This is a genomic window from Streptomyces sp. DH24, from assembly GCF_029813775.1.
In the GTDB taxonomy this organism is placed as follows: domain Bacteria; phylum Actinomycetota; class Actinomycetes; order Streptomycetales; family Streptomycetaceae; genus Streptomyces.
Map to the genome: position 1 here is coordinate 57,672 of NZ_JARVKW010000005.1, position 57,671 is coordinate 115,342.

43 protein-coding genes and 1 pseudogene (2 of these 44 cut by a window edge) are annotated in these 57,671 nt (G+C 72.9%); 23 read left to right on the forward strand and 21 right to left on the reverse strand.

From position 1 onward, the window contains the following. The 8 genes from QC282_RS05450 to QC282_RS05485 all read right to left on the reverse strand — a co-directional run. Positions 1-323, reverse strand: partial view of an MBL fold metallo-hydrolase gene (locus QC282_RS05450; protein ID WP_279548041.1) — the 5' end (the start) only. It extends 1,273 nt beyond the left edge of the window; the window shows 323 of its 1,596 coding nt (coding positions 1-323); the start codon lies at positions 321-323; the stop codon falls past the left edge of the window. 1 nt (position 324) lies between these two features. Continuing rightward, positions 325-1,311 (reverse strand): class I SAM-dependent methyltransferase, encoded by a 987-nt coding sequence (locus QC282_RS05455; RefSeq protein WP_279548042.1) that lies wholly within the window; start codon positions 1,309-1,311, stop codon positions 325-327. Positions 1,312-1,314: 3 nt separating this feature from the next. Next, on the reverse strand, positions 1,315-4,116 hold the full coding sequence (locus tag QC282_RS05460) for an AMP-binding protein (RefSeq protein WP_279548043.1): 2,802 nt from the start codon (positions 4,114-4,116) through the stop codon (positions 1,315-1,317). A 93-nt stretch (positions 4,117-4,209) separates the two neighbouring features. Then, the gene (locus QC282_RS05465; RefSeq protein WP_279548044.1) at positions 4,210-5,373 is read right to left on the reverse strand and encodes a hypothetical protein; all 1,164 of its coding nucleotides are present in this window, start codon (positions 5,371-5,373) and stop codon (positions 4,210-4,212) included. Positions 5,374-5,566: 193 nt separating this feature from the next. Then, positions 5,567-6,910, reverse strand: coding sequence for a cation:proton antiporter (locus QC282_RS05470; RefSeq protein ID WP_279548045.1), 1,344 nt, complete (start codon positions 6,908-6,910; stop codon positions 5,567-5,569). Between the two features lie 35 nt (positions 6,911-6,945). Beyond that, positions 6,946-8,520, reverse strand: a complete 1,575-nt coding sequence (locus tag QC282_RS05475; protein WP_279548046.1) for an APC family permease — start codon at positions 8,518-8,520, stop codon at positions 6,946-6,948. A gap of 115 nt (positions 8,521-8,635) precedes the next feature. Next, the gene (locus tag QC282_RS05480; protein WP_279548047.1) at positions 8,636-9,982 is read right to left on the reverse strand and encodes a PLP-dependent aminotransferase family protein; all 1,347 of its coding nucleotides are present in this window, start codon (positions 9,980-9,982) and stop codon (positions 8,636-8,638) included. A 39-nt stretch (positions 9,983-10,021) separates the two neighbouring features. Next, positions 10,022-11,290 carry an ATP-grasp domain-containing protein gene (locus QC282_RS05485; RefSeq protein WP_279548048.1) on the reverse strand — a complete coding sequence of 423 codons (1,269 nt, stop codon included), beginning with the start codon at positions 11,288-11,290 and terminating at the stop codon, positions 10,022-10,024. 434 nt (positions 11,291-11,724) lie between these two features. Between QC282_RS05485 and QC282_RS05490 the strand changes: the two genes are divergently transcribed. The 8 genes from QC282_RS05490 (at position 11,725) to QC282_RS05525 (ending at position 30,187) form a co-directional block, all read left to right on the forward strand. Continuing rightward, positions 11,725-12,033: a hypothetical protein gene (locus tag QC282_RS05490; protein ID WP_279548049.1), complete on the forward strand. Its 309-nt coding sequence runs from the start codon at positions 11,725-11,727 to the stop codon at positions 12,031-12,033. Between the two features lie 13 nt (positions 12,034-12,046). Continuing rightward, entirely contained in the window at positions 12,047-12,736 is a 690-nt protein-coding gene (locus tag QC282_RS05495) for an SDR family NAD(P)-dependent oxidoreductase (protein ID WP_279548050.1), read from the forward strand. Then, positions 12,737-14,125 (forward strand): fatty acid--CoA ligase family protein, encoded by a 1,389-nt coding sequence (locus tag QC282_RS05500; protein ID WP_279548051.1) that lies wholly within the window; start codon positions 12,737-12,739, stop codon positions 14,123-14,125. An 80-nt stretch (positions 14,126-14,205) separates the two neighbouring features. Next, complete coding sequence (gene cmlS / locus QC282_RS05505; RefSeq protein WP_279548052.1) at positions 14,206-15,924, forward strand: chloramphenicol-biosynthetic FADH2-dependent halogenase CmlS; 1,719 nt, start codon at positions 14,206-14,208, stop codon at positions 15,922-15,924. A gap of 206 nt (positions 15,925-16,130) precedes the next feature. After that, positions 16,131-17,108 (forward strand): aldo/keto reductase, encoded by a 978-nt coding sequence (locus tag QC282_RS05510; protein WP_279548053.1) that lies wholly within the window; start codon positions 16,131-16,133, stop codon positions 17,106-17,108. Positions 17,109-17,190: 82 nt separating this feature from the next. After that, on the forward strand, positions 17,191-18,507 hold the full coding sequence (locus tag QC282_RS05515; RefSeq protein WP_279548054.1) for an MFS transporter: 1,317 nt from the start codon (positions 17,191-17,193) through the stop codon (positions 18,505-18,507). Continuing rightward, entirely contained in the window at positions 18,467-29,380 is a 10,914-nt protein-coding gene (locus tag QC282_RS05520) for a non-ribosomal peptide synthetase/type I polyketide synthase (protein ID WP_279548055.1), read from the forward strand. The genes QC282_RS05515 and QC282_RS05520 overlap by 41 nt, the downstream gene beginning before the upstream one ends. Positions 29,381-29,455: 75 nt before the next feature. Continuing rightward, entirely contained in the window at positions 29,456-30,187 is a 732-nt protein-coding gene (locus QC282_RS05525) for a hypothetical protein (RefSeq protein ID WP_279548056.1), read from the forward strand. 519 nt (positions 30,188-30,706) lie between these two features. Here QC282_RS05525 and QC282_RS05530 read toward each other — a convergent pair. After that, the gene (locus tag QC282_RS05530; RefSeq protein ID WP_279548057.1) at positions 30,707-31,108 is read right to left on the reverse strand and encodes a MazG-like family protein; all 402 of its coding nucleotides are present in this window, start codon (positions 31,106-31,108) and stop codon (positions 30,707-30,709) included. Positions 31,109-31,144: 36 nt separating this feature from the next. Then, a complete protein-coding gene (locus QC282_RS05535; protein ID WP_279548058.1) occupies positions 31,145-31,690 on the reverse strand; it encodes a DoxX family protein in 546 nt (181 codons plus the stop codon). Positions 31,691-31,887: 197 nt separating this feature from the next. Between QC282_RS05535 and QC282_RS05540 the strand changes: the two genes are divergently transcribed. Continuing rightward, positions 31,888-32,214, forward strand: coding sequence for a nuclear transport factor 2 family protein (locus QC282_RS05540; RefSeq protein ID WP_279548059.1), 327 nt, complete (start codon positions 31,888-31,890; stop codon positions 32,212-32,214). A 298-nt stretch (positions 32,215-32,512) separates the two neighbouring features. On the opposite strand, the gene QC282_RS05545 is transcribed toward QC282_RS05540, so the two are convergent. After that, a complete protein-coding gene (locus QC282_RS05545; protein WP_279548060.1) occupies positions 32,513-33,283 on the reverse strand; it encodes an SDR family NAD(P)-dependent oxidoreductase in 771 nt (256 codons plus the stop codon). A 133-nt stretch (positions 33,284-33,416) separates the two neighbouring features. Between QC282_RS05545 and QC282_RS05550 the strand changes: the two genes are divergently transcribed. After that, positions 33,417-35,060: an alkaline phosphatase gene (locus QC282_RS05550; protein ID WP_279548061.1), complete on the forward strand. Its 1,644-nt coding sequence runs from the start codon at positions 33,417-33,419 to the stop codon at positions 35,058-35,060. Here the strand turns inward: QC282_RS05550 and QC282_RS05555 are convergent. Beyond that, the gene (locus tag QC282_RS05555) at positions 35,047-36,081 is read right to left on the reverse strand and encodes a Gfo/Idh/MocA family oxidoreductase (RefSeq protein ID WP_279548062.1); all 1,035 of its coding nucleotides are present in this window, start codon (positions 36,079-36,081) and stop codon (positions 35,047-35,049) included. The two genes, QC282_RS05550 and QC282_RS05555, sit on opposite strands and share 14 nt — an antisense overlap. Before the next feature lie 101 nt (positions 36,082-36,182). Between QC282_RS05555 and QC282_RS05560 the strand changes: the two genes are divergently transcribed. From QC282_RS05560 to QC282_RS05580, 5 genes are all read left to right on the forward strand, one after another. Beyond that, positions 36,183-37,505, forward strand: coding sequence for a multidrug effflux MFS transporter (locus QC282_RS05560; protein ID WP_279548063.1), 1,323 nt, complete (start codon positions 36,183-36,185; stop codon positions 37,503-37,505). Further along, the gene (locus QC282_RS05565) at positions 37,433-38,638 is read left to right on the forward strand and encodes a serine hydrolase (RefSeq protein WP_279548064.1); all 1,206 of its coding nucleotides are present in this window, start codon (positions 37,433-37,435) and stop codon (positions 38,636-38,638) included. The genes QC282_RS05560 and QC282_RS05565 overlap by 73 nt, the downstream gene beginning before the upstream one ends. Before the next feature lie 247 nt (positions 38,639-38,885). After that, positions 38,886-39,884, forward strand: a complete 999-nt coding sequence (locus tag QC282_RS05570; protein ID WP_279548065.1) for a small ribosomal subunit Rsm22 family protein — start codon at positions 38,886-38,888, stop codon at positions 39,882-39,884. Between the two features lie 136 nt (positions 39,885-40,020). Further along, the gene (locus tag QC282_RS05575; protein WP_279548066.1) at positions 40,021-40,710 is read left to right on the forward strand and encodes a TetR/AcrR family transcriptional regulator; all 690 of its coding nucleotides are present in this window, start codon (positions 40,021-40,023) and stop codon (positions 40,708-40,710) included. 116 nt (positions 40,711-40,826) lie between these two features. Further along, a complete protein-coding gene (locus QC282_RS05580; protein ID WP_279548067.1) occupies positions 40,827-41,555 on the forward strand; it encodes a bifunctional DNA primase/polymerase in 729 nt (242 codons plus the stop codon). A gap of 27 nt (positions 41,556-41,582) precedes the next feature. Here QC282_RS05580 and QC282_RS05585 read toward each other — a convergent pair whose 3' ends face one another. Next, positions 41,583-42,575, reverse strand: coding sequence for a hypothetical protein (locus QC282_RS05585; RefSeq protein ID WP_279548068.1), 993 nt, complete (start codon positions 42,573-42,575; stop codon positions 41,583-41,585). Further along, positions 42,535-42,738 (reverse strand): annotated as a pseudogene (locus tag QC282_RS05590) (iron transporter); the annotation flags it as partial. The pseudogene QC282_RS05590 and the gene QC282_RS05585, both read right to left, overlap by 41 nt. A gap of 64 nt (positions 42,739-42,802) precedes the next feature. Here QC282_RS05590 and QC282_RS05595 point away from each other — a divergent pair. Beyond that, on the forward strand, positions 42,803-43,480 hold the full coding sequence (locus tag QC282_RS05595; protein WP_279548069.1) for a PhzF family phenazine biosynthesis protein: 678 nt from the start codon (positions 42,803-42,805) through the stop codon (positions 43,478-43,480). Between the two features lie 169 nt (positions 43,481-43,649). After that, entirely contained in the window at positions 43,650-43,850 is a 201-nt protein-coding gene (locus QC282_RS05600; protein ID WP_279548070.1) for a hypothetical protein, read from the forward strand. Between the two features lie 87 nt (positions 43,851-43,937). Here QC282_RS05600 and QC282_RS05605 read toward each other — a convergent pair whose 3' ends face one another. Both QC282_RS05605 and map read right to left on the reverse strand, forming a co-directional pair. Then, entirely contained in the window at positions 43,938-44,585 is a 648-nt protein-coding gene (locus QC282_RS05605; RefSeq protein WP_279548071.1) for a biliverdin-producing heme oxygenase, read from the reverse strand. A 187-nt stretch (positions 44,586-44,772) separates the two neighbouring features. Then, on the reverse strand, positions 44,773-45,630 hold the full coding sequence (gene map, locus QC282_RS05610) for a type I methionyl aminopeptidase (protein ID WP_279548072.1): 858 nt from the start codon (positions 45,628-45,630) through the stop codon (positions 44,773-44,775). A 57-nt stretch (positions 45,631-45,687) separates the two neighbouring features. Between map and QC282_RS05615 the strand changes: the two genes are divergently transcribed. After that, a complete protein-coding gene (locus QC282_RS05615; RefSeq protein ID WP_279548073.1) occupies positions 45,688-45,915 on the forward strand; it encodes a hypothetical protein in 228 nt (75 codons plus the stop codon). 222 nt (positions 45,916-46,137) lie between these two features. On the opposite strand, the gene QC282_RS05620 is transcribed toward QC282_RS05615, so the two are convergent. Further along, the gene (locus QC282_RS05620) at positions 46,138-46,746 is read right to left on the reverse strand and encodes a hypothetical protein (RefSeq protein WP_279548074.1); all 609 of its coding nucleotides are present in this window, start codon (positions 46,744-46,746) and stop codon (positions 46,138-46,140) included. A 140-nt stretch (positions 46,747-46,886) separates the two neighbouring features. Between QC282_RS05620 and npdG the strand changes: the two genes are divergently transcribed. Together npdG and QC282_RS05630 are read left to right on the forward strand one after the other, a co-directional pair. Continuing rightward, positions 46,887-47,612, forward strand: a complete 726-nt coding sequence (gene npdG / locus QC282_RS05625) for an NADPH-dependent F420 reductase (protein ID WP_279548075.1) — start codon at positions 46,887-46,889, stop codon at positions 47,610-47,612. Between the two features lie 65 nt (positions 47,613-47,677). Beyond that, a complete protein-coding gene (locus QC282_RS05630; protein ID WP_279548076.1) occupies positions 47,678-47,869 on the forward strand; it encodes a hypothetical protein in 192 nt (63 codons plus the stop codon). On the opposite strand, the gene QC282_RS05635 is transcribed toward QC282_RS05630, so the two are convergent. Beyond that, positions 47,859-48,659: a site-2 protease family protein gene (locus tag QC282_RS05635; protein WP_279548077.1), complete on the reverse strand. Its 801-nt coding sequence runs from the start codon at positions 48,657-48,659 to the stop codon at positions 47,859-47,861. The genes QC282_RS05630 and QC282_RS05635 overlap by 11 nt on opposite strands. A gap of 305 nt (positions 48,660-48,964) precedes the next feature. Between QC282_RS05635 and QC282_RS05640 the strand changes: the two genes are divergently transcribed. Beyond that, positions 48,965-52,459 carry a BTAD domain-containing putative transcriptional regulator gene (locus QC282_RS05640; RefSeq protein ID WP_279548078.1) on the forward strand — a complete coding sequence of 1,165 codons (3,495 nt, stop codon included), beginning with the start codon at positions 48,965-48,967 and terminating at the stop codon, positions 52,457-52,459. A 19-nt stretch (positions 52,460-52,478) separates the two neighbouring features. On the opposite strand, the gene QC282_RS05645 is transcribed toward QC282_RS05640, so the two are convergent. The 3 genes from QC282_RS05645 to panB form a co-directional block, all read right to left on the reverse strand. Continuing rightward, entirely contained in the window at positions 52,479-53,312 is an 834-nt protein-coding gene (locus QC282_RS05645) for an ABC transporter permease (protein ID WP_279548079.1), read from the reverse strand. Next, the gene (locus tag QC282_RS05650) at positions 53,309-54,328 is read right to left on the reverse strand and encodes an ATP-binding cassette domain-containing protein (RefSeq protein ID WP_279548080.1); all 1,020 of its coding nucleotides are present in this window, start codon (positions 54,326-54,328) and stop codon (positions 53,309-53,311) included. The genes QC282_RS05645 and QC282_RS05650 overlap by 4 nt, the downstream gene beginning before the upstream one ends. Positions 54,329-54,565: 237 nt before the next feature. Further along, positions 54,566-55,441, reverse strand: coding sequence for a 3-methyl-2-oxobutanoate hydroxymethyltransferase (gene panB, locus QC282_RS05655; protein ID WP_279548081.1), 876 nt, complete (start codon positions 55,439-55,441; stop codon positions 54,566-54,568). A 427-nt stretch (positions 55,442-55,868) separates the two neighbouring features. On the opposite strand from panB, the gene QC282_RS05660 reads away from it, so the two are divergent. Together QC282_RS05660 and QC282_RS05665 are read left to right on the forward strand one after the other, a co-directional pair. After that, complete coding sequence (locus QC282_RS05660; protein WP_279548082.1) at positions 55,869-56,921, forward strand: endonuclease/exonuclease/phosphatase family protein; 1,053 nt, start codon at positions 55,869-55,871, stop codon at positions 56,919-56,921. Between the two features lie 137 nt (positions 56,922-57,058). Next, on the forward strand, positions 57,059-57,671 hold the 5' end (the start) of the coding sequence (locus tag QC282_RS05665) for an MFS transporter (RefSeq protein ID WP_279548083.1). 617 nt of this gene lie beyond the right edge of the window; the window shows 613 of its 1,230 coding nt (coding positions 1-613); its start codon is at positions 57,059-57,061; the stop codon falls past the right edge of the window.

The window sequence follows — 57,671 nt, forward strand, 5'->3', positions numbered from 1 at the left end:
TCGGGCAGGATCTTCTGCTCCAACTCGTCGATGGCGTCGGCGAGTTCGAGCAGTGGGGCGACCCGCTCGCGCGAGGACCCGTACCAGTCCCTCACCTTGTCGTACGAGCCGTCCTGCTCGTGCACGAAGGGACCGCCCTGGAAGCGGGCCTGCTTCAGTGCCGTGCGGTGCGTCTCGGGTTTGTCCAGGTAGGACTCGACGATGGTGCGGTAGTGGTTCTTCAGGTACTTCGCCAGCGTGTGCGGGGGCAGCAGGTACGACCACGCGTACCACCCGGCGACGGCCGGCTCCGCGATGACGTTCTTCTTCAACGACAGGGGCACATCAGCCTCCGAATTCGCAGACGTAGTACTGGAAGACGCAGTCGTCCTGGCGCGCGGTGGTCCGCAGCACCCGCAGGCCCGCCGCCGCCAGGTCGAAGGCGTCGAGCAGGACGGGACTGTGCCCGAGCAGCACCATCGAGCCACCGGGACGCAGCGTGGCGACGAGCCGCGGCAGGATCTCCCGCGCCCGGTCCGTGGAGACCACCTCGGAGTTGAGGAACCGGCTGAAGACGATCTCGGCGCTGCCCGGCTCGATCGCGGGATCCGCCGCGTCGCCGTGGTGCACGCGCTCCAGGCGCCCCTTGGCGTACTCGGTCATCTCCCGGCTCAGATCCTGGCCGACCGTCCTGATCCGCGCCGGGTTCAGCGTCGCGAAGTCGGACAGGAACCGTCCGGTCGAGCAGGCCGGGTCGTAGGCGAGGACGTCCTCGGTGAGCGCCGCGAACCGCGGGCCGAACAGGTCCTTGGTGTAGCGGCGGATGTGTTCCTCGCCCATGCTCAGGAAGGCGTCGCGCTCGTCACTGACCAGCCACCCGTCCGGCGGGCTCGTCTTCTCCAGGCCCGGCTCCCGCTGCTTGGTGAAGGGATGGACGATCTCGGTGAGCGGTGTGATCGCGTCGAACACCGCCCGGCGCGCCGTCTCGTCCAGGGGCCGGAAGACGATGCGCGCGTCCGCGGCCGAGGTGCGCAGGGATTCCACCTCGCCGACCACGTTGTGCCAGTACACCCGGCTGCAGAAGACACCCGGCATGTCGCGGTCGAGGACGTACTCGGAGATCGTCTTGTAACCGGCGTACCAGCGCTCGCCGAGCCGGAACACGAACAGCCGCTCGGGCCTGCCGGTCAGCTCCTCCCGCAGACAGTGGCCGCCCGGCTGCTCCCAGCGGGAGAAGTCGCCCGCCTGGAGTTCCGTCCTGGCCTTGATCTCGGTCTCCAGGAATGCCGGGTCGAGGGGCTGCCCCCGGTGCCAACCCTTCTCGGTGTCCATTCGCTACGCTCCCAGGTAGGTCTGCCGGAGTTCCCGGATGATCGGCCGGTCTGTCGTGCGGGCCGGTCGGTCCCAGCCCGCCGCCGCGCCCAGTTGCTGCCGGATCGCCGCCAGGACGGGGGCGTCGGCGGTGCCGGCCTCGGTGACGGTGTCGAGCCATTCCTGCGGGCTCACCGACGGGGCGGTGCCCAGACCGAGTTCGTCGCGCAGACCGTCCTGGTCGTAGGTGCGGTCCACGAGGACGCTCCGGGCGCCGGCGCCGTCCGACGCGGCGGCCGTCAGCAGGACGTCCACCACGTCGGACACGTGGCAGACGGGGACGAGGCCGTCGAGCCTGGGCATCACGCCGTGCCGCAGTGACAGGCGCAGCAGCTGCGCGAACGCGTCCCGGTCGAGGAACTCGCCCTCACGGGCGGTGTGCCCGTATACCAGCCCGGCGCGCATCAGGTCGACGCGGCAGCGCTCGCCGTCCAGCGCCGCGACGTACCCCTCGGCGAGGAACTTCGACTGCGAGTACGGGTCGCCGACCGCGGCCAGCGCCTCGTGGGTGAGCGGCACGAAGTCCGGGCCGACCGAGGCCGCGGACAGGAACACGAAGCGCGGCGCGTCCAGCGCGGCCGCCGCGCGCACCAGCGTGCGGGTGGTCGCGACACTGCCGCTCACCTGGCGCTCCAGCGGCAGCAGGTGGTTGACCTCGTAGCCGCAGTGGACGACGGAACCCCACCGGCCGGTCCCTGCCGCCGCCGTGCCCTGGGCGAGCGCCTCGACGTCGTCGTAGCCGAGGAACTCGATGCCGGAGAGGTCGGCGGGGTCCCGTTCGAAGCGCTCGCAGTGCCGTGCGACCAGCCGCCGCGGGTCGCTCGTGGTGACCACGGTGATCCGCCGGCCGTCGCGCAGGAGCCGGTCGAGCACATGGCCGCCGATGAACCCGCCGGCGCCGGTGAGGGTGATCGTCCCGGGGCGCCCCGCCCCGCTCTCCCGCGCCGGGCGCAGTGCGGCGAGCGCCGCCGGGAGGTCCGCGAGCTCCGCCGACACCGTGTCGAGTACCTGCCGCACGGGGGAGGGCTGCGCCCCTGGCATGCCCCGCATGCCGGTCACGAAGCCCTCGATGGTGAAGTCGTAGCTGAGCAGGTCGAAAACGGACTGTACGGGCGCCTCACCGTAGATCTCGCTCAGCTCCACCTGGATGCGCACCAGCGCGAGGGAGTCCGCGCCCGCGTCGAAGATCGAGGTGGTGGGGTCGATTCCGGTGCCCACGACGCGTTCGACGACGGTGCGGACGACCTCCCAGTCGTCGCGCCCGCCGGGCGCCGGGGCGCCGGCCCCGCCGTCGGCGCCGTCCGCCTCCTCCGCCCGGGTGCGTCGCGCGAGGTCCCGCAGCACCGCCTTGTCCGCCTTGCCGCTGTCGGTGACCGGAATCTCGGGCAGCGCGAGCAGTACGTCCGGCATCTCCCACGGCGGGAGCAGGTCACGCAGCCACGGCCGCAGGTCCTCCGCCGGGCGGTCCGTCGCGGTGTGGGCCATGATCAGCGAGGTGTCGTCGGTGAGACACACGACCGGGGTGTCCATCAGCCGGGCGAGCCGCCGCCCCAGATCGGTCAGGCAGATCCGGTGACCGAGGCGCTTGATCTGCTCGTCGAGACGTCCCAGGTAGAACAACTCGCCGTCGCGCAGCTCGACTTCGTCGCCGGTGTGGTAGGCGGGGCCGCCGTCGACCGTGGTGAAGGGGCCCGACCCGTCCGAGGGCCGCCCCTCGTAGCCCAGCGCCACCCCGGCGCCCACCAGGACGAGTTCGCCCCGCCCCGAGTCGGCGTACACGTTCCGCCCGGGGTCGTGGACCCGCGCCGTGTAGCCGTCGATGGGCCGGCCGATGGAGGCCGTGAAGCGGGACGGCTCGGCGACGCTGAAGCAGACCGTTCCCTCGGAGGGGCCGTAGGCGTTCAGCACCCGGCTGTAGCGGGCGGCGGCGCGGAACTCCACCTCGGACAGGGCCTCGCCGGCGAAGACGACGGTACCGATCGCCTTGCGCGCCTCGTCGTTCAGCCGCCCGTACACCGAAGGGGGCACCGTGATGATGTCGCAGCCGTTGTCCCGCAGGTGCCTGCCGACCGCGCTGAGCCACGAGCCGCCGTCCCAGTCCGGCACCACCAGTCGCGCACCGGCGTGGATCGCCACCAGGATCTCGGCGACGGAGGCGTCGAACGACAGGGAGGAGAACTGCAGCATCCGGTGGCCGGGCTTCACACCGAAGAGGCGGGTCTGGGCACGGCAGAGGTTCTCGATCCCGGCGTGGCCGACGTTCACGAGCTTGGGCCGCCCGGTCGAGCCGGAGGTGAAAATGGAGTACGCGACCTGCTGCGCGGGCCACACCCCGGGCGCCGCCTGCGGTGCGTCCCCCGCGGGCTCCGCCGCCGCGGCCCGCGCGACGTCGTCGGCGCCGAGCACCTGGCCCGCCGCGCCGTCCCCGCGCAGGGCCGCGAGCGAGTCAGGCGTGCAGCACACCACCAGCCGGGGCGCCGCCACGCCCACCGCTTCCCGCATCCGTTCCGCGGGCAGGCCCGGGTTGAGCGGGGTGTAGACGAGTCCGGACCGCATCACGGACAGCGCCCAGACCAGCGCGTCGGCGGTGTGTTCGCCGACGACGACGGCCCGGCCGCCGTCCGGACAGAGCCGGCGCAACTGCGCCGCGCGGCCCCGGGTGACCTCGTCGAGGTCGGCGTACGACCAGGTCCGCGCACCCGACTCCAGGGCCACCAGGCCGTCGTGCCGCCCGAGGTGGTGTGCGACGAGCTCAGGCAGATCCACCGAGAACACCTCTTTCGCCTTGCTGAACCAGTTGAACCGGCCATCGGAGAGGAACGCTTGACGTGCGGGACGGCGCGCGGCGCGGACGTCCGCTCACTGAGCGGGACCTGCCGGACCGTCGTCGGCTCCGATCCGTTCCCGGAGTTCGCCGAGGATGCCCGTGACGGTCTCGGGCGGCAGGAACCTGCTCTTGTACTGCAGTCTCAGCAGCGGAGGGCCGGGCATCGACCGGTCGGCCAGGAACCTCAGGTCGTCGAAGACCCGGGCGCTGCGCACCGGGATCCAGCGCCAGAGCCCCGGCTCGGGACGCATGAGCGTCGTGTCGGACACCACGATGCGCGGCATGCGCGCACGGGCGAACTCCGCGCCGAACGAGGGGAGGTCGGCCAGGGTGAACCGGCCGAGCGAGTCGAAGTACTCACGGGTCTTTCGGAAGTACTCCGGGGTGTACCGCGACGCCGACTCGCCACGCACCACCATGGGTTTGATCTCGACGAAGTAGCCGCCTTTGCGCGCGAATTCCCAGCGGGACACCGGATATTGCAGCACCAGGCCGCCGCCGATGGCCCGCAGCACCGTGGCGGTGACGGCACTGAGGAGATCGTCGAAAGAGATGCCCCTGCGCAGCGGCAGCCACTGCTCGCCGGATTCGGAGATCATCGGTATTCCCCTGCGCCCCGGGACGGGCATCTCGCCGAGCGCTTTCTCCACCACGTCGGGATCGGCCGGCGTCATCTCCGCGTACTTGGCGACCAGCGCCGCGTGGTCGCGGTAACGGGCGCCGGCGCGGCGGGCCGGGGTGCCTCGCAGATGGCCCCGCACCGCCGTGAGCACCGCCACCGCGTCGCCCAGGTCGACGACCATGTGGTTCAGCTTGGCGAACACCACGTACTCACCGTCGGCGCGCGGCCAGCACGCGACGTGCGCGGCCTCCTCGAGCCGCAGCGGACGGGTGTTGTGGTACGCCGACATCGGGTCGGCGAGCTGGTCCGGGCCGCCGTCCATGGGCGTGTCGTGCACGACGCAGGTCGCGGCCACGTCGGCCTCGTCGATGCCGAGGAGATGCGCCAGCGCGCGGGTGATTCCCACCTCGCGGAGGAAGCCCTCGACGCCGGCCGGGTCACCGACGCGGGCGGGGTCGAGCGCGCCGATCCAGGCCGCGCAGGGGTTGATGTCGCAGTCCAGGTCCAGGTCCCGGAGGAAGCTGAAGAGGCCCCGCACACTGAGTGCGTCGGGACGCAGGGAAAGGCCGGGCATCAGCGCTCAGTTCTCTCGGAAGGGGTGCGTGCGGAAGGACACGGCGATCTCACGAACGCGGAACGGCAGACTGGAGTTTGTCGACAGCGGCCGTGTTTCTCAAGGGCGTTCAAATGCAGCCGGTCGCGCCCTGCGGGCAGGGGCGTGCAACTGCGGAAACGCCTCACTTGAACACTCATGTGACCGGCTCCCGTCATGCGTCCGCCCGTTTTTCCGGCGCGCCTTCTTCCGGCAGGAACGACATTTCGCGCCGGCGCAGTTGTTCCTCCGCGGTGTCCTCCACACGGCGCATCGCGAAGCGCAGGATCGGCGGCGCCATCACGGACGTGACGATGGCGACGAGCACGATCAGGGTGTACGTCGTGGCGTTCAGGACACCGATGCGCAGGCCCACCGTGGCGATGACGAGCTGGATGACGCCGCGGGCGTTCAGGGCGCCGCCGAGGGCGAGGGACTCCCAGGCCCCGACACCGGCCACCCGGGCACCGGCGTAGGCGCCCGCCACCTTGCCGACGACGGCGATCAGCAGGAGTGCCGCGGCCGCCAGGAGGATCTCGGGGCGGGTGAGCGCGGTCAGTTCCACGCGCAGGCCCGCGGTGGCGAAGAAGAGCGGTGCGAACACCGACAGGACGACGGTGCGCAGCGGGGACAGTTGGGCGCGCACGGCCCGGGGCCCCGCGCCGAGGAGCATGCCGGCGAGGAAGGCGCCGAACATGGCCTCGAGGCCGAGCGCGTGGGTCGCGGCCGCGCTGAGCAGGATGAACGCGGTGGCGCCCGGCACGGTGGTGCGGCTGTCGCCGGAGCGTGCCGCCGCCGTCATGGCGCGCCGGACCAGGGGCCGGGCGATCAGGGCGGTGACGGCCAGGGCGAGGGCCACGGCGGCCAGCGGCTCGGCGACACTGCCGGCCCCGGCGGCCCCGGCGGCCATCGCGGTGACCACGGACAGCAGGATCCATCCGATGATGTCGTCCACCATGCCGGCGGCGAGGGTGAGTTGGCCGACGTTGCGATGGATGAGGTTCATGTCGGTGAGGGTCTTCGCGATGACCGGCAGGGCGCTGACGCACAGGGCGACGGCGATGAACAACGCGAAGGTGGGGCGGTCGGTACTCGCGGGGATCAGGTCGTCCGGGGCCACCCAGCCGGCCGCGAATCCCAGGGCCAGCGGCAGCAGCAGTCCGCCCGCGCCGACACTCAGGGCGGTGGCGCCCCTGCGGCGCACGAGCCCGGCGTCCATCTCCATGCCGGTGATGCCCACGAGCAGGACGACGCCGAGCTGGCCGAGCGCGTCGAGGAGGTGGAACTGGTCGGCCGAGCGCGGCAGCAGCCACTCCGCGACCGCGGGCGCCGCGCTGCCCAGAACGGTGGGCCCCAGCAGGATGCCCACGCAGAGTTCCCCGGTCACGGCGGGCATCCCGAACCGCGCCGCGAGCCGTCCGCACACCAGGGCGAGCAGCACGAGGAACCCGGCCTGGAGGAGGAAGACGAACAACTGGTGGTGGGGGAGCGGCGGTACCGCCGCTGCGGCGTACGACATGGGCTACCGGCTCCTGGTCCACAGCGGCAGGGGGATCACAACGGGTGACGACGCAGGTACGCCGCGCCGGAACGCACGCCCCAGTGGTAGGTGAGCAGTCCGCACAGGGCCACCGCCACGGTGTCCCACGGCGCCGGAACCACCCCGCTGCCGCCGAACGTGCCGAGACCGGACAGCACGAACAGCCACCCCAGGAACGCGAGCAGCCAGGCGCCCGTGCGCAGTTCGGCGGCGAGATCGAGCTGGCGGCGGCGGAGCGCGACGAACAGGAACATGGCGGCCATCAGCACCGGCAACGCGGTGCGCAGGGTCTGCCAGGAGGCCCAGTAGACGAGTTCCGAACCGACGACGAACCCGGCGGGCGCGATCCAGCGAAGGCCCCGGACCCAGCCCGCGAGCCGTTCGGGGGCGGCGACGCGGAAGGAGCCGGCCGCCACGGTGCACAACGAGTAGGTGAGCAGGGCGAGCACGCCGACCACGCCGATGATCTCCTGCCACCGGGTGGCGGGCAGCAGGCAGACCATGCTGAGCGCGAAGTTCAGCGCCATCGCGTTCCTCGGCACGCCTGCGCGGTCGTGCACGGCGGCGAACCGGCGCGGAATCGCCCCGTTCTTGGCCACCCCGTACGTCTCCCGGCTGCCGGCCGCGACCATCACGTACGTCGAGCCCGACGGCGAGAACACGGCGTCGGCGTAGATGAGAGTGGCCAGCCAGCCCAGGTTGAGCAGCAGGGCGAGTTCACCGAACGGCGAGGAGAAGTTGAGGCCGGCCCATCCTCCCGAGCCGAGGCTGCCTTCCGGCACCGCGAGCACGAAGGCGATCTGCAGCACGACGTTCAGCGCGACCGACAGGACGATGGCGGTCAGCACCGCCCGGGGGATGTCCCGGCGCGGGTTGCGTGCCTCGCCGGACAGCTCGATCGGCGTGGCGAAGCCGTTGAGGGCGTAGATGATGCCCGCGCCGGCGATCGCGGTCAGGGAGGCCGACCAGCCGTACGGCGCGAGGCCGCCGCCGGCGGAGACGTTGCCGGGGTGGAAGCTCGCCACGAGCAGCGCCACCACGGTGACGACGGGTACGAGCACCTTGATGACGGTGACGGCGAAGTTCAGGCGCGCGAACAGCTTGACGCCGAACCAGTTCAGCACGACCAGGACGGCCAGCAGTCCGGCGCCCGCCGCCTTGCCCGACACCGACAGGGCGTTGTCGACGTACAGGCCGGACAGGTACCGGTCCGCGTACTGCACGACCGCGGAGGCCTGGGCCGCCATCGAGTTGGCCACGGCGAGGAGCACGGCCCAGCCGATGAGGGTGCCCGCCAGCGGCCCGTTGGCCAGCAGCGGCCAGCGCACCATGCCGCCCGACTCCGGGGTGCCCGCGCCCAGTTCGACGAGGACCAGCGCGATCAGGGTGAGGGCCGCGCCCGCGATGATCCAGGAGAGGACGGCCGCCGGGCCCGCCGCGGCAGCGCCGTAGAAGGCTCCGAACAGCCAGCCGGAGCCGATGATGCCGCCGAACGCGATGCCGGTCAGGCTCCAGAACCCGAGGTCGCGGCGGAGCTTGTGGTCCTGGCCCGGCTTCGTCGGCGTGGACGGTTCCGCCGCGAGCGTCACGCGATCACCCCGCGGCTCGTCGTCCGGGCGATGTCCCCGGATGGTCGTACGGTCGTCGGTTCCATCTCGTGTCCCCCTTGTGGTCGGGCGCGGTGAGGCCCGCGGTGCGGTGAGTTCAGGTGCGGTCGGCGACGAGCGCGGCGAGGCGGTCGATGCCGACGCGGATGCGGTCGGGCGTCAGCACGCTGAAGGAGAGCCGGATCTGATGGAATCCGCCCTGACCCGCGTAGAAGTGGTGCATGGGTGTCCACAGCACGCCGAAGCGGTCGGCGGAGTACTCGAGCATGGCGTCGTCCGCGCGGAAGGGCAGCGTGACGACGGTGAACATGCCGCCCTTCGGGGTGTTCCAGGAGACCCCGGACCCGCCCATCGGGGCGCGGGCGCCGAACCGCTCCTGCAGAGCGCCGAGCACGGCCCGCAGGTTCTCGCGGTAGACCCGCGCTTCCCGCACGGTGGCGCGCTCCACGCTGCAGTCGTTCTCCAGCAGGAACCCTCCGACGACCGCCTGGGCGACGGTGGAGGTGTTGAGCGTGAGCATGCTCTTGAGCTTGGCGAGCTCGTCGGCGAACAGGCCCGCGCCGACGACGGGTTGGTCCGCCACCACGTACCCGACCCGGGCCCCGGCGAAGGCGGTCTTCGCGAAGGACCCGAAGTAGACCACGCGTTGCCCGGTGTCGAGCGACTTCAGCGTGGGCAGCCGTGCCCCGCCCGCGTGGAACAGGGAGTACGGGTTGTCCTCCAGCAGGAGGATGTCCTCCCGTTCGGCCAGTTCGAGCAGCTCGCGCCGGTTGGCCTCCGGCATGGTGGCGCCGCTGGGGTTGGCGAAGTCGGGCACGACGTAGCAGGCACGGGGGCGCAGCCCGTCGGCCCGCGCGCGGCGGATCTTCTCCGCCAGGTCCGTCACGTCGATGCCGTCGGGCCCCTCCCGCACGGACCTCACCGGCATGTCGACCAGCCGGGTCGCGCCCAGGAAGCCGACGTACGCCGGGTACGCCGCGAAGATCACGTCGCGGGCGTCGGTGCGCAGGGCGCGGAGCACCAGGACCATCGCCTCCTGGCACCCGGTGGTCACCAGCAGCGACTCGGGCGCGACGGCCAGCCGTTCGTCGGTCTCCAGGTGCCGGGCGATCAGCTGGTGGATGACGCCCTTGGTGCGGCCGTACTGGAAGAACGTCCGCCGCACGGCCTCGGGGTCCAGGCCGAGTTCGTCCCTGAGGTGACGTTCGAAGGCGGCCAGGTAGCGGCCGAGCGCGTCGACCTCGTAGAAGCCCTCGTACGGGCGTCCCGCCGCGAAGGAGACCGCGTCCGGGAAGCGGCCCGCGATCTCGTTGAGCAGCGTCATGGAGGTGAGCACCGGGTCGCTCACCGACGTGTGCAGCTCGCCGGCGTGCAGCCGCGCTCCGGGGGGCGCCTCGGACAGGTCCACCGGAGCCCTGCCCAGACCCTGTGACGTACTGGTCATGCGGGTGGCTCCTGTTCTCGTCGGGGGGTCGGCCCCGGGTCAGTCGGACACGGGGCGGGCGCGCAGCTCGACCAGCCGCTCCGGCTCCCGGAGGTCGGCCATGACCTGCTCCTTGTCGTCGCCGACGGCCACGACGTGGGCGTAGCGGGTCAGGAACGCGTCGGGCGGGAGCGCCAGGCGGGAGCCGGGTCGGGCGGTGACGCCCGTCTCGTGGATGGTCGGGCCCAAGCGGTCCTCGTGCACGACGACCTCGACGACCTCGCAGCGGGTCTCGGGCGGCAGGAACCGGACCCCGGCGACCTTGCGGAACGTCGGCACGGTGTCGGGCTTGTGGCCGGCGGCGACCTGGGCGGCGGCGACCGTGGGGTCGACTCCGGAGGCCAGCAGGCCGACGTAGGGGATCAGGTCTCCGCCGAGGCGGGCGTTGACCTCCACCAGCCGGGGGCCCTTGGGGGTGAGCTTGAACTCGGAGTGGGTGGCGCCGTGGACGAAGCCCAGCGCCCGGTGGATGTCCTGGAGCTGGCCCAGGAGTTCCGCGTCCTGGAGCAGCGGGTCGTTCGCGTCCACGTCGTGCCCGGTTTCCACGAAGTACGGTGCCGGGCCGAGGTGCTTGCGCGCGAGGACGGTCGGCGTGACGTGTCCGTCCTGGATGACGGCGTCGATGCTGATCTCCGGCCCGGTGAGGAACTCCTCCACGAGGACGTTCTGCTCGTGCCGGGGCAGCCCCAGGGCGTCGGCGCCGTCGGCGGCGGCGAAGGCCCCGGCGACGTCCTCGGCGCGGTCGACGCGTACGACGCCGGCGCTGCCCGCCATGGCGCGGGCCTTGACGATCACCGGGTAGCCGATCTCTTCGGCGACGGCGAGCGCTTCCTCGGCGCTGGTGACGATGCGTGAAGCCGGCTGGGGCACGCCCGCGGCGGCGAGCACGGAACGCGTGGTCGCCTTGTCCCGGCAGGCGTTGATGGTCTCCGGCGGACTGCCCGGCAGCCCGAGGTCCTGGGCGAGCCGTGCGCAGAAGACGACCTGCGACTCGTCGTAGGTGAAGACCCCCACGACCGGCAGCGAGTCCACGAGGGTGAGCGCCGCCTCGCGCATCGACTCCGCGTCCCGGGTGTCGACCCGGGTGGCGCCCGCGCAGTACGCCAACTGCCAGGTCGCCTCGGCGGAGTCCAGGAGCCACAGCCGGTAGTGCCGGGAGACGGCGGCCAGGATGTACTCGCGGTAGGGGCGGTATCCGCTGCCGACGAGCAGCAGGACCGGGGCGTCCTGGGACATGGCGCCGGGGCCGTGGTCGTCCTGTTCAGTCATGACGATTCCTTTTGGCGTGTACGGAGGAAAGCCGAATTCGCGTCGCGCGACAGAAATCGCGCACGGACGGCCGCTGCCCGTATGCGCCGATCAAAAGGGAAGATTTCTCGGGCATCCATGGGAATGCCGGGCGAGGGCGCCGTGATGCCGGACGTGATTTTTACTGGCTCGCCGAGAGCCTGTCAACGGAGTTCAGACAGAGCTCCGCGCCACTCGTACCGCCTTGCTCATGCGGGTGTCCTGAGCTGCACCGCGGGCGTGACTGCCGTGCCGCGACTGCGGCGACGCGGCCGTGTGCAACTGAGTAAAGGGAGCAGTTGCACAGTCGTCCGCGCATTCTGAACGACCCTTGCGTGCCGACCCGGCGTATGCGATAAAGATCCGGTCCTTGGCTCCGATGCATCCGGACAGGGCCCTATAGAGGGAGGTCGACATTGACGGACCGAATCCTGAGGATCATCATCGACGCGATCGATGACATCAATACGATGCGCGAAGAGAAGATTCCTACCGAGAATGTACTCGACCTGTGTCTCTACGGCAATGACGGGGTATTCGAGTCGATGTACCTCGTGGCTTTTCTCGCCCAGGTCGAGGAGAGCATCGAGGATGAGTTCGAGGTGGAGGTCACGCTGGCTTCCGAGAAGGCCGTGTCGCTCCGGGTGAGTCCGTTCAGCAGTGTCCGCAGGCTGATCGCATTCATCGAGGAGGAGCTGCAGTTGGTCGGTGCCGGCGCGGCGTGACCGCATGATAGTCATGATCACCGGAAGCCGGACCGGAGTCGGCAAGGCGCTCGCCGAGCACTTCCTGGAGTCCGGCCACGACGTCATCGGGTGCAGCAGGAAGCCCTCGGCCATCGACCACCCGGGCTACCGGCACCACCAGGTGGACCTCACGGAGGTCGCCCAGGTCAAGAAGATGTTCCGAGAGGTCCGGAAAGAGTTCGGCTGCCTCGACGCGTTGATCAACAACGCGGGCACCTCCACGATGAACCACTTCATGACGACTCCGGACGAGGTCGTCAGGGACATCTTCGACATCAACTTCTTCGCCGTTCTGAACTGCTGCCGCGAGGCGGTGAAGCTGCTGCGGAAGTCGGCCGGGCCGGCCCCCGCGATCCTGAACGTCTCCACGGTCGCGGTGCCGTGGGCGCTGGAGGGGCACCTGGCCTATTCGGCCAGCAAGAGCGCGGTCGAACAACTCGTCCAGGTCATGAGCAAGGAACTGGCCGCCTTCGGGATCCGGGTCAACGCGATCGGTCTGCCACCGGTCCGCACCGTCCTCACCAGGACCGTTTCACAACCGAAGATCGACGCATTGATCGCCCGTCAGGCGATACGCCGCATGTGCACGATGTCCGACATCGTCGGCCCGGTCGAGTTCCTCGTCGGCCCGCAATCGGCGTTCGTCACAGGTGAAACCATTTTCCTCGGGGGGGTGCACTGAATGCGGGACGAACTGGTGCGGAGGTTCGAGGACTTCGGCACGAGGACCGCGATATTCGACCAGGACATCGCCTTCACCTACCACGAACTCCTGGACCGGATCCGGTACACGGAGAATGTGCTGAGCAAGCACGGCGTGGCTCCGCACGACGTCGTGGTGCTGAACGGCAACTACTCGCCGAGTTCCATAGCGACCCTGTTCGCGCTGTTCCTCAACAGGAATGTCGTCGTGCCCCTGGTGACGCTCCACGACAGGGACCTCGAAACCGTCACCGAGCACTGCCGGCCCAGGTTCCTGGTCACGGCGGGCACCGAGCTCGACGTCGAGGAACTCGCGCCCCCGGGCTCCGGTTCCGGTTCCGGCAGCGTGATCGACCGTCTCGGCGACGAGGACGCCGCGGGGCTCGTGCTGCTCAGCAGCGGCAGCACCGGGGCGCCGAAGGTCATCCTGCACAACCTCGACACCCTCGTCGGCGAGAAACTGGAGAAGGGCGCCCGGCGCCGGCCGAGCTCGCTGAACATCCTGATGGTCCTGATGTTCGACCACATCGGCGGCATCAACTCCCTGCTCAGCACGCTCCTGGTGGGCGGTGCCGCGGTGCTGCCCCGGGAGCGCGTCCCCGACGAGATCTGCGGGCTGATCGAGCGACACCGGATCCGGGTCCTGCCCACGAGCCCGACGTTCCTCAACCTGATCATCATGGGCGGGTACCACCGCACGTACGACCTGAGCAGCCTGCGTCTCATCACCTACGGCACCGAGCCGATGTCCGACGAACTGCTGAGGCGGGTCAACCAGAACTTCCCCGGGGTCCGACTGCTCCAGACGTTCGGGACGAGCGAGACCGGAATCGCCACGACCACGAGCGAGTCGTCGAGCAGCACCTACTTCAAGATCTCGGACGCCGGCGTCGAACACCGGATCGTCGACGGCGAACTCCAGCTCAGGAGCAGGACCCAGTTCCTCGGCTACCTGAACTACGCCGACGACTGTCTGACCGAGGACCGCTGGTTCAGGACCGGCGACCTGGTCGAGGAGACCGACGACGGATACCTCAGGATCAGGGGCCGGGCCAAGGAAGTCATCAACGTCGGCGGGGAGAAACTGCTCCCCCTCGAACTGGAATCCGTCCTGCTCGCCAGTCCGCTCGTCGAGGACTGCGTGGTCTACGGCAAACCGAACGCGATCACCGGACAGACCGTGTGCGCGGACATCAAGCCGAAGGGCGACATGACCCGCGCGGCCGTCCGCAAGCACGTACTGGAGTTCCTCGCGGACAAGGTCGAGCCGTTCAAGATTCCCTCGAAGATCAGCGTGGTCGACTCCGTCGAGGTGTCGGACCGTCTCAAGAAGCTGCGGTCCCTGCCACGCGACGACGGCACGAGCTGACCGGGCCTCCAGCACACCATCCAACCGGAAATGCGCGGCCGGCTCGGCGCGCGACTCCACGAGTCCGTACCAGGGAGATCATGATGGCACGATCGAAGGTGGCGATCATCGGCGGCGGTCCCGCCGGATGCGTTGCGGCCCTCACCTTGAACAAGCTCGGCCACGACGTCGCGATCTACGAGCGGACCAAATTCCCTCGGTATCGCATCGGTGAGTCCCTGCTGCCCGGCACGATGTCGATCCTCAACCGGCTCGGGCTCCAGGAGAGGATCGACGCCCAGAACTACGTGAAGAAGCCCTCGGCGACCTTCCTCTGGGGACAGGACCAGGCGCCCTGGACCTTCTCGTTCGCGGCGCCGAAGGTCACGCCGTGGGTCTTCGACCACGCCGTCCAGGTCAAGCGCGAGGAGTTCGACCAGCTCCTGCTGGACGAGGCCAGAAGCCGCGGGGTCACGGTCGTCGAGGAGGCCACCGTGACGGACGTGGATCTGTCCCGTCCCGACGGCGTGACCCTGACGGTACGCCAGGGCGACCGTACGACGACGGTCGAGGGCGACTTCGTCATCGACGCGGGCGGCTCGGGCGGGCCGCTGGTCCGCAAGCTCGGCGTGCGCAGGTACGACGAGTTCTACAAGAACTTCGCGGTCTGGTCCTACTTCAAGAAGGAGGACCCCTTCACGGGCGACCTGAAGGGCACGACGTACTCGATCACCTTCGAGGACGGCTGGGTCTGGATGATCCCGATCAAGGACGACCTCTACAGCGTCGGGCTCGTGGTCGACCGCTCCAAGTCCGCCGAGGTGCGGGAGATGGGGGCCGACGAGTTCTACCGGACCACCCTCGCGAAGTGCCCCCAGGCCACCGGCCTGCTGGCGGGCGCGGACCAGGTCGACGAGGTCCGGATCGTGCACGACTGGTCCTACGACACCGAGGTGTTCTCCGCCGACCGCTACTTCCTGTGCGGCGACGCCGCGTGCTTCACCGACCCGCTGTTCTCCCAGGGCGTGCACCTCGCCTCGCAGTCGGCCGTCTCCGCGGCCGCGGCGATCGACCGGATCACCCGCAACGAGGACGAGCGCGACGCCGTGCACGCCTGGTACAACCGCACCTACCGCGACGCCTACGAGCAGTACCACGAGTTCCTGGCGTCGTTCTACACGTTCGCGTCCTTCACCGAGCCGGACTCCGAGTTCTGGCGCAAGCGCCGGATCAACGAGTCCGACGACGACCGCCTCAGCCGCAAGAAGTGGTTCGAGAAGCTGGTGACCCACGACCAGGACGACGACGCTCCGTCGGTGGCGGACTTCCGCGACCGGGCGGCCACGATGATCTCCATCGGCAGGCACCAGCGCCCGGAGCTCAGCGACGACTTCTCCGAGGACGAGCTGAACGCCGCGCGGGTGCGCTGGATCAGCGACCTGACCAAGCGACTCAACAGCATCACCCGGTTCCAGTGGACGGGCGGCAAGGTGCTGTTGAAGCCGCACTACCGGGTCGAGCCGCTGAGCTTCCGCCTCGAACAGCGCGAGATCCTCGCCAACCAGGACGGCCTGGACATGGCCCAGTACTCCATGGACGAGGAGGTCCGGCAGGTCTTCCAGGACCTCGCCGAGGAGGAGTTCGGGTACAAGACGCTCGTCAAGCGGCTCGGCGGCGTGGGCAGGAAGGAACTCAGCACGCAGATCGTGCTCCGGCTCATGGAGGCCGGCCTGCTCACCGGATACGACAAGAACGGCGACAAGGTCCTCGTCCAGGGCCGGCTGCACTTCGGCGGCGTCGGCGTCGAGTACGAGGTGTGACCGGGCCGGGCCCCGGCCGGTGACGCGCCGGGGCGACCGCGGCCACCGCCCGGTCACCGCGCGACCGCGCGCCGGCACAGGCCGGACGGTGGCCCGACCGGCCGGGCGTCCATGAGCACCGACGAGACAGCGACCCGCCCCCGGACAGCCCCGGCCCAGCACCCGGGCCGGGCACCGGAACAGGATTCCGACCACCGGAGAGACGCGTGAAGTACATCAAGCTGGGAGACCTGGAGGTGTCCCGCATCGGTCTGGGCGCCATGGGGATGTCCTTCGGCTACACCGGATCGGGCACGACGGACGCCGAGTCGATCCGCACCGTGCACCGGGCGCTGGAGCTGGGCGTCACCCTGCTCGACACGGCCGAGATCTACGGGCCGTACACCAACGAGGAACTCATCGGCCGGGCGGTCAGGGGCCGCCGTGACGAGGTCGTGCTGGCGACCAAGTTCGGTCTGGTCTCCCACGCGGGCGGCGGCCCCGGCGTGCCCGACAGCACCCCCGCCAACATCCGCACCAGCGTCGAGGGCTCGCTGCGGCGCCTCGGAACCGACCACATCGACCTCTGCTACCAGCACCGTGTCGACCCGAACACGCCCATCGAGGACACCGTCGGCGCCCTCGCCGAGCTGGTCGCCGAGGGCAAGATCCGCCACATCGGACTCTCCGAGGCCGGCGCCGGGACGATACGCCGCGCCCACGCCGTGCACCCGGTCACCGCGCTGCAGTCGGAGTACTCCCTGTGGACCCGCGACCCGGAGGCGGACGTCCTGCCCGTCCTGCGGGAACTGGGCATCGGCTTCGTGGCCTACTCGCCGCTGGGCCATGGCTTCCTCACCGGCACGGTCCGCTCCACGGACGGCTTCGACGAGAGCGACCTGCGGGCCACCAACCCCCGCTTCCTGGCGGAGAACTTCCGCGCCAACCAGCGCATCGCCGACGAGGTCGAGGCCGTCGCCGACGAGGCCGGGGCGACACCGGCCCAGGTCGCCCTGGCCTGGCTGCTCGGCAAGGGCGACGACATCGTCCCCATCCCCGGCACCCGGCGCGTGACCCGCGTCGAGGAGAACACGGCGGCCGACACCGTCGAACTGACCGAGGCGCAGACCGCCCGCCTCGACAACCTCCCGACGGCGTCGGGCGACCACCACACGGCCGAGCAGATGGAGCTGATGGGGCTCTGAACGGCCGGGCCCCGAAGCCCCGGGGGAGCGAGATGGCCGAGCACCCTTGCCGGAGCGGACCGAACTGTCGCGAGGAGGCGCAGTGAAGGGTGTCGACCGACGCTTCCTCGCGCTCGCGTCCGCCCATGCCGTGTCCACGTACGGCAATTACCTGAACCTGATCGCGCTGGGGCTGTTCTCCTACGAGATCACGGGTACCGCCTTCGGCGTCGGCGCCGTGATGGCCCTGCGGCTTGGCGCCGGCTTCCTGGCCGGCCTCGCCGCCGGGGCGCTGTCGGCCCGGGCCGGCCGGCGGACCGTGATGATCTGCACCGACCTCGCCCAGGGCGCCGCCATGGCCGTCCTGGCGCTGTGGGCCGTGGACACGCCCCTGTGGCTGCTCGCGGGAGCCGTCGTGGTGCTGGGGGCGGGGAACACCTGGTTCAACGTCTCGCTGCGCAGCGCGATCCCGGTCATGGTCGGTCAGGAGTCCCGGGTCCGGGCCAACGGGCTGCTGGTGGCGACGCGATCCCTCGCCACCGTGCTCGGGTTCGCCTCGGCCGCCCCGGTGATCGGATACGGCGGCTTCGCCGTCGCCTTCGCTATCAACGGCGCCAGTTTCGCGGTGTCCGCCGCTGCGGTGCTGATGCTGCGACCGCGCACCGACGACACCGGACCACAGCCGCCGGCGGCTCCCGGGGACCGCGGGGAGGCCGCATCCCCGCACGGCGAAGTCCGCGGCCCGCGCCTGCGCCGCGCCGCGGCGGGTGTGCCGCTCCTGCTGTTCGGCATGATCCTCCTCAGAGGCGTCGACGCCCTGGCGTCCGCCTCGCACAACGTGGCGCTCCCCGTGGTCGCGAACGCGACACACCCGGACCAGCCCGCCGTGGCCATGACCCGGTTCTGGACCGCGTGGGCGGTGGGGACCGTCCTCGCTCACCTCGTGCTCCGCCGCAGTCGGCGGGAAGCGGCCTGGGGCGAGCGCGCGTTCGCGGTCGGCACCTGCGCGATGTCCCTCTCGTTCGTGGCCGCGTTCCTGGGCCTGCCCGCGTTCGTGGCGGCCGTGGCGGCCCTGTCGGCCGGGTTCGCGGACGGCTGGACCGAGATCGTCTACACCTCCCGCCTGCAGGCCGTCCCCGACCGGCAGCGCAGCCGGCTGTTCGGCCTGTCCGCCACGGCGGAGCAGTCCGGGTTCGCGCTGGGCACGGTGGCCGCCGCGGCCGCTCTGGAGACGTTCGCCGCCCCGGCCGTGGTGGCCGCCTTCCACGGCGCGGCCATGTGCGGGGCGCTGACTCTGCTGCTGTGCACCGTCGGGCGGCGCGGCGCGCGCGAACCACAGTCACCCAAGAGCGGAGCAGACGGAAAGGATGGGGGAGCGCATGGAGCGCCTACGGGGGCAAACACTCAGCCGGGGGCCTGAGCCGGAACACACCGACGACGATCCGCGTGACGCCGTGCAAGCGCTGCTGCGCGCCGCGCGGTCCCCGTCCGGCGGAGCCGTGGTCACCGTCGCGGCGGACGGCACGACGGTCACCCAGACCTACCCCGAACTGCTCGACCGGGCACGGCGGCTGCTCACCGGACTGCGTGAGCACGGGGTGCGCCCCGGCGACGGGGTGGTGCTCTGCGGGCTGCCGCCCGGCGAGTTCTTCCCCGCCTTCTGGGCCTGTGTGCTCGGCGGTGCCAGGCCCGTGGCCGTCGCCGAGTCTCCCGCGCCGGGCTCACCGGCCCTCGAACGGCTCCTGAACGCCGCCCGGTTGCTGGACCGGCCGCTGGTACTCGGTGACGAGGCCGGCGCGGCGGTGCTGACCCGGGCCGCCCCCGGGCTGCGCGTCGCCGTCGCACGGGACTGCCTGGGCACGTCGCCCGCCGCCGACCACGTCGAGCCGGACGCGTCGGACACCGCCCTGCTGATGCTGTCCTCCGGCAGCACCGGTCTGCCCAAGGCCGCGCGGCTGACACACGCGGGCCTGGCCGACTTCGCGGCGAGCACCCGGCGCATCCTCGACGTGCGCCCGGCCGACACCATGGTGAACTGGCTGCCGCTCGACCACAGCGGCGCCTTCCTGCTGTACCACGTCCTCGCGGTCTTCACCGGCTGCACCAACGTCCACACACCGACCGAGGTGATCCTGGCCGACCCGCTGCGCTGGCTCGACCTCCTCGACGAGCACCGGGCGCAGCACAGCTGGGCACCGACCTTCGCCTACCAGCTCGTCGCCGACGCGCTCGCCGAGCGGCCGGAGGAGGACCGGGCGGGCCCCTGGCGGCTCGGCGGCCTCAAGTCCCTGGTGTGCGGGGGCGAACGGATCGCGTTGCCGGTGCTGCGCCGCTTCCTCGACGCGACGGCCCCGTACGGCATCCGCGAGGGACACATCGTCCCGGTGTGGGGCATGGCCGAAACGGTGACGGCCGCCACCTACGGCCGGCTCGACCGGCCCGGCACCGTGCACCGACTGCTCAAGAGCAGCCTGAACGGCGACCTGACACGGGCCGGCGAACAGACCCCGGAAGACCAGTGCGTCACCTTCGTCGCCTGCGGCTCCCCGGCGCACGGCGTGACCCTGCGCATCGTCGACGACGGCGGCGACCTCGCGCCCCCGGGCCGGATCGGACGCCTCCAGGTCCACTCGCCCGCGCGCCTGACCCCCGGCTACGTGAACAACCCGGAGGCGGACGCGGCGGCCTTCCCCGCCGGACGGGACTGGCTGGACACCGGAGACCTGGCGTTCCTCGACGGCGATCAGGTCGTCATCACCGGCCGGCGCAAGGACGTGATCATCCTCAACGGGAACAACGTCTACTGTCACGAGGTCGAAGAGGCCGCCACCGCCGTCGCGGGCGTCCGGCAGGGCGAGGTGGCCGCCTGCGGTATCGGGCACCCGGACGGCGGCACCGAGGAACTGGCCGTGCTCTTCGTCAGCCGCGGCGCCGCCGAGGACGCGCGCATCGCGGGCGAGGTGAAGGCGGCGCTGTTCACCCGGCTCAGGCTCACCGCCGCCCGCGTGGTGTCCGTTCCGGAGGACGAGTTCCCGAGGACGCCCGCGGGCAAGGTGCGCCGCGCGGAGCTCCGGGACCGGCTGATGAGCGGCGCCTTCGACACGGCCGGGCCGCCGGACCCGGCCGTACGGCCGCACCCGGACGCGGTGACACGGGCCGTGGAGCAGGAACTCACCGCCGTGCTCGGCCGCCCGGTCGACACGGGTCTGCCGTTCTACGAACTCGGCCTGACCTCCGTGCTCCTGGTGCGCCTGCGGACCCGGCTGGAGGAACGGCTGGGGACACCGATCGCGCAGACCGCGTTCTTCGAACATCCGACGGCCGGCGCGCTCGCCGCGCATCTGTCCGGCGCCCCCGGGGCGCGGGCGGAGCCGGTGCCCGCCGGTGCCGCCCCGCCGGACCACGCCGACCAGCGCGTCGCGGTCGTCGGGCTGTCGCTGCGCTTCCCGGGAGCGGACACCCCGGAGCGGTTCTGGGCCAACCTGCGCGACGGTGTGGACAGCGTCCGGGTCTTCGGCGAGGAGGAACTCGCGGCGGCGGACCCGGCCCGGCCAGAGCGGGACGCCCCCGGCCTCGTGCCCGTCGCCGGAGTCCTCGACGGCGTCGGGGAATTCGACCCGGACTTCTTCGGCATCAGCCCCAAAGAGGCCGAGCTGACCCACCCCGCGCACCGGCTGTTCCTGGAATGCTGCCACGAGGCTCTGGAGCAGGGCGGATACGCGGCCGCCGGACCGGGCGCCAGGATCGGCGTGTTCGCGGGGTCCGGCATGAACCTCTACGACCACCAGCAGCCGCCCGTCACCGGCGCACCGGACGAGCCGTACGGCGGGCCGGACCCCGCCGCCGGCATGCAGGCGGCCATCGGCCGGCAGCCCGACTTCCTCGCCACCCGGGTCGCCTACCGCCTCGGGCTCACCGGACCGGCCATCGGCGTGCAGACCGCCTGCTCCACCTCGCTGGTCGCCGTGCACCTCGCCGTCCAGGCGCTGCTCAACGGCGACGCGGACCTGGCGCTCGCCGGCGCCGCCGCCGTGCACCTGCCCCAGGAGACCGGCTACCGCAGCCACGCCGGATCGATCCTGTCTCCCACCGGACGCTGCCGGGCCTTCGACGCCGATGCCGACGGCACCGTGGGCGGCAACGGCGTGGCCGCCGTCCTGCTCAAGCGCCTCGACCTGGCGCTGGCCGACGGCGACACCGTCCACGCGGTGATCCTGGGCTCCGCCGTCAACAACGACGGCGCCCGCAAGGTCGGCTTCAGCGCGCCCGGCGTCGCGGGACAGGCCGAGGTCGTACGCCAGGCCCTGCGCCGAGCGGCCGTGCCCGCGGAAACGATCTCGTACGTGGAGGCCCACGGCACCGGCACCCGGCTCGGCGACCCCGTGGAACTGGAGGCGCTCGACAGGGCGCTCGGCGAAGGAACCCGGCGCGCGCAACCCTGCGCCGTCGGCTCGGTGAAGCCGAACATCGGGCATCTCGACTCGTGCGCCGGAATGGCCGGTCTGATCAAGACCGTGCTGATGCTGCGCCACCGCACCCTGGTGCCGACGCCGCACCTGACCCGCCCCAACCCCGAACTGCCCCTGGACGGCGGCACCTTGACGCTGGCCACCGAACTGCGGCCGTGGTCGGTGCCGGAGGGCGTGCCGCGCCGGGCCGGCGTCAGCGCCCTCGGCGTCGGCGGCACCAACGCCCATGTGGTGCTCCAGGAGGCCCCGCCCGCGACTTCGACGGCCGCACCCGCACCCGAACTCCCCGTGCTCGTACCGGTGTCGGCCCGTGACGCCGGGGCGCTGGAGGAGCTCACGGGCAGGCTCCGCGACCGGCTTCGGCAACGGCCGGACCTGCGGGCCGTCGACGTGGCCGCCACCCTGGCACTCGGCAGACCGCACCGCGCGGCACGCACCGTGGCGGTCGGCCGCACCGCCGGGGAACTCGCGCGCGCCCTGGACGAGCCGCAGCCCGCGCCGGCCGCTCCGCTCGGGCCCCTCGCCTTCGCGTTCGCCGGGCAGGGCAGCGCACGGCGCGGCATGGCGAGCGGCCTGTACGACGCGTTTCCCACCGCCCGGCGGACGCTCCAGAGGTGCGAGGAGATCTACGCCGGCGAGTTCGGCGGCACCCTGCTGCCGGACCTGCTGGAGGAGGACGCGACCGGGAGCGAGGTCTGGCCCACCGAGACCGCCCAGGCGGCCCTGTTCGCCCATCAGGCGGCTCTCGCCGACCTGTGGCGCGCCGTCGGCATCCGCCCCGCGCTGCTGTTCGGCCACAGCGTCGGCGAGTTCGCGGCGCTGTACGCGGCAGGCGGCCTGACGCTGGAGGACGGGCTGCGCCTCACCGCGTACCGTGGGCGGCTGATGCACACGGCCTGTCCACCCGGCGGCCTGCTCGCCGTCCGCGCCGACGCGCGCACCGCGCAGCGCGTCGCACGAGCCGCCGGTGCCGAAGTGGCCGCGGTCAACGGCCCGCGCGCCCACGTGATCTCCGGCGGGCCGCAGGCCCTGAACGAGGCGGCACGCCGGTGCGACCGGGAAGGGCTGCGGTGGCGGTCGCTGCCCGTCGACCGGGCGTTCCACTCGGCCGCGATCGAACCGGCGCTGGGCGCCTTCCGGCTCCACGCCGAGAAGGCGGCGTACGGCCCGCTGCGCACTCCGCTCGTGACCGCGGTCGACGGAGAGGTGCGCCCGGCCGGCTGGCAGGCCGACGCGGACCACCTCTGCCGCCAGGCACGGGAGCCGGTCCGCTTCGACCTGGCCATGGCCGCGGCGGCGGCGCAGGGGTGCGAGGACTTCGTGGAGATCGGGGCGGGGAACACACTCACCGGCCTCGGCAGACACTGCGTCCCCGCGAGCCGCTGGCTGGGCGGCCAGGGACAGGACGACGGAGCGGCGGGCCAGGTGCACGGGCTGCTCACCGCGCTGGGCTCGCTGTACCGCAGGGGAGCCGAACTCGACTGGCGCGCGCTGACGCCCGACGGGGGCCGGGTGCCCTTACCGGGGCACCCGCAGCGGCGACGCGTCGTGGCGTTCCCGGCAGCCCGCGCGTCCGGCGTCGCACGGGCGCCCGAACCTCCCACGCACCGCCCCACCGACCCGGAGCCGTCCGTCATGTCCGAAGAACTCCTCGAATCCGTACGGAACTTGACGGCCGACAAGCTCGGCAGGGACACCGCGGACGTCCTGCCCGACAGCTCGTTCTTCGACCTGGGCGCCGACTCGCTCTCCCTGATGGGCATGACCACGGAACTGGAACGGCGACACGGGGTACGCGTACCGGTCCGGGAGCTGTTCGACTCCGCCGACACCCCGCGCAGGCTGGCCGAACGCCTGGCTGCGCGGACGCCTCGCGAACCCGCTACCCGCAACTCGGACCCGCGGCAAGCGGCGGCACCCGCGGCCCTTCCGGCACCCGCGGCCCTTCCGGCACCCACGGCCCTTCCGGCGCCCGAAGCGTCCGCAGCCCCTCCGGCGCCCGAAGCGTCCGCGGAACTCCATGCCCTGTTCGCCCGGCAACTGAGCCTCGCGGAGCAGCTCGTCGCCGGCGTGAGCGACGTGATCTCCCGGCAACTCGACGCGCTCGGCGCCGCCGCCACGCAGCCGCCCGCCGTCACCCCGGACCCGGTGTCGGCGGCCCTGACGCCCTCGGCCCCGCGCCAAGTCCCGGCCCTGCGCCAGGGCCCGGCCCATGCCCAGGTCCCGGTCCCGGCCGCGACGCCGCGCCCCGTACCCGTGACCCCCACGGGATGCGATGTCAGCCTCTACTTCTTCGGTGACTACCCCGACGACGCCGCGCACGACAAGTACGCGCTGATCATGGAGGCGTCGGAGTTCGCCGACCGGAACGGATTCCACGCCCTGTGGTTCCCCGAGCGGCACTTCAACTCCTTCGGCGCGCTCTTCCCCAACCCCTCCGTGCTCGCGGCGGCGCTCGCGGCGCGGACCAGCCGGATCCGGCTGCACGCGGGCTCCGTCGTGCTGCCGCTCCACCACCCCGTCCGGGTCGCCGAGGAGTGGTCGGTCGTCGACAACATCTCCGGCGGCCGGGCGGGTCTGTGCTTCGCGAGCGGCTGGCACGCCACCGACTTCGCGCTCGCACCACAGCACTTCGGCCGGCACCGCGAGGTGATGTACGAGCAGATGGCGACCGTGCGGCGGCTCTGGTCCGGTCAGCCCGTGACGGTGACGGCGGGCGACGGCGAGCCCGTGGACATCCGTCTGCACCCGCGCCCCGTACAGCACGAACTCCCCCTGTACGCGGCCGTCGTGAGCAACCCGGACAGCTACCGCCGGGCGGCCGCCGAGGGCCTCGGCGTGGTCACCAACCTGATGACGCAGACCGTCGGGCAACTGGCGGAGAACGTCGCGCTGTACCGGCGCACCCGCGCCGAGCACGGTCTCGACCCGGCGGCGGGACGCGTCGTGGTCCTGGTGCACACCTACCTCGCCGAGGACGCGGAGCGCGCCCGGGCCGAGGCGTACCGCCCCTTCGTGTCCTACCTGCGCTCGTCCCTCTCCCTGTTCGACCAGGTGACGAACAGCCTCGGCTTCGACGTGGACCTGGCGGACACCCCCGAGGAGGACGTGGAATTCCTGCTCGGACGCGCCTACGAGCGCTACTGCGCCTCACGCGCCCTGATCGGTGACGAGCACACGGCCGCCGAGACCGTGCGCCGCCTGGTGGAGGCGGGAGCGGACGAGATCGCCTGCTTCGTGGACTTCGGCGTGCCGAAGGAGAAGGTCCTGGCCGCGCTGCCCGTGCTCGACCGGGTCCGGCGTCGTGAGCGGACCGGCCGGCCGGGGGAGCCGGCGGCGCCCGCCGTGCCGCGGCGCATGCCGCTCACACCCGCCCAGCGCCGCATCTGGTTCCTGGAGCGGCTGCACCCGGGCACCAGCATGTACCACGAGCCCAAGGCCGTCCGCCTCGACGGGCCACTCGACGTGTCCGCGCTGCGATGGGCACTCCAGCGAGTCGCGGACCGGCATCCCGCGCTGCGCACGGTGTTCGGTGACCGGGACGGAGTGCCGTACCAGGAGACACGCGACAGCGTCCCGCTCGACTGCCCGGTCGACGACCACACCGGGGCGACCGAGGAAGAGGCCCTGCGGGCGGCTCTGCGGACCGAGGGGCGCCGGATCCTCGACCTGGCCACCGGGCCGCTGGTGACCGCCCGGCTGCTGCGCCTGTCGGAGCGACGACACCTGCTCTTCCTGCTGGCACACCACATCGTCTTCGACTCCTCCTCCACGGCCGTCCTCGCGCACGACCTCGCCGCCTTCTACCGGTCCCGCACCCGGGGCGACGCCGACCCCGGACTGCCGCCGCTCGCCGAACCGCCCCCGCCCGAGCGGCCGGACGCCGCCGAACGCGCCGCCTGCCTCGACCACTGGCGGCGTACGCTCCACGAGGCCCCGGTCCTCGCCCTGCCCACCGACCGGCCCCGCCCGCCGGTCAGGTCCGGGGCGGGCGCGAGCCTCAGCCACGCCCTGGACGCCGAACTCGTCGGCAGGCTCCGCTCGTTCGCCGCCGGACACCGCGCCACCCTCTTCATGACGCTGACCGGTGCCATCGGCGCGGTACTCGGCCGGTTCGCCGGACAGCGGGACGTGGTGATCGGCACCGCGGTCGCCGCCCGCCCCGCCGACGCCGGACACCACGTCGGCCTGTTCCTCGACACGGTGCCGCTGCGTGTGGACCTCACCGGCGACCCGGACTTCCCGACGCTGCTCCGCCGGGTGCGCGACGGCAGCACGGCGGCGTACGAGCACCGCGGCCTCCCCTTCGACGAGCTGGTGGGCGCGCTGAACCCGCACCGCGACCCGGGACTGAACCCGCTGTTCCAGGTGATGGTGGAGTACGAGAACGAGGGCAGGGTGGACTTCGATCCGCCGCGGCTGACGGCCACGCTGCTCGACGTGCCGAGCGCCCGCGCCCCGTTCGACCTCAGCGTCTACCTGACGCACCACGCGGAGGGCCTGCGCTTCATGGTCGAGTACGACACGGCCCTCTTCGACGAGACCACCGTGCGCCGCTTCGTGGACTACGTCGAGCAGGTGCTCCGCCGCGCCCTCGACGACCCGGGCGCACCGCTCGCCGGCCTGACCGCCGTCACGACCGCCGACCGTACGACCCTGGCGCGGCTGGGGCACCCGCGCGCACCGCTGCCCGGCGCCGGGGACACCCTGCACGGCCTCTTCGAGAGGCAGGCGCGCCGGACCCCGGACGCCGCCGCGCTGATCGGCGACGACCAGTGCCTGTCGTACGGGGAGCTGGACACCCGCGCCAACCGGCTCGCCCGGCTGCTGCGCGACCGGGGCGCGGGGCGGGGACAGCGCGTGGCGGTGCTGCTGCCGCGCGGCCCGCGGCTGATCACCGCCCTGCTGGCCGTGCTCAAGAGCGGGGCCGCGTACCTGCCCCTCGACCCGTCCGTGCCCACCCCGCGGCTGACCGCGCTCCTCGACGACGGCGCACCCGTCCTGCTGCTCACCTCCGACGCCGGCCTCGCCCGGCACCCGGACCTGGCGACGCGGTTGCCCGTGCACCTGGCCGACGAGCCCGACGACGCCCTTCCGGCCGGCCCCCTTGAGGACGAGGCCCGGCCCGAGGACCCCGCGTACTGCATCTACACCTCGGGCTCGACCGGCCGCCCCAAGGGCGTCGTCGTGCCGCACCGCGGCCCCGTGAACCTCGTCGGCGGACACCTCCGGCGGCATCCCGCGCTGCGCACCCTGCAATGGACCTCGCCCGCGTTCGACGTCAGCGTGCAGGAGATCTTCACCACGCTGGCCTCCGGGGCCGCACTCGTTCTGATCGACGACGCGGCGAGGTACGACCCCGCGGCCGTGGCGGAGACGGTCCGCCGCCACGAGGTGCAGCGGATGTTCATGCCCTGCACGCCGCTGAGGTACCTCATCGGGACGGACCCCCGACTGCCGTCTCTGCGCGAGCTGTTCTCGGCCGGTGAGGCACTCCGGCTCACCGGCGCCTTCCGCCGCTTTCTCGCCGCGCACCCGGGCTGCGCGCTGTACAACCAGTACGGCCCCACGGAGGCCTCGGTCATCGTCACCTCCCACCGGGTCGATCCGGACGGCGAGGAGTGGCCACCGATCGGCACGCCGGTGCCCGGCGCGCGCATCCGGCTGCTGGACGACGCGGGCCAGGAGGTGCCGGTGGGGGCCGTCGGCGAGATCCACGTGGGCGGCGTTCCTGTCGCCCACGGCTACCATGCCCGGCCCGAGGAGTCCGCCGCCGCGTTCCTCGACGACGGCGCGGGCGGGGTGCTCTACCGGACGGGCGACCTCGGTCGCTGGCGTGCGGACGGCGCCCTGCAGTACTGCGGCCGGGCCGACGACCAGGTCAAGATCCGCGGCCATCGCGTCGAACCGGCCGAGGTACAGGCGGCGTTGACGGCCCTGCCCGGCGTACGGGACGCGGTGGTCGTGCCGCGCCGCGATCCGCACGGCGACATGGAACTCGTGGCCTACGTCGTCCCCGTGCCAGGGGCCGCGGAGCTCGGCGAGCTGCCCGCCGCGCTCTCCGCCGTGCTCCCCGACCATCTGGTGCCGCGTCACTGGGTACCTCTGGAGCACCTTCCGGTCAACGCGTCGGGCAAGCTGGACCGCGCCGCGCTGCCCGCGCCCGCGGCCGGAGGCAGGGCCCCGGAGACCGGCGCCGGGCCCGTCACCCCCCTGGAAAAGGGCCTGCACGACCTGTGGTGCGCGGAACTCGCCCTCGGCCGGGCCTCGGTGACCAGCTCGTTCTTCGAGTTGGGCGGCCACTCCCTGAGCGCGATCCGGCTGGTCAACCGGATCGCCGCCGAGCTGGGCCTGTCCCTGCCCATGGCCGAGTTCTTCCGCGCTCCCACGATCCGTGGCGTCGCCGCGAGGCTCGAGCAGCTCCGTGCGGACCCGGCCGTCCCGTCAGAGGGCCCACGGACCGTCGCCGCCGGTGACGTGGGGGACGTGGTGCCCATGACCTCCACCCTGCGCAGGCTCTGGCGCCGTCACCACGAACGCCGCGACCCCAGCGTCTACAACGTCGCGCACCGCGTCGACCTGCGTGGCGCCCTCGTCGTCGAGGACCTCCGGCACGCCCTGGAGAGCCTGGTGGCACGCCATGACGCACTGCGCAGCCGGGCGGCGGTGCGCGACGGCGAGCATCGTGTCGAGGTGCTCGCCCACGTGCCCGTGGACCTACCCGTCACCGACCTGTCCGGGCACGCCGAGGACGAGACCGTCCTGGAGCGCTGGTGCCGGGAGCAGGCGTCCCGCCCCTTCGCGATGGAGCGGGCTCCCCTGTTCCGGTTCCGGGTGGCGCGGCTCGGCCCGGAGCGCTGGACGCTGGTGACCGTCCTGCACCACGCGGTCTGCGACGGCTGGTCCATGGGGATCGTCTGGCGCGAACTGCAGGAGCTCTACAACGCCCGCCGCCTCGGTACCGCTTGCCCCCTCCCGCCACCGTCCGCCCAGTTCACGGACTGCGCGCGTACGGAGCACGGGCTCGGCGGCGAACGCCGGGCGGAGCTGGAGCGGTTCTGGCGGGCCGAACTGGAGGGAGTCCCCGTCGGACTGGACCTGCCGACCGACCGCCCCCGGCCTCCCGCGCTGTCCGGCCGGGGAGGCCTGCGCACCTGGGCCGTCGACGGCTCCCTGACCGAGCGGATCGACCGGACCGCCGGCCGGCTGGGCACGACGCCGTACGCCGTGCTCGCGGCGGTGTTCGCCGTCTGGGCCGCCCGCCGCCAGGACCGGTCCACCGACCTCGTCCTGGCCGCTTCCAGCGCCAACAGGCTGCGCCCCGAACGCGCCGACGTGGTCGGCCTGCTGGGCGACGCCGTCCTGCTGCGGGCCCGTCTGCGGGAGGCCGAGACCTTCGCCGACCTGGTGCGCGGGCTCGGCACCACCCTCTTCACCGTCCTCGACCACCAGGAACTTCCGCTGACCGACGTGGCCGACGCGGTCGCACCCGGCACCTCGGCCGGCCTCTTCCCCAAGGTGCTGTTCACCGTGGTCACCACCCCGCCGCCCGCCCTGGAGCTGCACGGGGTGTCGGCCACCGTCCGTGGCCTGCCCATGACCGGCGTCGCCCGCACCGAGCTGTACGTGGCCCTGGCCCCGCACGACGACGGCATGACCGTGGCCTTCGAGTACTCGACGGATCTGTTCGAGGACACGACCGTCGAAGCCTGGGGCACCGAGCTGACCGGACTGCTGGACGAAGCCGTACGAGACCCCCGGCGACCCCTGCGCGACCTGCTGCCCGGCTCCGGCCACCCGGGCCCGGCGGGACGAGGCGCGTGATGACGGGGGAGCGTAAAAGGCGTGCGGGTGTTCGACGTCGTGCGGTACGTTCCTGCTGTTTTCAAGGGGGATCACGTGCCGAAGCTCAACCAGATCATCGCCGTCGAAAAGGGCGTCAAGAGCAAGTCGCTCCAGGACATCAACGCCGCGCAGCACAAGGTGCAGAAGCCCGCGCTGCTCGCCGGGATCTCGCGGACCTACCAGCCCAAGGACGAGGAGGGCGAGCAGTTGCCGCCCGAGTCGACCCGGGTGCAGGTCAAGGCCGAGGACGTGCTGCGGGAGATGTCGGCGTCGCTGACCCGGCTGTTCGACGTGACGGCCACCAAGGACTGGGCCAACTGCACGGCCCGCGCCGACGTCGTGGTCGACGGGCGCACCCTGGTCGCCGACGTCCCCGTGAGCTACCTGCTGTTCCTGGAGAAGCAGCTCACCGAACTGCACGCCTTCGTCAAGAAGCTCCCGGTGCTCGACGCCGCCGAGGCCTGGGCGCTCGATCCGTCCACGGACTGGTGGAAGACCGACCCGGTGCGCACCATCCGCACGAAGAAGGTACCGCGCAACCACGTCAAGGCGGAGGCGACCGAGAAGCACCCGGCGCAGGTCGAGGTGTACTACGAGGACGTCCCCATCGGGTACTGGACGACCGTGAAGTTCTCCGGCGCGCTGCCCGCGCGACGGGTGAACGAACTGGTCGAGCGGGTCGAGAAGCTCCAGCAGGCCGTGAAGTTCGCCCGTGAGGAGGCCAACGGCGCCGAGGTCACCGACCAGCGCGTCGGCGACGCGGTGTTCGGCTACCTGTTCGCCTGACACCCACCATGATCGCCCCCGCGTGCGAGCGGGGGTGCGCAACCCGGCGCGGGCGGGATTGAGGACCGGTCCGCGCGAGGAGCGCAAGCTGAAGCTGACGCTCAGCCTGAAGAACGGCCCCGCCGAAAGGGGCCGTGTCAATCTCAGACTCTCGCTCCAGTTTCAGCATCGCCGCCGATCGCCGGTCCGACCGGGGACGGACGAGCGCCGTCGGATGGGAGTTCGAATCTCTCCTGCACCTCTGCGCGGTGCGGTAGTTCAAAGGAAGAACACGACGGCCTGATGACTGATCCGTCCTCTTAAACGCCACCGGCGTGCGCAATTGGGTGGCATCCCCAGGGGCCCGGGAGCTGGATACCGCTCCCGGGTCCCGCCACGTCCGGGACGTCCGGGTCCGGCCGGTGCGACCTCGCGTCACGCGAACGCCGGCACGATCCGCTCGCTGGCCGGCCGCAGCCGCGCGTCCACGTCCGCCGCCCCGGCGCGGTCACGGCCCGGAACGCCTGTGCGTGCGCGCCGTCAACCGTCCAGTGGCCGCGGCGAGTCGGCGTTGGTGAGGGAGCGGTTGCGGACTCTGGCCAGGTGGTGGGCGAACACCTCGCGCGCGTCGGGGGTGAGCGTGCGCAGCGCCACCAGCGCCGCGAAGATCACGTCGCACAGTTCCGCCTGGACGTCGTCCCAGGTGTGCGTCACGCCCTTGCGCGGGTTCTGGCCGGTCGCGCCGATCACCGCCTGGGCGACCTCGCCGACCTCCTCCGACAGCTTCAGCATGCGCAGGACCAGGCCCTCACGGCCCTCGTGGGTGCGGTGCGAGTCCAGCCAGGTCCACAGCTCGTCCACCGTGGACCAGAGGTCGAGGTCGTCGGTGGCGGGCGCGGGCGCGGGTGTGGGCGCCGTCTGCGTCGTCTCGTGATCGGTCATGCGGGCGAGCCTGCCACGCCGGACTCGAAGACCGGCCTACTCCTCGAACAGCGCCTCCTGCTCGCCCTCCCGCCGCTGCCGCAGCCTGCGGACGCGCGCCCCCACCACCAGGGTCGTGGCCGCGCCCGTCACCGCGAAGGCCGCCGGGATCATCCAGCCCCGGTTGACGGCGTGGCCCAGCGCGTGGTCCAGGGAGATCCGGCCGGGGCCCGCGATGGCGAGGCAGGCCGCCGTGAGGCCGAGGGTCGCGGCGTACTCGTAGCCGCCGGACTGGTTGAAGAAGCCGTTGGGGGCGTGGACCGCGGCGGCGCCCGCCATCGCGCCCGCGGCCGCCGCGCCGGCGGCGGGCGTGGCCAGGCCCACCGCCAGCAGGGTGCCGCCGCCCAGCTCGGCGATCCCGGCCGCGGTGGCGCTTGCGGTGCCCGGCGCGTATCCGACGGACTCCATGAACTGGCCGGTGCCCTCGATGCCGCCGCCGCCGAACCAGCCGAACAGCTTCTGCGCGCCGTGCGCCGCGAGGGTGGCGCCCGCGCCCAGCCGGAGCAGCAGCAGGCCCAGATCGCCTCGGTCGTAACAGGTCACGATGTCTCCCGGTCGCCGTGCGGGGTCAGCAGGAAGTAGTCCGTCCACGCGGGTCAGCAGGACGTGGTCCGCGCGGGGGCACGAGGGGGGTGGTGCGGCCCCTGTGCCGTTCCACCGTCGCACTCCCGCCACCCGACCGGCCCGTCCGGACCGCCGTTCGGGTGGCGGGGTCCCGGGGCCGGTGTGACGCTGCCCACATGACCATTCAGACAGCCAAACTGAGCGATCCCGCGGTCCGGGCCTTCGTCAACGCGGTCAACTCGCACGACCGCGAGGGCTTCATGATGCTCCTCGCGCCGGGCGCGACCATGTCCGACGACGGCTCCGACCGGGATCTCGCCGACTGGGTCGACCGGGAGATCTTCTCCTCGCGCGGCCACCTGCAGGTGGACAACGAGTCCAACGGCGGGCGCTCGCTCGTCGCCCGCTACCGGAACGACACCTGGGGCGAGATGCGCACCCGGTGGAACTTCACCGTGGACGACGACGGCCGCATCACCCGCTTCGAGACGTGGCAGGCCTGACGCCCCCGGCCCCGCCGCGTCCGGCGGTCGCACGGCAGCCGTTCCACCCACCGGTGCGTACCCCGCGGTTCCGCGCGAGGTCCACCCCCACCCGGTGTGGTGGAACGACTGCCGCCCTCCCCCTCGGAATGGCCCCAAAGCCCGTCGGCCGAATGCCGGTCACGGCGCTACCGCCGACGGAAGGTCAGTGCCACAAGTGTGAAGTTCTGGTGGAGACGAGTCGAGCATAGGTCCTTGACCGGCCGCAATGGTGCGGAAGGTCAAAATCCGTTTGTGCTGATCGTGAAGGCCTGACGGCTCAGCCGCGGCCCACGTACGGCATCGCCGTCGCCAGCACCGTCGCGAACTGCACGTTCGCCTCCAGCGGCAGCTCCGCCATGTGCCGCACCGTGCGCGCCACATCGGCCACGTCCATCACCGGCTCGGGCGCGAACTCCCCGTTGGCCTGGAGCGCTCCCGTCTGCATCCGGGCCGTCATGTCCGTCGCCGCGTTGCCGATGTCGATCTGACCCACCGCGATCCGGTACGGCCGCCCGTCCAGCGACAGCGACTTGGTCAGGCCCGTCAGCGCGTGCTTCGTCGCCGTGTACGCCACCGAGTGCGGGCGCGGCGTGTGCGCCGAGATCGAGCCGTTGTTGATGATCCGGCCGCCCTGCGGGTCCTGCTCCTTCATCTGCCGGTACGCGGCCTGCGCGCACAGGAACGCGCCGTTGAGGTTGGTGTCCACCACGTGCCGCCAGGCGTCGTAGGGCAGTTCCTCGACCGGCACGCCGCCCGGCCCGAACGTCCCCGCGTTGTTGAACAGCAGGTCCACCCGGCCGAAGCGGTCCACGGTGGCCGCGAACAGCGCGGCGACGTCCTCCGGTTGTGACACGTCCGTCCGGACGGGCAGGGTCGTGCCCTCGGGCGCGAGCTCGGCCGTCTGCCGAAGGGTCTCCGTCCGGCGGCCGGCCAGCGCCACCGACCAGCCCGCTCGCAGCAGTTCCACGGCGACCGCGCGGCCGATACCGGAACCCGCCCCGGTCACCACCGCGATCCGCGGCTTCCGGTCCGTTTGCATGGCATTCATGGGCCCGCAGCGTACGGGAGGGCCCGGCGTCCGGAACTCACCCAGCCGACATGCGGTTGTTGTGCACACGCTAGCCAGGAGTCGTCCCCGGTCAGTCCAATGCCCCCTGCATCCAACGACAGGGGAGGACCGGATGACATCCGAGGCCCGTACGCCACAGCACCACGACCCCGAACTCCGCGCCGCCGCCCGGCACATCGGCCGCCGGCGCTTCCTGACCGTCACCGGCGCCGCCGCCGCGCTGGCCTTCGCCGTCAACCTGCCCGCCGCCGGCGCGGCGAGCGCCGCGGAACTCGACGCCCGGCGGATCACCGACGACCCGTTCACCCTCGGCGTCGCCTCCGGCGACCCGCTCCCCGGCTCCGTGCTGCTGTGGACCCGGCTCGCCCCGGCCCCGTACCAGCCCGACGGCGGCCTGCCGGCCGAACGCGTCACCGTGCACTGGGAACTGGCCCACGACGAACGGTTCCGCCGCATAGCCAGACGCGGCGCCGCGACCGCGCACCCCGAGTTCCACCACACCGTCCACGTCGAGGTCGGCCACCTCGACGCCGACCGCGTCTTCTACTACCGCTTCCGCGTGGGCGACTGGATCAGCGAGACCGGCCGCACCCGCACCGCCCCGCTGCCCGGCAGCGCCGCAGCAAGCCTCACCCTCGCCGCCGTCTCCTGCCAGGCGTACCACGACGGCCACTTCACGGCGTACCGCCACCTCGCCGCCGACGACGTCGACGTGGTCTTCCACCTCGGGGACTACCTCTACGAATACGCCGTCAACTCCGCCGGCGGAGCCCGCAACTACACCGACCGGACCCTCCCGGCCCTCTTCAACCGCGAGACGGTGACGCTGGAGGACTACCGGCTGCGCTACGCCCTCTACAAGACCGACCCCGACCTGCGGGCCGCGCACGCCGCGCACCCCTTCGTCGTCACCTGGGACGACCACGAGACCGAGAACAACTACGCCGGCGACACCCCCGAGAACAGCGTCCCGCCGGAGGAGTTCCTGCTGCGCCGCGCCTCCGCCTACCGCGCCTACTGGGAGCACCAGCCGCTGCGCACCCCGCAGCGGCCCAGCGGCCCCGACATGCAGCTCTACCGCCGCCTGCACTGGGGCCGGCTCGCCCAGTTCGACGTCCTCGACACCCGCCAGTACCGCACCAACCAGGCGCAGGGCGACGGCGCCAAGGTGCCCGGCCCGGAGGTCGACGACCCGGCGCGCACCATGACCGGCGAGACGCAGGAACGCTGGCTGCTCGACGGCTGGCGCACCTCCCGGGCGCTGTGGAACGTCGTACCGCAGCAGGTCGTCTTCTCCCAGCGGAAGTTCGACCGCACCGAGCCGTCCCGCGTGTCGATGGACGCCTGGGACGGCTACCGCGCCTCCCGCCGCCGCGTCCTCGACGGCGCCGAGGCCGCCGGCATCGAGAACCTCATGGTCCTCACCGGCGACGTGCACGTCGGCTACGCCTTCGACATCAAGGACGACTTCGACGACCCGGCCTCCCGCACCCGCGGCACCGAGATCGTCGCCACCTCGATCACCAGCGGAAAGGACGGCGCCGACAAGCCCGCGAACTGGGACACCTACATGACGGCCAACCCGCACCTGAAGTTCTACAACGGCCGCCGCGGCTACGTGAACGTCACGCTCGGACAGCAGCGGGCGCGCGCCGACTTCAAGACCGTGCCGTACGTGACCACGCCCGGGGCGCCGGTCACCACGGCCGCGTCCTTCGTCACCGAGGCGGGCGAGCCGGGGCTCAGGCCGGCATGAGCTCCGCCGCCGGGTCGGCCTCCGGTGCCTCGCCCGGGTAACGGACGCCGACCCGCTCCCGGATCGCGTCCAGCGTCCGCATCACCGCGAGCGTGCCGTCCAGCGGCACCAGCGGCGACTCGGTCTCGCCGGCGCGCAGCGCCCGCATCACCTCGCGGGCCTCGTGCTTGAGGCTGGCGCGCGGCCCGTCCGCCGGGTCGGCCGTGAACTCCTCGGGGTCACGGCCGTCCCGGTGCAGCACGAACCGGTCCGGGAAGAAGAACCCGCCCGGCACGTCGATCCGCCCCCGGGACCCGGTCACGGACGCGGACGTCGCCGTACCGCCCACGAGGGAACAGTGCACGGAGGCGAGCGCCCCGCTGTCCCACGACAGCAGCGCCCCCGTCTGGAGGTCGACGCCCTCCTCCGAGAGCACCGCCCGCGCCGTGACGTCCGACGGCTCCCCGAGCAGCAGCTGCGCGAACGACACCGGGTACACGCCCAGGTCGAGCAGCGCGCCGCCGCCCTGCGCCGGGTCGCGCAGCCGGTGCGACGGAGGGAAGGGGCCCGCCAGCCCGAAGTCCGCGTGCACACTGCGCACTTTGCCGACCGCCCCGTCGTCCACCAGCGCCTTCAGCCGCCGCACCAGCGGATTGCAGTACATCCACATCGCTTCCATCAGGAAGCTGCCGCGCTCCCGCGCCAGCGCGACCAGCTCGGCCGCCTCGCGCGCGTTCAGCGTGAACGCCTTCTCGCACAGCACGTTCCGCCCGGCCCGAAGGCACAGGCCAGCGGCGGCCCGGTGCGCCGAGTGCGGCGTCGCCACGTACACCACGTCGACGTCCTCGTCCCGCGCCAGCGACTCCCACTCGCCGTACGCCCGCGCAATGCCGAACCGGTCCGCGAAGGCCTGCGCCGACTCCTTCGCGCGCGACGCCACCGCCACGACCTCCGCGTCCGGCAGATCCACCAGATCCGCCGTGAACGACGCCGCGATCCCGCCGGTCGCCAGGATCCCCCAGCGCACGCTGCGTTCCGTCATTGCCGGTCCCCACCCTCGATCGTGTGACCCTCGCCACTGCGTACGAGCAGTCCGTCCGAGCTGAGAGCATAGGTGGCGGATCACAGGGAAAGGGAGGGCACATGCCCGAGCGCGGGGCGTCGACAACGGACAGCACACCCAAGGCGGCCACACCGGAAAAGGGCCACGCGACTCCCGCGCACCGCCGCGTCGGCCTGCTCGTCACCCTGATCCTCGGCGGCCTCACCGCCACGCCGCCGCTGGCGATGGACATGTACCTCCCGGCGCTCCCGGAGGTCACCCGCTCCCTGCACGCCCAGGCCGCGACCGTCCAGCTCACGCTCACCGCCTGCCTGGCCGGCATGGCGCTCGGCCAGCTCGTCATCGGCCCGATGAGCGACAAGTGGGGCCGCAGGCGCCCGCTGCTGACCGGCCTCGCCGTCTACGTCGTCGCCACCGCCCTGTGCGCCGTCGCGCCGAACGTCGAACTCCTCGTCGCGTTCCGGCTGGCCCAGGGCCTCGCGGGCGCCGCCGGCATCGTCATCGCGCGGGCCGTCGTCCGCGACCTGTACGACGGCATGGCCATGGCCCGGTTCTTCTCCACGCTCATGCTGATCTCCGGCGTCGCCCCGGTCGTCGCGCCGCTCATCGGCGGCCAGATCCTGCGCGTCACCGACTGGCGGGGCGTGTTCGTCGTCCTCACCGGTGTCGGCACCCTGCTGGCCGTCGTGGTGTGGACGAAGCTCCCGGAGACCCTGCCCGCCGCCGAACGGCACTCCGGCGGCGTCGGCGAGGCGCTGCGCTCCATGCGCGTCCAGCTCGCCGACCGCGCCTTCACCGGCTACCTCCTCGCCGGCGGTTTCGCGTTCGCCGCGCTGTTCGCCTACATCGCCGCCTCGCCGTTCGTCGTCCAGGAGATCTACGGGGCCTCCGCGCAGACCTACAGCCTGCTGTTCGGGCTCAACTCCGTCGGCCTGATCGCCGTCGGCCAGTTCAACGGCCGGGTCCTGGTCGGCCGGGTCGGACTCGACCGGGTGTTCGCCGTCGGGCTCGCCATCGTCATCGCCGCCGCGACCGCGCTGCTGCTGATGTCCCTCGGCGTGTTCGGCGAGGTCGGCCTCGGGGCCGTCGCCGCCGCGCTGTTCGTCCTGATGTCCGCGATGGGCATCACCCTGCCCAACGCGCAGACCCTCGCCCTGATGCGCGTCGAACGCTCCGCCGGGTCCGCGTCCGCGCTGCTCGGCACGTCGTCGTTCCTCATCGGGGCGATCGCCTCCCCGCTCGTCGGCGTCGCCGGCGAGGACACCGCCGTCCCGATGGCCGTCGTCCAACTGGCCGCGGCCCTGGTGGCGCTGGCCTGCTTCGCGGGCCTGTGCCGCACCCGCAGGGCCCAGTCCGAGGCGGCCCAGTCCGAGGCGGCCCCGGTCGAGGGGGCGGAGAGCTGAGCGCGCCGAGACTGCGCGGCGGAAGCCCCGAACGGGCCGGACTCGACCCCGAGGAACTCCGCCGCCTCGTCCAGGAGGTCCGTGACCTCACCGCCGGCGACCGCCCCTGGGCGTCCGGCGCCGTCGTCGTCGCCGGACGCGGCCCCGTCCTCGCCGTCGCCGAGGCGGCAGGCTGGGCCGTGCGCTACGTCGCCCACGACCCGCACACCGGCGAGGGCGTGGAACTGCCCGCCCACGCGCGCGTGCCGATGACCGTCGACACCCCCTTCGACCTGGCCTCCCTGACCAAGCTGTTCACGTCCGTCGCCGCCGTGCAGCAGATCGAGCGGGGCACCCTCGGCATCGACGCGCGGGTCGGCGCGTACCTGCCCGAGTTCCACGCCGCCGCCCGGCACGACCTCACCGTGCGGCACCTGCTCACCCACACCTCAGGGCTGCGCCCCGAACTCCCGCTGTACGACTGCGCCGACGACACGGAACGGCTGGCGCTGCTGCGGGCCGAGGAACCGGCCGGCGCGCCCGGCACGTACCGCTACTCCGACCTGAACATGCTGCTCCTCCAGCACGTCCTGGAACGCGTCACCGGACGCCCCCTTGACGTCCTGGTCCGGGACGGCATCACCCGCCCCCTGGGCATGACGTCGACCCGCTTCGGGCCCTGCCCCGGCGCGGCGGCCACCGAGGACCAGCGGCGGCCGTGGGCCAAGGCGGACCGGGGGATGCTGCGCGGCCAGGTGCACGACGAGAACGCGTGGGCGCTGGGCGGCGTCGCCGGTCACGCGGGCCTGTTCGCCACGGCCCCGGACCTGGCGGTCTTCTGCCGCGCCCTGCTGACGGGCGGCTCGTACGGACCCGCCCGCATCCTCGGCCCCGACTTCGTGGAACTCCTCCTGACCCCGCCCGGCCTGGGCTTCGCCATGGACCAGCCGTGGTTCATGGGCGAGCTCGCCGGCCGGGGCGCGGCGGGCCACACGGGCTTCACCGGCACGTCCCTGGTGCTGGACCGGGCGACGGACACGTTCCTCGTCCTCCTCGCGAACACCGTCCACCCGAGACGACGGCCCCCGGACAGCCGACCGAGAGCAGCGGCGGCGACCCGGATGGCACGGGCGGTGCGCACACGGCCGAGCTGAACGCCGGGCCGGGATGCCACCCCCTGCGGGGAGCCGCGGGCGCGGCCCCGGGTCAGGGTGGGCGACGGCGGCGGGTACGGGACCGGCCGGCGGCCCGGCCGCCCCCGCCTATGTCACCCCGTGAGAGAAGCCGCGGGCGCGGCCCCAGGCCCGGGGGCGACGGCGACGAGTGCGAGACCGGCCGGCGGCGCGGCGGCCGCGTGCACGGCGGTCCGGCCACCCCCGCCCCCACCCCTACAATCGCCGGGTGAACGTCCCCGCACCCCCCGTCTCCGACACCCTGCGCGCCGCGCTCGGCGACCTGCTCGACGGGCTCCCGCCCCGGCAGGCCACGCAGGCCGTCGAACGGCTGATCGCCAACTACCGGGGGAGCACCCCGACCGACGCGCCGATCCTCCGGGACCGCGCCGACGTCGTCGCCTACGCCGCGTACCGGATGCCCGCGACCTTCGAGGCGGTGCGGTCGGCACTCACGGCGTTCGCGGCGGCCGTGCCCGGCTGGACGCCCGGCGATCACGTCGACGTCGGCGGCGGCACCGGCGCGGCGACCTGGGCGGCCGCCGCGACCTGGACCGGCACCCGGCCCGTCACCGTCCTCGACTGGGCCGAACCCGCGCTCGCGCTCGGCCGGGAGATCGCCGCCGCCAACCCGGACCTGCGCGACGTCCGCTGGCAGCGCGCCCGCATCGGAACCGCGCTCGCCCTGGAGAGCACCGACCTCGCCACGGTCTCCTACGTCCTCAACGAGCTGACCGCGCCCGACCGCGCCGCCCTCGTCGACGCCGTCGCGACCGCCGCCGGGTCCGTCGTGATCGTCGAACCCGGCACCCCCGACGGCTACGCCCGCGTCATCGAGGCCCGCGACCGCCTCGTCGCCGACGGCTTCCACGTCGCCGCGCCCTGCCCGCACAGCGCCGCCTGCCCCATCGTCCCCGGCACGGACTGGTGCCACTTCTCGGCCCGGGTCAGCCGGTCCTCCCTGCACCGCCAGGTCAAGGGCGGCTCCCTCGCCTACGAGGACGAGAAGTTCAGCTACGTCGCCGCCACCCGCCTCCCGGTCGCCCCGGTCCCCGCCCGCGTCGTCCGGCGCCCCCAGATCCGCAAGGGCCAGGTGCTCCTCGACCTGTGCGAGCCCGACGAACGCCTGGACCGCCGCACGGTCACCAAACGCCACGGCGACCTCTACCGGGCCGCCCGGGACGCGACCTGGGGCGACGCCTGGCCACCCCCGGCCCCGGACGCGTAGGCCGGTCGATCCCCGGGCCTGCCCCCGGTCTCGGAGGCGTGGGCCGGTGGGCTCCCGGGCCTGTCCCCGGCCCGTCCCCAACCCCGAGGCACCCGCAGCGAGACGCCCCGTCTCACCCGCTTGCTACCGTCGACCCATGGTCACCGAGCCCGCCCCGGACGAAGCCCCCGACGAGACAGCCGCCAGGCCTCCCGCCACGACACCCGCCCTGCGTCACCCGCGCACCCCCGACTCCTCCCGCCGCAGCGAGCGCTCCCGGCGCGCCATCTACGACGCCGCCCTCGCTCTCGTCACCGAGATCGGCTACTCCCGGACGACCATCGAGGGCATCGCCGCCCGCGCGGGCGTCGGCAAGCAGACGATCTACCGCTGGTGGGCGTCGAAGGCGGACGTCCTGCTCGAAGCCTTCCTCGACCTCGGCGAACAGGCCGCACGGGCCGCCGGCCACGAGGGCGACGCCATCCCGGACACCGGGGACCTCGCCGCCGACCTCAAGGCCGTCCTGCGGGCCACCGTGGACGAGCTGCGCGACCCCGCGTTCGAGGCGCCGTCGCGCGCGCTGGCCGCCGAGGGCGTCGTGGACGAGCAACTCGGCAGGGAGTTCGTGACCAAGCTGCTGGAACCCTCGCTCCAGCTCTACGTCGACCGGCTGCGCGCCGCGCAGGACGCCGGCCAGGTCCGCCCGGACATCGACCCGCGCATCGCCCTCGAACTGTTCGTCTCCCCGCTCGCCCAGCGCTGGCTCCAGCGCACGGGCCCCATCTCCCACGAGTACACCGACACCCTGGTCGACTACGCCCTGCACGGCCTCACGCCCCGCACCTGAACCCCCCGCCCGGCGCCGCCGGCGCCCACCCCGGTTGCGGGCTCCGGGCCCCCGAGGCGCACGATGGTGGGACCATAGGGCATGCTGGCACGCACGACGGCGAGGCGAGGGGATAGATGAGCGCGAGGTTCGGCGGCCGTACCGGCCTGCGGGGCAAACTCACCCAGTGGCTGCCCGGACGCCGCCCCAGGGAGGCCGTCGGCGAGGACGGCCGTGAGGCCCTGCTGCTCGCCGCCGCGGCCGCGGGACTGCCCCTCGCGCCCGCCGCGCACCCGGCCGGCTACCGCTGCTCCTGCGACCGCGTCGGCTGTCCCACCCCGGCCCGCCACCCCGTGTCGTTCGCCTGGCAGACGCAGTCCACCACCGACCGCGCCCAGATCGAGCGCTGGGCCCGCCACCAGCCGCAGGCCAACTTCATCACCGCGACCGGCATGGTGCACGACGTGCTGGACGTGCCCCTGGACGCCGGACGCGCGGCCCTCGAACGGCTGCTCGCCGCCGGCATCGAGGTCGGGCCCGTCGCCGAGAGCGCCGACGGCCGGCTGCTGTTCTTCACCCTCACCCGCGGCACCCCCGAGGACGAGGACGAGTGGTGGCCCTGCGAGCTGGACTGCCACCCGGAGACCATGGACGAGCATCCCGGCCTGCGCTGGCACTGCCGCGGCTCCTACGTCCTCGTACCGCCCGCCCGGCTGCCCGGCGACGACGACCAGTCTGTGCACTGGGTACGCGGCCCCGAGCACGAACTGCCGGACCCGCTGAGCCTGCTGGAGGTCCTCACCGACTCCTGCGCCCGGTACGCGGGCGAGGAGCCGGCGCAGGCCTCCTGGCCCCTGCGGAACTGACCCCCGCCGCGGCGGGACCCGGGAGGGCTACTCGCCCTGCGCCGACGTCAGGCCCTGCACCCGGCCCAGGATCGCCACGTCCCCGGAGCCCTTCGGGTCGAGGGCGGCCTGGTTGGAGACGAACTCCATCGTCAGCGACTGCTTGATCTCACCCGTCGTCAGCGCCAGCACGCTCCTGTTCGGCGTCGGCACCGACGCGCCCGCCGCGGCCGTCTGCTTCTGGTAGTGGCGCGTGGTGAAGAACACCAGCGCCCCGCCGTCCGCGGTGCGCAGCCCCAGCGGCGCGTAGTCGCCGTTCGTCAGCGGCTCGTCGATGTACTGCGTGGCCAGGCCCGGCTTCGCCGCCTCCTTCTTGCGCAACTGCCGCCACACCGTGGTGTGGGCGCCCGCCGCGAAGGAGTCCCCGCCGTCCTTGAGGTACGTCGCGTACTCGCCGCTCAGCCGGCCCGGCGCCACGGCGACGTCCGTGGAGTTCGCGTCCACGGCCTGAGCCCAGCCGTCCTTGTCCGTCTTGAACCGCGGCACGTCCTCGGGGGCGAGCAGCGTCAGATACGCCACCTCCCACGGCTCGTCCAGGCCGCCCCGCGTGAACACCAGCAGCCAGCGCGCGTCGCCGCCCTTGTTGCCCCGCGCGTCGGCGAGGAACCAGCGGGGCCAGCCCGCCTTCTTCGGAATGGTGAACTTCGGGTCGGTCAGCGTCAGCGGAGTGTGCGCGGGGTTGCCGTCCGGGTTGTTCGCCCGGCCCGCCTTCAGCCGCGCCCCGTCGATGTCGGCGAGGGCACCGGTGACGTGACCGGCGTCAAGGGAACGGTCGTAGGCCTTGTCGGCCTTGTTGTACGCGGCTGTGAACTGCCGCAGCGCCTTCGCGGCCTCGGCGCGGGTGGCCGACGGGAGCACCTCGCGCTCCCCGTGCACCACCACGCATCCGCTCGCCGTCAACGACAATGCGGTCACCGACGCCGCCACCAGCGCGCTCCGGTCAAGCCTGCGGAGCCTTCGAAGGCCGCGATCCCTGCTCATGAGGTCCCTTCACCTTCCCCTTTCCGGAGGCGAACCCTACCGGGGCGAGGAAAAGCGCGAGCGTCGGGTTCGGGTACAGCAGCCACACCGTGACCTGGAGGCCGGCCGGACCGGGCCGGAAGGTGAACACGCCCTTCAGCGGGGTCCCGTACCAGCTGTCCGGTGAGCCGGGGAAAGGCCGAGGAGCCCCGCCCCCGCCGCCGCCCCCGCGATGCTTCAATGCCCCGGTGACTGACTACGACGTGCTGCGCGTCTTCTGCGCGGCGAACGGCGGCTACGGCAACGAACTCTGCGTCGTCCGCGACGGCTCCCTGCTGCCGGACCGGGCGGAACGGCAGGAGTTCGCGGCCAAACTCGGCTTCGGCGAGACGGTGTTCGTGGACGACCCCGAGCGCGGCGTCATCGACATCTACACGCCGACGCTGCGCCTGCCGTTCGCCGGTCACTCCTGCGTCGGCACGGCCTGGCTCCTCGACGTGCCCGAACTGGTCACGCCCGCCGGGGTGGTGGGCGCCCGGCTCGACGGGGAGTTCAGCTGGATCGAGGCCCGCGCGGAATGGGTCCCGCCGCACACCCTGCGCCAGTACGCCACGGCCGCCGAGGTGGACGACCTGCCGGTGCCGCCGCCGGAGGTGGGGACACCTCCCGCGCCTTTCGGGCAGCGGGGGAGGGTGTACGCCTGGGCCTGGGAGGACGAGGCGGCGGGCCGGGTCCGCGCCCGCGCCTTCCCCGGCCGGGGCGACGGCATCGAGGAGGACGAGGCGACGGGCGCGGCGGCCCTGCTCCTCACCGACCTGCTGGGCCGGGCCCTCAACATCACGCAGGGCGCGGGCTCCCAGCTCCTCACCGCACCCCAGCCGGGCGGCTGGACGGAGATCGGGGGCCGGGTGCGCCTGGAGCGCTGAGGTTCCCCGCGCGCGGCGGGCCCCGCGGTGCGCGGCCGGTGGGCGGCGGGCGCGGGTGGCCGTCGCACGTCCGAGGTCATTCGAGCGTCCGTACGGGTGCAGCGACGTGTGTGCGAGAGCGGGAACGGGGACCTCTGGCCCGACCACTCAGCTTCGTGAGAGGAGCCTCATGCGTATCCGATCAGTCCTGGCCGCAGCTCTGCTGGCCGCCGCCCTCACCGCCACGGGCGCGACCACCGCGACGGCGGACGGGGACCACGACCCCCACCACTCGAAGGGCCACGGCGGTAAGTGCGACACCTACTTCGGTGCGATCGACACGGAGACCAGCGACCTGTTCTGGGGCGGCCGCGAGTGCGGCCATCACTGAGCCGACCGCACAACCGGGCCCTCCGCACGCGTGTGTGCCGGGGGCCCGGCCTCGTTGTCCGGGGTGCTCGGGCGGGGCTCGCGCCGGTCAGGCCGAGAGGGGGAACTCGTCGCCCAGGGCGCGGAAGACGGCCGTGTTCAGCGCGAAGGCCCGCTTGCACTCCGCCACGATCCGCTGCTTCTCCAACTCGTCCACCCGGATGCCGTCCAGCAGCTCCCGGTAGGTCCGCTTGAACGCGGCCGGGTTGCCGATCTCCTCGAACACGTAGAAGCGGACGCCGTCGCCCTTCTTCGTGAACCCCCACGTCTTCTCCGCCCGGCCGCGGATGATCTGGCCGCCGGACAGGTCGCCGAGGTAGCGCGTGTAGTGGTGGGCGACATAACCGCCCGGCCAGTCGCGGGCGCACTCCTCGACCCGCGCCGCGTACTCCCGGGTGGCCGGCAGGGCCGTCAGGGTCGAGCGCCAGCCGGGCCCCCGCAGATGGGCGAGGTCCCGCTCCAGCGACGCCAGCCGGAACAGCTCCGGGCGGACGAACGGCCCGGCCACCGGGTCCGAGGCCAGCGCCCCGGCCGTGTCCTCCAGCGCCTCGTACACGAACCACAGCTGCTCGGTGTAGCGGGCGTACGCGTCCACGCCGAGCCGGCCGCCGAGCAGGTCGCTCATGAACGTCGAGGTCTCCGCCTCCACATGCTGCTCGTGGGAGGCGGTGCGGATCTGTGTCGAGAACGCGTCCATGAGGCCGATCTTCTCCGGTTAGGGTCACCTAAGTCAATGGTTTGCCGACAGCCTGTCGGTAAGACCGTACCCCGGGCACCACGGAAAGAAGCACGAGAGCAGAGGCGCGAGGGAATCCACGAAAAACCCGCCCCCTCCGGAGAACCGGGGAGGGCGGGGAAGGCGGGCGGAAGGGCCGGTGCGGCGGTCAGGGCAGCGTGAGGATCTCCGCGCCCGAGTCCGTCACGACCAGCGTGTGCTCGAACTGGGCCGTGCGCTTGCGGTCCTTCGTCACCACGGTCCAGCCGTCGTCCCACATGTCGTACTCGTGCGTGCCGAGCGTCAGCATCGGCTCGATCGTGAACGTCATCCCGGGCTGCATGACCGTCGTCGCGTGCGGGCTGTCGTAGTGCGGGACGATCAGGCCCGAGTGGAAGGCCGTGCTGATGCCGTGACCGGTGAAGTCCCGCACGACGCCGTAGCCGAAGCGCTTCGCGTACGACTCGATGACCCGGCCGATGATGTTGATCTGGCGGCCCGGCTTGACCGCCTTGATCGCCCGGTTCAGCGCCTCGCGGGTGCGCTCCACGAGCAGCCGGCTCTCCTCGTCGACCTCGCCGACCAGGTACGTGGCGTTGTTGTCGCCGTGCACCCCGCCGATGTACGCGGTCACGTCGAGGTTGACGATGTCGCCGTCCCTGAGGACGGTGGAGTCCGGGATGCCGTGGCAGATGACCTCGTTGACCGACGTGCACAGCGACTTCGGGAAGCCGCGGTAGCCGAGCGTCGACGGGTAGGCGCCGTGGTCGCACATGTACTCGTGGGCCACCCGGTCCAGCTCGTCCGTGGTCACGCCCGGCGCGATGAGCTCGGCGGCCTCCGCCATCGCCCGCGCGGCGATCCGGCCGGCGACCCGCATCGCCTCCACGGTCTCGGGGGTCTGCACCTCCGGCCCCGTGTACGGCGCCGGCGCGGGCTTGCCCACGTACTCGGGACGGCGGATGTTTCCGGGTACGGAACGGGTGGGAGACAGCTCCCCTGGTACGAGCAGCGACTGGCCAGACATGCCAGCGAGTCTAACCAGCGGGCGTGGGGCACCATGTCCGTGGCGAAAGGAGCCGTCATGGCCCTGTTCAAGAAGCGCACGGTCGGAAAGCCGGGCGAGTGGTACTACTGCCTGAAGCACCAGAAGGTCGAGGAGGGCCCGGAGTGTCCCGCCAAGGACCGCTTCGGCCCGTACACGAGCCGCCAGGAGGCCGAGCACGCGATGGAGATCGCCCGCGAACGCAACCTGGAATGGGAGACGGACCCGAACTGGCACGACGCCCCGAAGCGCGACGCCCAGGAATAAACCCACGACGGCCCCACCCCGCCCCGCCCCGCGCAGCCTGCGGGCATGCGTGCCGCCCGGGGCGGCACGGGTGGGCGCAGGCGGCACCCCTCGCCGCCGGGCAGCCGCACCCCGTGACGGCACCGCAGCCCACCCGCACGTCTCCACCGGGGCCGACGGCGACGCCGTACTCCACCCGCACGACTCCACCGCACCGGCGACGACGCCGTACCCCACCGCACCTCACCACCGCGCCGGCGGCGGTGCCGTGATCCGTTCCGCCAGCTCGGACAGCCGGTCCCGGAATCGCCGCCGCCCCCGCGGCAGCGGCACCGCGTTCTCGCCGGCCGCCGCACTCACCAGATGCTGCACCGTGTCCAGGTCCAGCTCGCCCTCCCGGGGCACGGCCAGCGCCTCGTGCGCCATCGCCCCCAGGTCCCCCTCCTCGGCCCCGCCCCCCAGCGCCAGCACCCGCGCCCCCGCCCGCCGCGCGTCGTACACCCGCTCCAGCAGCGCGGCCCCCGGCTCCTGCGGCGCCACCACGAACAGCGTCTCGCCGCGCCGCGCCGCCGCCAGCCGCCCGAGGCCCACCGCCAGGTGGGCCGGGTCCGAGGGGCGCGGGTCGTGCCGTACGAGCGTCGGCGCGAGCTCCGGCGTGCCCGACCAGGCGGCCTCGTCCACCAGATGCGCCGCGAGATGCCACGGCTCGTACTCCGCCGTGCCCACGAGCAGCAGCCCGCCCCCGTGCGACACGACCGACCCGCGCAGCACCCCCGCGAACCGCCGGGTGGCCCCCAACCACCCCGTCCCGGCGAGCACTTCACGCAGCAACGCGACCCGTACGGCATCCATGGGGCCGCATCCTGCCGCAACGGGGCACACAGGACGCCGGTTTCGGCACGAATTCGCCCGACCCGGGGACGGGAGCGTGGCCCGTCGCCGACGGCGCACCTGAGCCGAGGACGCCTGCGGCACGGACGTAAAGTCGGCCCATGACCTCTACCGACAGTGCACAGACGCCCACCGGTGCCCCGGCGAAGGCCCCGGCCAAGGACCCCTGGGACCTGCCCGACGTGTCCGGCCTCGTCGTCGGCGTGCTCGGCGGCACCGGCCCGCAGGGCAAGGGCCTCGCGTACCGCCTCGCCAAGGCCGGCCAGAAGGTGATCATCGGCTCGCGTGCCGCCGACCGCGCGCGGGCCGCCGCCGAGGAGCTCGGCCACGGCGTCGAGGGCGCCGACAACGCCGAGACCGCCCGCCGCAGCGACATCGTGATCGTCGCCGTGCCGTGGGAGGGGCACGGCAAGACCCTGGAGTCGCTGCGCGAGGAACTGGCCGGCAAGCTCGTCGTCGACTGCGTCAACCCGCTCGGCTTCGACAAGAAGGGCGCCTACGCGCTCAAGCCCGAGGAGGGCAGCGCCGCCCAGCAGGCCGCCGCGCTGCTGCCGGACTCCCGCGTCACCGCCGCCTTCCACCACCTGTCGGCCGTCCTGCTCCAGGACCCGGAGATCGACGAGATCGACACCGACGTGATGGTGCTGGGCGAGGAGCGCGCCGACGTGGAGATCGTCCAGGCGCTGGCCGGCCGCATCCCCGGCATGCGCGGCATCTTCGCCGGGCGGCTGCGCAACGCCCACCAGGTCGAGTCGCTGGTCGCCAACCTGATCTCCGTCAACCGCCGCTACAAGGCGCACGCGGGGCTCCGCGTCACGGACGTATGAGGCGATGGGGGACACTGGTGCCGGCAGCAGTTGCCAGCAGTGTCCCCCGACAGGAGCCGAACGTCATGCCCCGTCTCGCCCTCTACAGCCTCGCCGTCTGCCTCCTCGCCGTCGCCGCGGCGGTGGTCTCCTTCATGAAGGGCGCCTGGCTCGGGATCGTCTGGGTGCTGATCGCGGGCCTGTCGTCCAACATGACCTGGTACTACGTCAAGCGCGGCCGGGCCGCAGGCGGCGCGGACCGGTCCGTCACGGGCTGACCGAGCAGTACTCGTCCGAGCCGCGCCAGAAGCGGTACAGGTCGTAGCCGCAGTACGTGTCGACGTCGCCGATGCCGAGCCCCCGCAGGATCGCGTCGACCGCGTCGAAGAACACGGCGTTGACCGACGGCACCCACAGCAGCGCGAACACGAACAGCAGGCCGAACGGGGCGAACGGCTCCACCTGCCGCTTCACGTGGTACGACAGCCAGGGCTCCAGCACGCCGTAGCCGTCCAGGCCCGGGACCGGCAGGAAGTTCAGGATCGCCGCGGTCACCTGGAGCAGGGCGAGGAAGGCCAGCGCGAACCGGAAGTCCCGCGGCACCCCGTCCAGCGCGTCCAGCCAGAACGGGGCCGTGCACACGATCGCGAACAGCACGTTCGTCAGCGGACCCGCGGCCGAGATCAGGCTGTGCCGCCAGCGGCCCCGGATGCGGCCCCGTTCGATGAACACCGCGCCGCCGGGCAGACCGATGCCGCCCAGCATCACGAACACCACCGGCAGCACGATGCTCAGCAGGGCGTGCGTGTACTTCAGGGGGTTCAGCGTGAGGTAGCCCCTGGTGCCGACGGACAGGTCGCCGCTGTGCAGTGCGGTACGGGCGTGCGCGTACTCGTGCAGGCACAGCGACACGATCCACGCCGCCGTCACGAACAGGAAGACCGCCACCCCGGGCTGCGCGGCGAACCCCGTCCAGGTGGCCCACCCCGTGACCGCGGTGACGGCCACGATCCCCAGGAACACCGGACTGATCCGCCGCTCACTGCGCCGACTGGCGGTGGTGGCCATGAAACCCCCCGAACTCGTGAACACGCTGGCCCGCCCGACGGTACTGGACCTGCGGCGACCACGGACAGCCACGCCGCCCCGGCCCGCCTCCCGGGCGGCGTCCCGCCACACCGGGCGGGGGTGACACCGTGACGGCACCCGTCCCCCGGCGAGAGGGGTGGGCGGGGCGCCGTGATGGCACCCGTTCCCCGCGCCGCGTCGGGTCTTCGGTCAAGCGGGGTGGGCGCGATGCCGTGACGGCACGGTTCCCCGCGCCGCGCCGCGCCGGGAGAGCCCCGTGCCGCCGTCCCACCCCACCGGGGACAATGGACCCCGTGCGTTACCGCGTCCTCGGCCCCACCCGGGCCTTCCACACCGACGGCGCCCCGGTGCCGGTCGGCGGCGCACGCCTGCGCGCACTCCTGACCGTCCTCGCCCTGCGGGCCGGCCGCACCGTGCCCGCCGGTCTCCTCGTGGCCGAGGTCTGGCACGCCGACGACCCGCCCGCCGACGCCCCCGGCGCCCTCCAGGCCCTCGTCGGCCGCCTCCGGCGAGCGCTCGGCGCCGACGCCGTCGCCTCGGTGGACGGCGGCTACCGCCTCACCGCCGCCCCCGACGACGTGGACCTGCACCACTTCGAGCGCCTCGCCGCCGAGGGCACGCGCGCCCTGGCCGACGGCGACGCCGCCAAGGCCGCCGGCGCTCTGGACGACGCCCTCGCCCTGTGGCAGGGACCGCCCCTCGCCGACCTCCCCGACCGCACCGCCGAGGCCGCCCGCTGGGAGACCCGGCGCCTGGACGTACTGCGCGCCCGGCACACCGCGGCACTCGCCCTCGGCCAGGCCGAACAGTCCCTGCCCGAGCTGACCGCCCTGTGCGACGGGCACCCCCTGGACGAACCCCTCCAGGTCCTGCGGCTGCGCGCCCTGCGCGACACCGGCCGCACCGCCGAGGCACTGGCCGCCTACGCGGACGTCCGCCGCACCTTCGCCGACCGCCTCGGCTCCGACCCGGGCCCGCAACTGCGCGCCCTGCACGAGGAGTTGCTGCGCCCGGAGGACGGCCCCGGCAAGGCACCCGACCCCGGCCCCGGCACGCCCCCCGGCCCCGACAGGGCATCCACCTCCGGCGCGACTCCCGCCCCCGACAGCGCCTCCGCTCCCGGCACGCCCCCCGGCCCCAACAGCGCCTCCGCTCCCGGCACGGCCCCCGGCCCCAACAGCGCCTCCGCCCCCGGCACGCCCCCCGGCCCCGGCACGCCCCCCGGCCGGGACCTCAGCACGTCCCCCGGCCGGGACCCCGGCGTGGCGTCCGGCCCCGGCAACCTGCGTGCCCGCCTCACCTCCTTCGTCGGCCGGGAGGCCGACATCGACGCCATCCGCCGCGACCTCGGCGCCGCCCGGCTGGTCACGCTCATCGGCCCCGGCGGCGCGGGCAAGACCCGGCTGTCCCAGGAGGCCGCCGAGGCCGCGCGGGACGCCGCCCCGGACGGGGTGTGGCTGGCCGAGCTGGCGCCCGTGGACGACCCCGACGCCGTACCCGAGGCCGTGCTCACCGCCGTGGGAGCGCGCGAGACCGTGCTGTACGGCGCCGGCGCCGAGAGCATGCGGGCCGTGGCCGACCGGCACGACGACCCCGTGGAACGGCTCGCCGAGCACTGCGGCAGGCGCCGCATGCTGATCGTCCTGGACAACTGCGAACACGTCGTCGGCGCCGCCGCCCGGCTCGTGGCGGAATTGCTGGCCCGCTGCCCGCGCCTGACCGTGCTCGCCACCAGCCGTGAACCCCTCGGCGTGCCGGGCGAGTTGGTGCGACCGGTGGAGCCGCTGCCGGAACCGGTCGCGCTGCGGCTGCTCGCCGAGCGCGGGGCCGCCGCCCGCCCCGGCTTCCGGGTCGAGGACGACCCCGAGGCCTGCGCGGAGATCTGCGGCCGGCTCGACGGCCTGCCCCTCGCGATCGAGCTGGCCGCCGCCCGGCTCCGCATGCTGACGCCCCGTCAGATCGCCGACCGGCTGGACGACCGCTTCCGCCTGCTCACCTCCGGAAGCCGTACCGTGCTGCCCCGCCAGCAGACCCTGCGGGCCGTCGTCGACTGGTCCTGGGACCTGCTCGACGCGGACGAACGGGACGTCCTCGGCCGCCTGTCGGTCTTCGCGGGCGGCTGCGACCTGACCGCCGCCGAGGCCGTCTGCGGACCCCGCGCCCTCGAAGCGCTCGGCTCACTGGTCGACAAGTCCCTGGTCGTCGCCGCCCCCTCACCCGGTGGCGGGATGCGCTACCGGCTGCTGGAGACCGTCGCCGAGTACGCGGCCGAACGGCTCGACGAGGCCGGCCGGCGCCCCGAGACCGCGCGCGCCCACCTCACGTACTACCGCGAACTCGCCCGCACCACCGACCCGTTGCTGCGCGGCCCCGGCCAGCTCGCCGCCGTCGAGCGGCTGGAGCGCGAGTACGAGAACCTCCGCACCGCCCTGCGGCACGCCGTCGCCGAACGCGACGAGCAGGAGGCGCTGTGCATCGTGCTGAGCCTGGCCTGGTACTGGCAGATGCGCGACCTGCGCATCGAGGCCCGCGGCTGGTGCCGCGACGTCATGGCGCTCGGCCCCGACCCGTTCGCCGCCCCGGCCCGCCGCGCCGCCCCCGTCTGGCAGCGCTGCACGGACACCCCGCCCCCGATGACCGGCGAGGTGCTGGCGGAGGCCCGCCGCGGCGTCCACCTGGCCCACCTGGCCTGCATGGACACCGAACTGGAGGCCTGGCAGACCCCGGCCGCCCAGGACAAGCTGCGCACCATCACCGAGGTGTACGAGCCGGGCCTGCCGCAGACCTGCCGCAGCCCCGGCATCCTCTGGTTCTACGCCGTCATGCTCACCGGCGGCATGGACCGGCTGCGCGACATCATCGAGGCCTCCGTCCGCACCTGCCGCGAGACCCCCGGCTACGAGTGGGAGCTCGCCGCCTGCCTCCAGATGCGCGCCAACCTCCTCGCCAACCGCGCCGACTGGGCCGGCGACGCCTTCAAGGACGCCGACGAGGCCCTGGAGATCTACCGGCGCCTCGGTGACTCCTGGGGCGCCGCGGAAGCGCTGTCCGCGCGCGGCGAGGCCCACGAACGCAAGGGCGAGCACCGACTGGCCGCCGCCGACTACGAGTCGGCCGTCGCCCACGCCGAACTCCTCGGCGCCCGCGCCCAGCAGGCCGTGCTCCGGGCCCGGCTGGGCAGCGCGCTGCTGGAGTGCGGCGACACCGAGCGGGGCGAGCGGATGCTGCGCGAGGTGATCGACGGCCAGGACGGCGGCCACAACGAGGCGCTGCCCGCCGCCCGCCTCTTCCTGGCCGGCTGGTTCGGCGTGACCGGCCGTGTCACCGAGGCGCGCGAGCAGCTCGGGCTGCTCCGGGAGGGCTTCGCCATCGCCCACTTCGTCGTCTTCGACGCGATCATCGTCGGCGCCGAGGCCTGGCTGGACGCCGTCGAGGGCCTCAGCGAGGAGAGCCTCGCCAAGTCCCGGCGCGCCATCGAACTGGCCGGCGACCCGCTGGCGCAGGCCATCTCGCCGCACATGCGCTCCGCGTACCTCGTCGTCGCCGCGACGGCCCTCGCCGACGCCGACGGCGGCAGCCGCGCCCGTGACGCCGCGCGGCTGCTCGGCGCCGCCGACGCCCTGCTGCCGCCCGGCCATGTCCCCTCCGCCTGGGAGCACGAGGTGCACCGGTACGCGGAGACGCGGGTACGGGCCGCGCTGGGCGGCGAGGAGGCGTACGCCGCCGCGTACGCGGAGGGCGGCGGCCTCTCCCCGGCGGAGGCCACCGCCCTGGTGTGACGCGCACCGGCGGGCCGGGTCAGCTCTTGGTGCGGAACTTGTGGATCGCGACCGGCGCCATCACCGCCGTGATCGCCACCGACCAGCCGATCGTCATCCACAGGTCGCCCGCGACCGGGCCGCCGACCATCAGCCCGCGGGCGGCGTCGGCGAGCGAGGACAGCGGGTTGTACTCGGTGAACTTCTCCAGCCAACCCGGCATCGACTGCGGCGGCGCGAAGATCGACGAGCCGAACTGCAACGGCATCAGCACCAGGAAGCCCATCGCCTGCACGGACTGCGCGTTCTTCATCACCACGCCGAGCGTCAGGAACACCCACATCAGGGCCGAGCCGAACAGCGCGGACAGTCCCACGGCGGCGAACAGCCCGGGCCAGCGCGTGATGTCGAAGCCCACCAGGACGCCGACCACCAGCAGGACGACGGTCGCGAACAGCATCCGCGCCATCTCCACCGCGATCTTCGCGAACAGCACCGAGCCGCGCCCGATGGGCAGCGAACGGAACCGGTCCATGACCCCGGTGTTGAAGTCCTGGTTGAAGCCGGTGCCCACGCCCTGGGCCATGTTCATGCCCATCATGGCCATCAGGCCGGGCACGATGTACTGCACGTACTGCTCCTGACCGCCGCCGAGGGACTGCCCGATGGAGCCGCCGAAGACGTACACGAACAGCAGCGTGAAGACGACCGGGAACAGGATCGCGTCGAACATCGACTCCGGGTCCTGCCGGATCCACAGCAGGTTGCGGCGCACCAGCGCGCCGGTGTGCCGCAGATGCCCGCGCAGCGGGATCCGGGCGTCGGCCGTGGCGTCGGCCGTGCCGCCGGCCGGGTAGGGGGCGGTGGCGGTCACGCGGCGACCTCCTCGCGGTCGTCGGCGGGCACGGTGTCCTGCGGGACACTGGCGCGGTGGCCGGTGAGCGACAGGAACACCTCGTCCAGGCTGGGCAGTTCGGTGCTGATCGAGGCGAGCGTGATGCCGCGCGCGGTGACGGCTCCGACGACGGCGGTCAGCTGCTCGTCGCTGAGCACCGGCACCAGCACGGTGCCGCGCTCGGCGTCCACGGTGGTCGTCGCGAGCCCGGTGATGCCGAGGCCGTCGAGCGCGGCGGCCAGCGGCCGCACCTGCGCCGGGTCGGCCGGGCGGACGCGCAGGGTGCGGCCGCCGACCTTCGCCTTCAGCTCCTCGATGCCGCCCCGGGCGATGACCCGGCCCCGGTCCACCACGGTCAGTCCGGAGGCGAGTTGCTCGGCCTCCTCCATGTACTGCGTGGTCAGCAGCACGGTCACCCCGTCGCCGACCATGCTCTTGACCTCGTCCCACACCTCGTTGCGGGTACGCGGGTCCAGTCCCGTCGTCGGCTCGTCCAGGAACAGCACGGCGGGACGCCCGATCATGGACGCGGCCAGGTCGAGCCGCCGCCGCATGCCGCCGGAGTAGGTGCCGGCCGGTCGCCGGGCCGCGTCCGTCAGCGCGAACCGCTCCAGGAGTCCGTCGGCGCGGGCCCGCGCCTCCTTGCGGGGCAGATCGAGCAGCCGCCCGATGAGGTACAGGTTCTCCCACCCGGGGAGCTTCTCGTCCACGGAGGCGTACTGCCCGGTCAGCCCGATCACCCGCCGCAGCTGCCGGGGCTGCCGTACGACGTCGTACCCGGCCACGGTCGCCCGCCCGGCGTCGGGGGCGAGCAGCGTGGACAGAATCCGCACCAGGGTGGTCTTCCCGGCCCCGTTCGGACCGAGCACCCCCATCACGGTCCCCTCCCGCACCTCCAGATCCACCCCGTCCAGCGCCCTGGTGTCCCCGTAGTGCTTGACCAGCCCCCGTACGGCGACGGCCACGCCGCCTCTTGTCACGTCGATTCGCGTCATGCCACCGACGCTCCCAGCCCCGCCCGACACACCACCGACAGCGGCCCGGCACGACCGGCAGCGGCCCGACATCCGACCGGCAGCGGCCCGGCACGACCGGCAGCGGCCCGGCATCCGACCGACAGCCGGCCGACACGGGGGCGCGAACGCCGCCCGGCCGCCGGCAGACGGCAGCCCCCGCCGACGGGGGAAGATCGGCGAGGGCTGCCCGGGTGTTACCGCAGTGGCTCAGTGGGTTCAGTGGACGGCGTGTTCCTCCGAGGGGAACGTTCCGCCGACCACGTCCTCGGCGAACGCCTTCACCGCGCCGCCCATCACCTCACGCAGATCGGCGTACTGCTTCACGAACTTCGGCACCCGGCCCCCGGTCAGCCCGAGCATGTCGGTCCACACCAGCACCTGCGCGTCCGTCTCGGAACCGGCGCCGATCCCGACCGTCGGGATGTGCAGCGTCCGCGTCACCTCGGCGGCCAGCTCGGCCGGCACCAGCTCCAGCACGACCGCGAACGCGCCCGCGTCCTGCACGGCCTTGGCGTCCCGCAGCAGCTGCTGCGCCGCCTCCTCGCCGCGCCCCTGCACGCGGTAGCCCATCGCGTGCACCGACTGCGGCGTCAGACCGATGTGCGCCATCACCGGGATGCCGGACTCCACCAGCAGCCGGATCTGCTCGTGCGAGCGCTCGCCGCCCTCCAGCTTGACCGCGCCGACCCCGGCCTCCTTCACCAGCCGGGTCGCCGAGCGCAGCGCCTGCACCGGACCCTCCTGGTAGGAGCCGAACGGCAGGTCGCCGACGACGAGGGAGCGCCTGGTGCCGCGGACGACGGCCGCGGACAGCATCGTCATCTCGTCGAGCGTGACGGGCACCGTGGTGTCGTAGCCGAGGTGGCAGTTGCCCGCCGAGTCGCCGACCAGGAGGACCGGAATCCCGGCCTCGTCGAAGACGGAGGCGGTCAGCGCGTCGTACGCGGTGAGCATGGGCCACTTCTCGCCGCGCTCCTTGGCGGCGGCGATGTCCCGGACGGTGATGCGGCGGCTGGTCCTGCCCCCGTACAGCGCCCTGCTGCCGTCGGAGGGCCTGGGCTGCGCAGTCTGGGCAGCCGAAAGCTGCGTCATGGCAACGCTCCTCACAAGTCATCTCGAGGCGCCCTGACGGCGTCCCCGGATCCCCTCCATGGTGGCACTTCGGGTCGGCGACGGCTAGGGCGGTCCCTGTGACGCGTTCCACGCAAGGCCCCGGCGGGCGACCGCGCTTGGGCAGCCGCGCCGCGGCCGCCCGCGGCTTCCGTGGCCGCGGTCGTGCTTCGGCATCCGCGCCGCGACCCGCCCGCCGCTTCCGTGGCCCCGGTCGCGCACCGGAACCCGAATGTGCGCGTTTCGTCACAGAGGCCCCTGCCGCCCCGCAACCCGGAACTCGGACCGCGCCTCCGCTCGTCCTCGTGCCCGTACGGCCGTCACAGGACGGCGGGGATCGGAGCCGATCATCCCCTAGGGTCGTAGCCACGGGGGTGACGGTGCGCACGGCAGGCAGTGAGGCGACGGTATGGCGCAGCAGGCGTACGTGACGGATACGGACAACGGCGGCACTCGGTCCGAGCGTCCCCATCCCGGATTCCGGCGCCTGTTCTCCCGGCCGGCCGCCGGCCGGTGGGGCGACGGGGGAGTCTGGCGGCGCGGTGTGCTCGTGGCCGCCGCCGGGGTGCTGCTGGCGCTGGTGATGCTGGCCCACTCGCGCATCCCGAACGCGGTCGGCAACCTCGGCAGCCTCACGGAGACCTTCCTGCCCTGGCTGGGCCTGCTGGTGCTGGTCCTGCTGGTCCTGGCGCTGGTGCGCCGCTCGGTGACCGCGCTGGTCGCGGTGCTGGTGCCGGCGGTCGTCTGGCTGACGCTGTTCGGCGGGCTGCTCACCGACAAGACGGCACCCGGCGGCGACCTGACGGTCGTCACCCACAACGTCAACGCCGACAACTCCGACCCGTCCGGCACCGCCCGCGACGTCGCCGCCTCCGGCGCGGACGTGGTGGCGCTGGAGGAGCTGACGGCCGCGGCGGTCCCGACGTACGAGAAGGCGCTGGCGTCGGCGTATCCGCACCACGCGGTCGTGGGCACCGTCGGCCTGTGGAGCAAGCACCCGATGACCGGCGTCGAGGACGTCGACATCAAGCTCGGCTGGAAGCGCGCGATGCGCGCCACGGTCACCACCCCGGCCGGCCAGGTCGCCGTCTACGTCGCCCACCTCCCGTCCGTCCGGGTGAAGCTGGAGGCCGGCTTCACGGCCCGGCAGCGCGACAAGAGCGCCGACGCGCTCGGCGAGGCCATCGCCGGCGAGCGGCTCACCCGGGTCGTCCTGCTCGGCGACCTCAACGGCACCATGAACGACCGCGCGCTGAACGCCGTCACCTCCCAGATGCGCTCCACGCAGGGCGCGGCGGGCAGCGGCTTCGGGTTCAGCTGGCCGGCGTCGTTCCCGATGGCGCGCATCGACCAGATCATGGTCAAGGGCGTCGAGCCGGAAAGCTCCTGGACGCTCCCGCGAACGGGCAGCGACCACCTCCCGGTCGCGGCGCGTGTGAGGGTCGACACAACGGCCTCCTGAAACCCCAGGTCAGCCATGAATGGGCGGTTCTCGGCAACCGCCTGTTCACACGCCGGAATACTGAGCCTGAGAGACTTTGTTCCGTACTTGAACTTAAGGACGTACGGAACTCCCCTCTGAAAGGCACAGGCCCCTCCATGCCCCTGGCCCTGCTAGCCCTCGCCGTGGGCGCCTTCGGCATCGGCACCACCGAGTTCGTGATGATGGGCCTCCTGCCCGACGTCGCGGACGACCTGAACATCTCCCTCCCCTCCGCGGGCCATCTCGTCTCCGCCTACGCGCTCGGCGTCGTCATCGGCGCACCGCTGCTCGCCGCGGTCACGGCCCGCATGTCCCGCCGCACCGTCCTGATCGCCCTGATGGTCCTGTTCGTGGTCGGCAACGCGCTCTCCGCGTTCGCCCCCGACCACCACTGGCTGCTCGCGGCCCGCTTCCTGAGCGGCCTGCCGCACGGCGCCTTCTTCGGCGTGGGCGCCGTCGTCGCCACCAACATGGTGAGCCCCGACCGCAGGGCCCGCTCGGTCTCCCTGATGTTCCTCGGCCTGACGGTCGCCAACATCGCGGGCGTCCCCGTGGCCACGCTCATGGGCCAGCACCTCGGCTGGCGCGCCACCTTCCTCGGCGTGAGCGCCATCGGACTCGCGGCGATCGCCTCCCTGGCCTGGCTCATCCCGCACGACCACCAGCACGCCGAGGCGGCCGGCCTGCGCGGCGAACTGGCCGCGCTGCGCTCCCTGCCGGTGTGGCTGG

Excerpts from the sequence above, each read along its gene's own strand:
- QC282_RS05455 (WP_279548042.1), bottom strand. The coding sequence starts at position 1,311 with ATGGACACCGAGAAGGGTTGGCACCGGGGGCAGCCCCTCGACCCGGCA.
- QC282_RS05465 (WP_279548044.1), bottom strand. The coding sequence starts at position 5,373 with ATGCCCGGCCTTTCCCTGCGTCCCGACGCACTCAGTGTGCGGGGCCTC.
- QC282_RS05470 (WP_279548045.1), bottom strand. The coding sequence starts at position 6,910 with ATGTCGTACGCCGCAGCGGCGGTACCGCCGCTCCCCCACCACCAGTTG.
- QC282_RS05480 (WP_279548047.1), bottom strand. The coding sequence starts at position 9,982 with ATGACCAGTACGTCACAGGGTCTGGGCAGGGCTCCGGTGGACCTGTCC.
- QC282_RS05485 (WP_279548048.1), bottom strand. The coding sequence starts at position 11,290 with ATGACTGAACAGGACGACCACGGCCCCGGCGCCATGTCCCAGGACGCC.
- QC282_RS05495 (WP_279548050.1), top strand. The coding sequence starts at position 12,047 with ATGATCACCGGAAGCCGGACCGGAGTCGGCAAGGCGCTCGCCGAGCAC.
- QC282_RS05500 (WP_279548051.1), top strand. The coding sequence starts at position 12,737 with ATGCGGGACGAACTGGTGCGGAGGTTCGAGGACTTCGGCACGAGGACC.
- cmlS (WP_279548052.1), top strand. The coding sequence starts at position 14,206 with ATGATGGCACGATCGAAGGTGGCGATCATCGGCGGCGGTCCCGCCGGA.
- QC282_RS05520 (WP_279548055.1), top strand. The coding sequence starts at position 18,467 with ATGGAGCGCCTACGGGGGCAAACACTCAGCCGGGGGCCTGAGCCGGAA.
- QC282_RS05530 (WP_279548057.1), bottom strand. The coding sequence starts at position 31,108 with ATGACCGATCACGAGACGACGCAGACGGCGCCCACACCCGCGCCCGCG.
- QC282_RS05540 (WP_279548059.1), top strand. The coding sequence starts at position 31,888 with ATGACCATTCAGACAGCCAAACTGAGCGATCCCGCGGTCCGGGCCTTC.
- QC282_RS05545 (WP_279548060.1), bottom strand. The coding sequence starts at position 33,283 with ATGAATGCCATGCAAACGGACCGGAAGCCGCGGATCGCGGTGGTGACC.
- QC282_RS05550 (WP_279548061.1), top strand. The coding sequence starts at position 33,417 with ATGACATCCGAGGCCCGTACGCCACAGCACCACGACCCCGAACTCCGC.
- QC282_RS05555 (WP_279548062.1), bottom strand. The coding sequence starts at position 36,081 with ATGACGGAACGCAGCGTGCGCTGGGGGATCCTGGCGACCGGCGGGATC.
- QC282_RS05560 (WP_279548063.1), top strand. The coding sequence starts at position 36,183 with ATGCCCGAGCGCGGGGCGTCGACAACGGACAGCACACCCAAGGCGGCC.
- QC282_RS05575 (WP_279548066.1), top strand. The coding sequence starts at position 40,021 with ATGGTCACCGAGCCCGCCCCGGACGAAGCCCCCGACGAGACAGCCGCC.
- QC282_RS05580 (WP_279548067.1), top strand. The coding sequence starts at position 40,827 with ATGAGCGCGAGGTTCGGCGGCCGTACCGGCCTGCGGGGCAAACTCACC.
- QC282_RS05585 (WP_279548068.1), bottom strand. The coding sequence starts at position 42,575 with ATGAGCAGGGATCGCGGCCTTCGAAGGCTCCGCAGGCTTGACCGGAGC.
- QC282_RS05600 (WP_279548070.1), top strand. The coding sequence starts at position 43,650 with ATGCGTATCCGATCAGTCCTGGCCGCAGCTCTGCTGGCCGCCGCCCTC.
- QC282_RS05605 (WP_279548071.1), bottom strand. The coding sequence starts at position 44,585 with ATGGACGCGTTCTCGACACAGATCCGCACCGCCTCCCACGAGCAGCAT.
- map (WP_279548072.1), bottom strand. The coding sequence starts at position 45,630 with ATGTCTGGCCAGTCGCTGCTCGTACCAGGGGAGCTGTCTCCCACCCGT.
- QC282_RS05615 (WP_279548073.1), top strand. The coding sequence starts at position 45,688 with ATGGCCCTGTTCAAGAAGCGCACGGTCGGAAAGCCGGGCGAGTGGTAC.
- QC282_RS05620 (WP_279548074.1), bottom strand. The coding sequence starts at position 46,746 with ATGGATGCCGTACGGGTCGCGTTGCTGCGTGAAGTGCTCGCCGGGACG.
- npdG (WP_279548075.1), top strand. The coding sequence starts at position 46,887 with ATGACCTCTACCGACAGTGCACAGACGCCCACCGGTGCCCCGGCGAAG.
- QC282_RS05630 (WP_279548076.1), top strand. The coding sequence starts at position 47,678 with ATGCCCCGTCTCGCCCTCTACAGCCTCGCCGTCTGCCTCCTCGCCGTC.
- QC282_RS05635 (WP_279548077.1), bottom strand. The coding sequence starts at position 48,659 with ATGGCCACCACCGCCAGTCGGCGCAGTGAGCGGCGGATCAGTCCGGTG.
- QC282_RS05640 (WP_279548078.1), top strand. The coding sequence starts at position 48,965 with ATGGACCCCGTGCGTTACCGCGTCCTCGGCCCCACCCGGGCCTTCCAC.
- QC282_RS05650 (WP_279548080.1), bottom strand. The coding sequence starts at position 54,328 with ATGACGCGAATCGACGTGACAAGAGGCGGCGTGGCCGTCGCCGTACGG.
- panB (WP_279548081.1), bottom strand. The coding sequence starts at position 55,441 with ATGACGCAGCTTTCGGCTGCCCAGACTGCGCAGCCCAGGCCCTCCGAC.
- QC282_RS05660 (WP_279548082.1), top strand. The coding sequence starts at position 55,869 with ATGGCGCAGCAGGCGTACGTGACGGATACGGACAACGGCGGCACTCGG.